Origin of the sequence: Sphingobacterium sp. HSC-15S19 (assembly GCF_050433745.1) — a bacterium.
GTDB lineage: Bacteria > Bacteroidota > Bacteroidia > Sphingobacteriales > Sphingobacteriaceae > Sphingobacterium > Sphingobacterium siyangense.
In genome coordinates this window covers 57,672-100,658 of record NZ_JBNPWQ010000025.1, presented here as the reverse complement: position 1 = coordinate 100,658, position 42,987 = coordinate 57,672, and the positions used below count along the sequence as shown (strand labels likewise).

The following is a 42,987-nucleotide window of genomic DNA, read 5'->3' as shown; positions in this document are numbered from 1 at the left end:
ATTATGTAAAGTCCAAATGTAAAGCCGTAACGCAATGCTCTGTGAATCAATGTACCTTTCAATGGACTTTACATATCCATATTGTTGTCATAGCCTGTGTTATGGAAAGCTTTCCATAATAAAGGAGCATCCCTTAGGATATCCACCAAAGCATATGAAATTTCGAAGGGTATATTTTAAATTCTCCAGTTTTGTTGAAGAACGTATCTTTGAGGGAAAAGATAGGCTATGAAATTGCGAAAAGGAATCTTCTTTGCAAATCGAAAAACAAAAACAAAAAGGACAATTGCAAAAAGCAGCAGCGCAACAAATTGAGACGTTACCTGCAAATCCTTGGTCAATTGAAAATTCTCGGCATCAAACTCCTCTATAACGGGATTATCACTGTGTATATTACCATAAAATAGCGGATCGATGTGATTAACCGATGCATCAATATACTTCTGCACGTCGGCATGATTATGCTGATACATAAAACTGACAGCTGGTCGATCGGATTCAATGAGCACAGCATGGCTATTACTGCTTCTGATAAATAAGAAGCATAGGAAAAGGAGTATGGTAATAACCGCTTTCATTGCGGAGCAAATATACTAGCGTACAAATAATTTTAACCATCTTTAACACATTTTAACAAAACAATTACAATCCACAGATTTCCGCTAGAAAAGTGATAATTGCAAACCCCGTCCATTTGTTCGCAAAGGTGCTGCATCTCCAAAGACTGTCCTGCCTCCATACTTCCAAGAATCCCTTCGTTCCTCTGCTATAATTTGCTGAATATCAAACTGTGGCTGAAAATCTTTTTCGCTATCCAGGACGATCTGGTGCAACTTGTTGATTGATTTTAACTTTTCACCATAACCCAGTTTAGATTTTTCAACACCTTTTTGTAAAATCTGAATGCTCTCATCGTAAATGGTCAATGGAACCGGAAAAGGATGTCCATCTTTTCCTCCATGAGCAAAGGAAAATCGAGCGGGGTCGTTGAACCGTGAAGGCGCACCGTGGATCACCTCACTAACCAAGGCCAATGACTGTAACGTGCGGGGGCCAACTCCTTTTAACAGCAGCAGATCTTCAAAATGGCTTGGTTGACTTTCTCGGGCGACGTACAACATCGCTCCCAATCTTTTCAAGTCAACATCCGAAGCACGTACATCGTGATGAGCTGGCATAATAAGTTTAGCGAAATCTTGCATTACTTTACTTGAATCCTCTCCCACTATAGTCATGATACCTGCTCTATTGGCTGCCGCTTCTGCAGCTGTCAAGTTGAGGATTATACCTTGCGAAGGCCCACTGATACCAGCATGAGGTTCTTCAACGAACGATTTTACCTTTTCAGAATGCCAATGGTAGCGACGAGCAGTACCGTCCTTTTCATGCATACCTTGTTGGACAACAGACCAATTTCCCTGATCTGTTACGATAAAATTATGTAAATACAGTTGGTAACCATCTTGAATGGCTGTGTTATCCACTTTAGCGACAAGCTTACTGCTGCGAATCAAGCCGTTGCCATCCAACCCAATTCGATCTGACAACCGAAGTAGCTCCTGTGGAGTCTGCATAGACAACTTGCCTTTCCCCCCACAGATATAAAGCCCCAGCGACTTCGCATCTGGATTAATAGCGCGTTTTAATGCTCCCATAACAGCCGTTGTGATCCCCGAAGAATGCCAATCCATCCCGAGAACGGCACCAAAACTCTGAAACCAGAATGGATCCGCCAGTCTTCTTAAAACTTCATCTTTACCATAATCCATGAGTATAACTTCAACTATTGAACGACCTAGAGAAGCCATACGTTCGTAAAGCCACGCTGGTACTTTTCCATAGTGTAATGGGAGATCTGCAATGCCGGACCGTTTCATTGTAAACTAAATATATTAGCACAAATCTATCTCTTTTTCATATAAAATAAAAACGGCTAGATAATTTCTAGCCGTTTTTATTTTATAATCAATCTATATACTACACCTGAGCATATAACTTAGGGCTCATCGAAGTAGTGGCACATGTCACAGCTTCACTATTTACCGGTTAACGCTGATAAAAATCCAGCTCGGAACGAAGGATCTTTCTCTGAAAATTCAATAGAATGCTTATACGTGTCTACATTAAAGAAGAGCTCCGCTGGAGCAGCTTTTTTATTGTCCAAAAATAGTTTAAAGCTATATGCTGTTTTTTTGGACAAGTCAGCATTCACCTTATTGGATGAAAAGACATTCGGAAGAATTACATCTTTTGTAAAAGAATCAGTTGTAGGCGTCTGAAATAAGTCACCTAACGCTTTAATTAAATTATCAGACTGTTGACCCGATGACGAGATTCTAATTTTACCTTTGGTAAAACCGACGTCATCACTCGGCTGGCCGTCTATTATACCTGCGGGTATAAAATCTATAATCTCAAACTTCGCTCCAACAGTATCTTGTTTGTAAAGAGATTTTGTGATATAAATCCGACTTGAATCGGTTAAGATCTCATCTGTGATACGTAGAAAAAAGTTCTTCTTTTCTGCGCCCGGTGTACCATTCGTAAATTGTTCGATTTTTACACCTTCAATTTTGTTAACCGTTGTTGTATCACTTCCATCAGTTTTCTTCTGATTGGAATTTCCGCAACTAGCCATCAGCACCGTAGCGGTTGCAAGAAATGCTATAGATTGAATCTTGTACATATTGAATTGTTTGTTATCAGTTATTAATGAATATTGCTCTTATAATATTACCATTATTACTGATAACAAACAACTATTATCAATGTTTTTATTTTATTTCAATAAAGCATCGTATAAAATTTCCACAGGATGATAAGATTTTCTTCCTACACCATCTTTAATCTGATGCCTACAGGAAGTACCCGCCGCAGCAATTAGCGTATCGGATGATGTTTTACGTATGGTTGGTAACAAAACCAGCTCGGCCACTTTCATCGAAACATCATAATGTTCAGCCTCATAACCAAATGATCCTGCCATACCACAACAGCCCGAAGGAATAGTTTCTACGCTAAAATTCGTCGGGAATGATAGAACCTGTTCTGTCACAGTCACGAGGTGAAAAGCCTTTTGGTAACAGTGACCATGCAGCTTTATCTTTTTTGTTGTTCCAGTAAACTGTTCCGGATGAATACGCCCAGCCTTCATTTCAGTCAACAGAAATTCGTCAATCATCAACGCATTTTTGGCTACTTTTTGTGCGTCAACCCGCAAATCATCGTCTACTAAACTCAAATACTCGTCTCTAAATGTAATTATCCCTGATGGTTCAACGCCTAAAAGTGGCGTATCATCCGTAATTAACCCCTTTAGGAAATGGATATTTTGATTCGCAATCTTCTTTGCTTCTTTCACAAACCCTTTGGAAAGATAAGTCCGCCCACTTTGCACATGTTTTGGAATGATTACTTCATACCCCAATGCCGTCAATAATTTATATGCTGTAATACCGATCTCTGCATCATTATATTCCGTAAACTCATCCGAAAAAAGATAAACACGACGCTTGGCATCACTTACCACTGCTTGTTTTTTTACCCATTGGGTTAAGGTCGTGCCATTGACGGTTGGCAAGGAACGCTTTGGCGCAAATCCGACTGTTTTTTTGACCATTCCTGACAAGAAATCATTTTTGACCACAAAATTATAAAGAGGTGCAACCCACGATCCGAGTTTCTGAGACTGGGTGAAATTAGCAATTAATTTTGTTCTAAACCCCGCACCATGCTCATCATAATAGTGTTGTAGAAATTCTGCTTTCATTTTAGCAACATCTACGCTGGAAGGACACTCCGTTTTACAGCCTTTGCAACTTAAACAGAGATCCATGACCTCTTTGATCTCTTCATGATCGAAACGGTTTTTCTTTGTAGAATTCGTCAAAAACTGACGCAGCATATTTGCCCGTGCCCGTGTTGTATCTTTTTCATCACGTGTAGCCATAAACGACGGACACATTGTTCCTCCTGTAATTTCAGTCTTTCGGCAATCTCCCGAACCAGAACACTTCTCCGCCAACCGAAGGATAGACTCATCTTTAGAAAAATCGAAGTAGGTCTTTATTTCAGTTCGGTTGCTATCGTTGTCATAACGCAAATGAGAATCCATCGGCGGTGTGTTGACAATCTTATTTGCATTAAAAACTCCCTGTGGGTCAAAGATGAATTTGACTTCCTCAAGTAATTTGTAAACTTTTTCGCCAAGCACTTTACCAATAAACTCTCCGCGCAGACGACCATCACCGTGCTCACCACTCAGCGAACCGTTATATTTTAACACAAGATCACTCGTTTTCTCGAGGATTGAACGAAAAGTACGTTTACCGGCCGCTGTTTTCAGATTTACAAAGGGTTCGATATGCAGCTCTCCCGCTCCTGCATGCGCATAATAAGATGCATGTACTCCCTCTTCTATCAAAAGCTTTTGAATATCACGCACGTAAGCAGGTAGATCCTCAGGCGAAACAGCACAATCTTCAATCAAATTTACAGGCTGACTGTCCCCAGGCAAATTACGGATTAAACCAAGGCCCGCTTTGCGCACATCCCAAACTAAATTCGTCTGTTCAATACCGGTAATATAAGGATAGGCATATCCTAAGCCACGAGCAATTAGATCTGCTTTCAATGCCATCGCTTTCGCCTCTGTTTCGGCAGCTGTAAGCCCCCTAAACTCAACAATTAATAAAGCCTGTGGATCCCCCTCAATAAAAAAACGATTATACTTATAGGTTGGATGCCCAACCGTGAAATCCAAGATGTATTTGTCTACCAATTCAGATGCTTCTGGTTTATGTTCCAAGGCAATCACGTTGCCATGCATGCACTCCACCATATCAGCAAAGTGGACACAGAGTAAACCTAGTTCCTGAGGTGGTAAGGACATCAGTTTGAGTTTCGCTTCTGTAACGATAGCCAAAGTTCCTTCGGATCCTGCTAATAAATTACACATATTGAAAGGGGCCGAATGATCAGCAAGAATATCCAATGCATAACCGGTATTTCTTCTTGTGATGGATCGTTTGGGGTAGCCCGCTTCTATGGCACTTAAATGCTGTGGATCTGTCAATAATTCATTCATATTACGATAGATATCCCCCTCACGACCAGCTAATAATAATTTCTTAAAATATGCTGCTTCATCAATCGCCTCAAAAGTCACTTCAGAACAGTCGTCCAAAAGTACGTTGGCCGAAATCAAATTGTGCCGTGTATCTCCCCAGACAATTGAATGCAAACCCGAAGAGTTATTGCCAATCATTCCACCAACCATGGCACGGCTTGCCGTCGAAGTTTCAGGCCCAAACATCAGTCCGAATGGTTTAAGATAACTATTTAAGTCGTCACGAATCACACCTGGCTGCACCCGAACCCACTGCTCTTCGACATTAAGTTCAATAATACCGTTAAAATGACGAGAAATATCCATAATAATACCATAGCCTACAACCTGTCCCGCCAAAGAGGTACCGGCAGTACGTGGTATTATAGTTATCCTCTGCTGCTGCGCAAAATCAATTAATTTTTTAATGTCATCAATATCAGCTGGTATTGCTACAGCCAACGGCTTTTCCTGATAAACCGACGCATCGGTCGAATAAGCAAGCAACATTGTTTGATCCTTGGTTTCATTGGTATAAAAGAGCTCCCCCTTGAGTTGAGACGCTAATAAGGCTAATTGATTTTGATCTTTCACTTAATCTGCATTTAATGTATGAAACAAATTTAGTCAAATTTATGCATCGGAAAAAGAGATGAATGCAAGAAACGCACAAATCAAAAACAAAAAACGCATAAAAACGCAAAACAGGGTAATTTACCACAAAAGTCAATTTTATTTCGTTCCTTCAAACAATGCGTGTATTTTTGTGGCGCTACATCATTTAGTTAACGATTGATATCTTCCTTATATGCGTAATCTATTCCTTCGCTATACGCTTCATTCTGATTTTATTATATACACCATTCGGGTATTGATTGGCTTCCTTATAGGCTACCCACTCTTTGTATCCTTTCCCCAGTATTCTGTTTCTTGGACACTCATATCGATTATCCTGGTCATTTCGCCGCAAGAGAATGAATCAAAAAAAATAGCTATCGATCGCGCTAAATCCAATTTTATAGGTTCGGCAATCGGGCTTAGTTTATATTTTGTACCTATTTCACAACTGTACGCCATGATTATTGGCATTGTCGCGTCGTTGATCACATGTAAGCTACTCAACATCATGGCTGTGGCGCGAACATCTATGGTCGCACTAATTATCGTCTACCTTCATGAACAGCAAAGCCGCTCCTACTTCGCTGCCTTGGATCGCTTTGGCTGTGTCTGTTTAGGTTGTCTGATTGGATTGGGGGTCATCCTGTCTACAAGAAATATTATTCTGAAATTAAGAAAAAGGTATAATTGTTGAATTATATCGCTAGGCAACCTAAAAAGCAATATACTTACTTTCAGCACCATAACCCAGATGGTTATGATTTCTTTACAATAAATTCGAATAAAATTCATATATCATTCCGCTTTATCAGAATAATATTCAGAATTGTATAAATAATTTTGAATATTATACTTTTTTACCTACCTTTGCAGTCGAAATGACAAAAGTAGAATATAATTTAGACCAAGTCGACTATAAAATCTTGCGCTTAATGCAGGATAATGGACGGATCAACAATGCCGATATCGCAAGAGAATTAGGCATGGCACCATCAGCAATCCTCGAGCGCGTAAAGAAGCTTGAGCAAAAAGATGTGATTTTAAAATATAGTGCCAAGATCAATCCTGCCTCGGTCGATCAGAAACTTTTATCGTTTATTTTTATCAAAGCCAATGATATTATTGGCGAACAGGGTGTAGGGTTGGCACTTGCCGAAATCCCTGAAGTTCAAGAAGTACATGACATTGCAGGTGATGATGGTTACCTTATTAAAGTAAGAACTGCAGATTCTACAGGTTTAGTGGATCTCATGCGAAATACCTTAAGTAAAGTTGAAGGTATTATTTCAACGCGGACAACAATTGTACTTCAGACAGTCAAGGAAGATCAGCAGGTTGTGATACCTGAATAATAGAAAGGAGGTTTAATTATGTTGCAAGGACAAAAAAAGGCAGCTAGCCCAGTAATGGTTGTTGTTGCTTATTTCATTATTTATGTGGTATGGGGCTCTACCTTTTTCTTTATAGAAAAAGCATTGCATAGTTTCCCGCCATTTATTTTGGGTTCGTTTCGATTTGTTGCAGCCAGTGCAATCCTAATGACATATTGCGCCATAAAAGGATATAAATTATTTAACAAGCGTTCTATTCAGGAGGCCGCAATCGTAGGTTTTTTATTGCTCTTTGTCGATATGGCAGGGGTTATCTGGGCTGAGCAATATGTATCTGGTGGTGTTGCCGCTATTATTGCAGCTGCTGCTGCAATCTGGTTTATATTATTGGACAAACCAAAATGGAAAGAAAACTTTAGCAGCATTAGCACAGTTGCTGGTGTAGCATTAGGTTTCTGTGGTGTTGTGATGCTATTTGCTGAACAGATCATGGCGACCAATGACAATACAGATGGTACCCTTAAGGTGATTGCCTTATCGATTTTAGTATTGGGTTCTATCGCCTGGACTGTAGGCTCATTGATTTCCAAGTATTTTAAAAAATCTGAAAAAGAAGAAAAAGAGGATCTGCATGTTATGGTAAAGACCGCTTGGCAAATGGTTACCGCAGGTGTACTCTTTAATATCACGGCGCTTTTTACCGGCGAATATGCATCATTTACACTGCGTAGTGTGGCACCTGTTGACTGGTTCAATTTGGGGTATTTAATTACATTTGGCTCAATTCTTGCTTTTAGCTCTTATATTTGGTTATTGCAGGTGCGTCCAGCAATGGAAGTAAGTACCTATGCGTATGTGAACCCAATTATTGCACTTATTTTAAGTCATTTTTTCACTTCGCACGTGGTAACCTCCTTGCAAATTGTCGGTTTAGCCGTTATTCTATTTTCAGTCTTGTTAATGAACTGGAAAGCGTATCGCACCAAACTGTCGTCGCGCAGCAAAAGGAAAAAGATCATCCAACAAGGTAATAAGCTGGAGAACTTGAAAACAGCAGATCGCCAAATGGATGCCAATACTATTCCTGACACGGAATTGGTTCACTAGGTTGTTATTTTTCTAATTATATGGACAAAGCTTAATGTGTAACAATGTTAAGCTTTTGTTGTTTTTAAAAATTAGCTAACATTGGATAAGATTTGTTCATATATAATTGGCTAACTTTGCAAAGTATTTGGTTAAATTAAAAAGAATGAATATATCGAAGCAAATTGCCTTTATTGGTAGCCTTGGTGTCGCTTCGCTTTTGATGGTTACAGGTTGTACAAAACAGCTCCATCCAACGCAGAAAGATTTCCAACAATATCATATCAATAGCGATATGCAAGCTGATCCTGCGGTCGTATCAATCTACGAGCCCTTCAAGCACAAAATGGAAGCGGAAATGAACCGTGTGATTGGACATGCGGACAAGGCATTGACAAAAGAGAAAACAGCGGAAACATTAATGGGCAACTTTTTTTGTGAAGCCTTGTTGTGGATGAGTGAACATAATGCCCATAACCCTGCGGATTTAGCTTTCGCAACAAAGGGTGGGATTCGAAATGACCTTAAAGCAGGAGATATTACCGTAGGACATATTTTCGAGGTTATGCCCTTTGAGAACACGTTGACTATACTCGAACTAAAGGGTAGTCAGATTCGTCAGCTTGCTGACTATATTGCAACAACACATGGTCAACCTATTGCTGGAATGACTTTGACAATTACAGGCAACAAAGTTCAGGACATCAAGATCAAAGGTCAAGCTATTGAAGACGATAAGTTATATAAACTAGTGACCTATGATTATCTTGCCAATGGTGGTGACAACCTTACCCTGTTGACACAACCTGTATCGCGGGCAGATTATCCGCAACGTATGCGTGAAGGTTTGATTGAATATGTGAGTGAATTAACGAAAGAAGGCAAAAAAGTAAATGCAGAATTAGATGGAAGAATTAAAATCAATTAACCGAAGATCATTTATCAAGCAAGTTGGTGGATTTTCTGCTGCAGTTGCTTTGGGATCACTTCCTTTTCAAGTCGACGCGAAGAGCAAAAAGGTAAAACTTACAATTTTACATACCAACGATGTTCATAGCCGTATTGAACCGTTTCCAATGGACGGCGGTAAATATCAGGGATTGGCTGGTGTTGCACGCAGAAGTACGCTTATCAATAAAATCCGTAAAGAAGAAGAACATCTTCTATTACTGGATGCGGGCGATATGTTTCAAGGTACCCCCTATTTTAATCTTTTTGGAGGAAAACTTGAACTTGATCTCATGACAAAGCTGGGTTATGATGCGGGAACATTCGGAAATCATGAATTTGACAATGGTCTTAACGGCCTTGTAAAGTATCTGGATCACGCTAAATTTCCGTTCTTAACGGCCAATTACGACTTCAAAGGAACTGTATTGGAGGGGAAAACCCAGGATTATACCATATTCCATAAAGGTGGAATAAAAATAGGCGTGTTTGGACTAGGAGTAGATATTGAAGGATTGGTTGACCCCAATAACTTCAAGGGAATGAAATATTTGGATCCTATTGAAGTATCCGACAAGGTGGTCCGCATATTGAAGGAAAAACACAAATGTGACTTGGTCATCTGTTTATCGCATTTGGGCTATCAATATGAAAACGATAAAGTGTCAGATCTAATCCTTGCCGCTAAAACCTCAGATATTGACCTAATTATCGGCGGCCATACTCACACCTTCTTAAATGAACCAACACTGGTTACCAATTTAAAAGGAACGAAGACCGTTGTGAATCAAGTCGGTTTTGCCGGGATTAATCTGGGACGAATTGACTTTATTATGGAACCGGGGTCTGAGAAGAAACAAATGGTCGCAAGTACCTATCAAGTCAATCCTTCAATTCCGGAGTCCATGTTGGCATAATGTGATCTAATTTTAATAAATGCCAAGTTGACTAATCAATTTGGCATTTTTTTTACCAATACTACAAGAAGACGTATGAATTAAAAAACTTATACGATCTATACAAGCTGATTCATCATTCAATGAAAAGAATTTTATCGATATACCTCGACTCCTTTAAGGGACTGTCTCAAGCCGCATGGCTACTTGCCATAGTTATGCTCATCAATAGAATGGGAAGTATGGTGATTCCCTTTCTTGGACTCTACATGACCCAGGTTCTACATTTTGACATTAAACAAGTTGGTGTGGTATTGATGAGTTATGGATTCGGCTCCGTTTGTGGTTCTTACATAGGTGGCTGGCTGACTGACCGGATTGGCAGCTTCAAGGTTCAGTTCGGAAGTCTCGTATTGGCCGCTCCTTTATTCTTACTGATTCCACATTTCAAAGAGGTGCAGTCGTTATCCATCATGATTTTTACGTTAAGCTTAATCTTTGACGCCTTTAGACCTGCAAACTCGGTGTCAGTGGCGAGTTACGCTAAACCAGAAAATATCACGCGTGCTTTTTCATTGAATCGCCTAGCCATAAATTTGGGATTTTCAATCGGCCCAGCGGTTGCTGGCTTTTTGGCCACCATCTCATTCAATTGGATCTTTTATGGAAATTCTTTTGCCGTCCTTTGCGCTGCAGTGATTTTCTTTGTCTTTTTTCATAAACGAGAAAAAAGAAGCGATATCAAATCAAAAAAAGAGATTATTCCTGAAAACGAATTGCCTCAAAAAGGACGAAACCCTTATACAGACTTACCATTTGTCTTATTCAATATCTTTTGTTGTATTTTCTCTTTTTGTTTCTTTCAGTTGATTACGACTTTACCGCTTTTCTACCGTGAGGTTCATCATTTGAACGACCATCAAATCGGATTTCTACTCGGTTGGAGTGGTTTCGTTATTGTATTGCTGGAGATGTTTATTGTCCATATAGCTGAAAAAAGATTCTCGTTAATTAGCACGCTCGTCTTTGGAACATTTTTATGCGCCAGCTCTTATGCCATGCTAAATTTTACAGGCGGGCTCGGTTGGTTATATTTCACATTCTTTATTTTTGGTTTAGGTGAGATGCTGACATTACCTTTCATGGCAACGGTTTCTGTTAACCGCTCGACACCCAAAACACAAGGAGCATACATGGGCTTCAATTCCCTTGCTTTTTCAGCAGCAAATATATTTTCACCACTTTTAGGAACAAGCATAGTCGACTCCTTTGGTTTTACAACACTATGGTGGGCGACGGCATTGACCTTATCTGCAACAGCAATCGGGTTCTATTTGGTTCTAAAATGGATGAAATAGTATAAACTAAATAAAAAAAAGCGGGTGTATTTAATTTTAAATACACCCGCTTTTTGTAAAATGATTGATAAACTACCAAATTTTGATACGTTTATCGACCGGAACAAACATTTTGTCACCGTTCTTTGTATCCCAAGCTTTATGGAAAGCATCTAGGTTAATGATCGGCGCAAAAGCACGGTACTGTGCCGGAGAATGCGGATCAGTTTTCACTTGATTGACCACAAACTCGTCTGTTGTCTTCGTTCTCCATATTGTAGCCCAGGAAAGGAAAAAGCGCTGGTCCTGCGTAAAACCATCTATTAATCCAGGATTTCCCTTATCTTTCAGATAAAGTTGCAATGCATCAAAAGCAACTGATGAACCTCCCAAATCCCCAATATTCTCCCCTAATGTAAAGCGACCGTTCACAAAAACGCCTGGTACAGGTTCATAGGATTCAAATTGACGTACCAAAGCATCAGCCGCTGCTTCAAATTTCGCCTTATCACTGTCGCTCCACCAGTTGTTCAGGTTTCCGTTTCCATCGTATTTCGCACCCTGGTCGTCAAATCCATGTGAAAGTTCATGACCAATTACCGCACCGATACCACCAAAATTAACTGCAGCATCAGCCTTATAATCATAGAATGGTGGCTGAAGAATCGCTGCCGGAAAGACAATCTCGTTAAACAATGGGCTATAATAAGCGTTTACAGTTTGTGGAGTCATCCCCCATTCTGACTTATCTACTGGCTTATCTTGCTTCGCCAAATTTTGGTAAAATGCCCATTTACTCGAAGCCAATACATTTTCATACAACGATGTACCAACATCAAGTTTGCTATAATCTTTCCATTTATCCGGATAACCAATTTTAACTTTAAACTTAGCCAGTTTGTCTAATGCCTTTACTTTCGTTTCATCCGACATCCAAGTTAATCCCTTGATATGCTGCCCGAAAGCTTTAACAAGATAGCTTACAAGTTCTTCAGCTTCAGCTTTGGCCTTCGGAGGAAAGTTTTCTTTCACATATAATTTCCCCAATAGCTCCCCTGCGATCGAATTGACAAATTCCACACCACGCTTATCTAAAGCACGCTGCTCCTTTTGTCCTTTTAACTTACGACCCCAGAAGTCAAAATACAGATCATTAAGCTCCTGTGTAGTATATGACGCTGCATTATTTAAAATATGAAATGTCAATAGCTCTTTGATTACCGGTAAATTTTCAGGATTGAAAACTCGATCCAAATTTTCATAATACTTTATTTCCGGCACAATCACAGTATCGGCCTTAAAACCGACATCCTTTAGGTACTTTGCAATATCCACGTTTTTCACCATTTTTTTTAGATCAGCTACAGCGATCGGATTATATCGACCATTAGCATCACGTGATTGCTCAACAGTTTTAAGGTTTGCGGCCATCTGCTTTTCAAAGGCAACAATTTTTTGACCTTTTAAATCCTTCGTAACTTGGCCAGATTTAGCATAAAGTGCAGAAATATAATTTGAATAGTCAGTTAAGGTTTCTTCGTTCTTCTTGTCTTTTACTTGATAATATGAACGTCCTAAACCTAGACTTCCGCCACCAAGGTATACCGTATTAACATCGGAATTTTTAAGATGCGCATATACATAGCCACTAAAAAAAGGATTTCCACCAATGGGTGCTACCTCAACAAGATATTTATATAAATCATCGAAATTCTTAATGGCTGCAATTTTAGTAAGATAAGGTTTAACAGGCGCTAAACCAAGCTTATTGCGCGTTTTCATATCCACAAATGATTTATACAAATCACCTATCTTCTGATTGTCTGTACCCTTTTGGAACTGTCCAGATAATGATTCTTGCAAAACCTTCAAAGTAGCAATATCAGTATTTTCACGTAATTCGTCAAAAGAACCCCAACGTGCTTTATCGGAAGGTATTTTGACTGTTTTCATCCATTGCCCGTTCACAAAGTTATAAAAGTCATCTTGAGGACGAACACTCTTATCCATGTAACTCACATTGATTGCATTGTTTTGCGCATGGCCTGTCAATGAGCCACAGGCTAACAAGGCTGCAAAAAGTAGATTTTTCTTCATATAAAAATTTAGTTTGTTTATCGCTATACACAAACTTAAGAAAAGTTCTTCTATTGTTGATGCAACAAATATGGTTCTAATGACAACCAAAATTAAGAAGCATAGTTGGGTCTATGCTTTATTGCGGGTTGATTTACGTAGTACAAGGATAAAAATCAGTAAGAACAAGGCAATACCTGCGATCCAGATCCACGGATTAGCATACCATAAAGTACCATTCGCTTCTTTCAGTTTTTGATTTTCTTCTAGCGTAACCTGTGCTTTCAATAAAAAAAATGAAAGAACAGAACCAACTAGTAAAGCAGTCTTTTTCATATTTAATCACTTAACATGAATAGAATGCTTTTTTAGCCGTTTTTGTTTGAAATGAATTAAATTATCCTTGTTTGATTTCGCCTAAGTAAACCACATCTTTTAGATCAAAAGGAGTTTCTTGATACACGAAGTAATTCAACCAGTTATTGAAAAGCAGGTTCGCATGGCTTGTCCAGCGCACTAGAGGACGGTTTTCGGGATTGTCATCGACATAATAATTTGCTGGCATAGCAATCTCCTGCCCCTTTTCTAAGTCTCTTTTATACTCTTCATCCAATGTAAAAGGAGCATATTCTGAATGTCCCGTCAAATAAAATTCTCGTCCACCTCGTGAAGAAACAATAGCAATACCTGCTTCCGGCGATTCCGAAAGAATTTCCAAACCCTCTTTCGCCAGTAGATCATTCTTCTCAATGGTCGTATGGCGGCTGTGCGGTATAAAGAACTCATCATCAAATCCACGGAATAGCGGATGTCTTTTGTTTAACGTAGTATGCTTAAATACACCAAAAAGCTTTTCCGCTAATGGCTTCTTCTCTACACCATAGAAATGATACAATGCAGCTTGAGATGCCCAACAGATATACAAACTTGATGTTACATGGGTTCGTGCCCAATCGAAGATGGTCTGAATTTCTGCCCAGTAGGTCACTTCCTCGAAAGCAACCATTTCAACTGGAGCCCCCGTAATAATCATTCCGTCGTAGAAATTCTCCTTAACCTCAGTCAAGCTCTTATAAAACATTTCCAAATGCTCTTCAGGAGTGTTCTTTGACACATGCGTTTCAAGTCGCAAAAATTCCATTTCCACCTGCAAAGGATTATTTGACAGCAAACGAATAAAATCTGTCTCTGTCGTAATTTTAAGCGGCATCAAGTTCAGCACTAAAACGCGAAGCGGTCTAATGTCCTGCTCATTTGCTCTTAAATCACTCATGACAAATATATTCTCCTTTTTCAACAGCTCAATGGCAGGAAGGTTATTAGGAAGTTTGACCGGCATAGATAATTTCTCCTTATACAATTAGCATGCAAAATTAGCAAGAAAATGCCATAAATGCTAAATGAAACATAAATTATCTTCCATTATATTAATATAATCTCCAACATCAAAATCTATTCCTTACTTAAATCCAATAGGGATTTTCTGAATTTCTGCGACCCAAAATTCATTCCACCTACATGCTTAATGACCAGCTTACCAGCCTTGTCCAAAATAATTGTTGTGGGTATGCTTGTGGTACTCAATCCATTCGGCAACGCCGAATTTAATTGATAGACAGGTAGACTATATTTCCTTTTCGCCATAAATTTCCTCGAAGCGCTAAGATTTCCATCAATATCGACAGACAAAATAATAATACTATCGTTGCTTTTAAAATCCTTATAGAGTTGATCCAATGAAGGCATCTCCGCAAGACAAGGTGGGCACCATGTCGCCCATAAATTAATAACCACAACTTTCCCCTTGAGTTGATTTAGGGTCAACACATTGTTTTTACTGTCCCTAAAACTAAGATTATATCCTTCGGTCCAGCCATTGTCCTCCCCTTCGGCAACAGAAAGTGTACTTGCTTTACCCGGAAATGGGCTGCAAAACAACAAACTAACCAAGAAAAGGACAGTATAATTTACTCTTTTTCTCATACAACACTGTTTCTAAGCATAAACATTAACATAACGTTTGCATCCTAATTTGATTGTCTCTAAATCAGAAAAAGCAATCTTTTTTTATCCTATTTTTTAATTCATTATTTAGCGCTGATATAGGCATAAATTCCGTTTTGGAATACAAAAGCCGAAAGATATGTGTAAAAGATATTACAAACAAATTCGGGGATATGTGTATTATATAGTATGAAAATAAGTAAATGAATATGAGCAAAGAGAAATCAATACGAGAAATTGAAATTAACGGAAAAGTTTACCAGTATAGTGCTATTAAAGATCTTCCTGAAGGTAATATCACGCACCTGCCATTTAGCATCCGGATACTACTGGAAAATGTATTGCGTAACCATGATGGATTCAGTATCACGGACGAGCATGTCAATACCCTGATTCATTGGACTCCACAGCCTGTTGACAAAGATATACCCTTCAAACCGGCCAGAATTTTAATGCAGGATTTTACCGGAGTACCTGCTGTAGTCGATATGGCTTCCCTACGTGCCGAATTCATCCGTCATGGCAAGGATGGACAAAAAATAAATCCCGCTATCCCTGTGGATCTAGTCATAGATCATTCCGTTCAGGTCGACTACTTTGGCACAGACTACTCGTATGACAAGAATGTCGAGTTGGAATATGAACGCAACCGCGAGCGTTATGAACTCCTTAAATGGGCACAGAAAGGATTGAAAAATTTCACTGTTGTTCCTCCGGGTATGGGTATCTGCCATCAGGTCAATTTGGAATATCTTGCCAAAGGAGTAATTGAACGCGACAATTGGCTTTTTCCGGATACCTTAGTAGGGACGGATTCGCATACACCAATGGTGAATGGTATTGGTGTACTAGGTTGGGGAGTTGGTGGCATTGAGGCTGAAGCAGCCATGCTTGGACAACCCATCTTTTTCACCTGTCCTGAAGTTATCGGCCTTAAACTTATGGGCAAGATACCAGCGACATGCACCGCCACAGACATGGTCCTTTCGATAACAAAAATACTTCGCGATAAAGGTGTTGTGGGTAAATTTGTTGAAGTATTTGGCGATGGATTGGACAGCCTTTCGGTGACAGATCGTGCGACAATCTCCAATATGTCCCCAGAATTTGGCTGTACGGTTACCTATTTTCCGATTGATGACCGAACCCTTGAATACATGCATAGCACCAATAGAAGTGCAGAGCAGATTAAAATTGTTGAAGATTATTGTAAAAGCAACTTACTCTGGCGCACGGGCAAGGAAGAAATTCAATATTCGTCGGTTGTTGAATTCAATTTATCGAGCCTTGAACCAACTGTATCTGGCCCCAAAAGGCCTCAGGATAAAATTCTAGTGAAGGATTTAAAAACCACATTTTCACAACTCTTAGACAGCGAACACCATCGACAATATGTCCCTGTTTTACAGCGATCGGAATCTGCCTGGCTTGCTGACGGCGGCTCTGGCACAGAGTTTACCTTTGGTAAGGTACCTGTCGAACATGATTCACCGCATGAAGTTATTCAAGAGTCTATTCATGCCGTTCGCATCAAACACAATCATAAGGAGTATATTGTCAGCGATGGCAGTATTGCGATTGCAGCTATAACAAGCTGTACCAATACCTCGAACCCTACTGTCATGATCGGTGCAGGATTATTGGCCCGTAACGCCATCGAACGCGGACTTCGCACCAAATCCTGGGTAAAGACCTCTTTAGCCCCTGGCTCAAAAGTCGTTACACAATACCTTGAAAGATCAGGACTTAGTGCTGATCTTGATGCCCTGCGTTTTCACACTGTAGGTTACGGTTGTACCTCCTGTATTGGAAACTCCGGTCCTCTTCCACCACAGATAGCAGAAGCGGTAGAAAAAGGTGAACTGATTGTTGCCTCGGTATTATCTGGTAACCGAAATTTTGAGGCCCGTGTGCATCCACAGGTCAAAATGAACTTCTTAATGTCGCCAATGCTTGTTGTGGCCTATGCGCTGGTCGGAAGAGTGGATATTAATCTCTTGGAGGAACCATTGGATTACGACCCTAACGGTCAGCCCGTATATCTGAAAGATATTTGGCCAAGCCGCGAGGATATTATCGAAACCGTCAATGCCTGCGTCAAACAATCGGATTTCCAAGAAGTCTATGATGTCATCTTCGACGGGTCGACAGACTGGCAAGAACTTGAAGTGAATCTTGATCAAAATTACCAGTGGGACAACACGTCCACCTACATCAAAGAATCGCCATTTTTTGAAAATCTACAAGCCGTTCCTAATCCAATACAGGATATTCAGAATGCACGAGTATTACTTTATCTCGGTGATTCGGTGACAACAGATCATATCTCACCCGCAGGGTCATTCAAAGAAGAAACTGCAGCTGGACAATACCTCAGATCACATCAGGTAAGTAAAGAAGATTTCAATTCTTATGGATCTAGACGTGGGAACCACGAAGTCATGATGCGCGGAACATTTGCCAATGTGCGTATTAAAAACAAAATTACCGATCGTGAGGGTGGATTTAGCCGTTACTTCCCCACCAATGAGGTGAAGACGGTGTATGAAACCGCAATGGAATACCGCAAAAACAACACAGCGCTCATCGTACTGGCAGGAAAAGAGTATGGTTCGGGTTCCTCCAGAGATTGGGCAGCAAAGGGAACATTTCTCCTTGGCGTGCGTGCGGTTATTGCTGAAAGTTTCGAGCGTATCCACCGAAGTAATCTTGTCGGTATGGGCGTAGCACCGCTTGTATTTATCAATGACGAAAACGCAGAGAAATTAGGACTAGATGGGACAGAAGTCTATAGCATCTCAGGACTTGAGACCGATTTAACACCCCATAAACTTCTTTCGGTAAAGGCGGTACATGACAATGGAACAGTAACCAATTTTCAAGTGAAAGCAAGACTCGATTCAGCCATTGAAATAGAGTATTTTAAGAATGACGGTATTCTACAATATGTACTGCGTCAGTATTTAAAGAACAACTAACATTGTGCAAATAGAGAATCGGAATACCTAAAATAGTAAAGGGCACTGATCAGTGCCCTTTAACAACTATATAAAAACCTACCAGAGTTCTACAATACTTCAGTCTTACACCCAGCACCCCAAGAAGTATGTTTTATGGCTACGCCAAAAATAGCCATAAAAAATCCCACTTTTTATCCCTGAAATCAGGTATTTTGTTCGCAAGCGAAAATAGCGCCTTTGACTTTATTTTAAAGTAAAATCATTCGGCAGAATTCCTTATTTTCGCTAAAATCAATGCCAACACGATACAGAATGGAAGAACTTGTCGAAAAAACAATCTCTAAACAAACATTTACAGCTGAACTGAAGCAAGTTCAGGAATTCTACAAATGCACCTTTGAGCAATGTGATTTCCAGAACGCAGAACTCGTAGATCTCCTATTCACAAATTGTGAATTTAAATCATGTAATCTTTCCAATGTCAGTCTAAAGGGCACACAATTAGATCATGTTGTTTTTAATGACTGCAAAATGCTCGGCATACACTTTAATGAATGTAGTTCATTTTCCTTTCATGCCAATTTCAGCAACTCAGTTCTGGATTACTCCTCTTTTTTTGAAAGAAATATAAAGAAGTTCCAGTTTGAACAATGCTCTTTGCAACATGTGGATTTTGAACGGGCCAATCTTCAACAGGTGCTGTTTAAAAAAACGAATTTGCTAAATGCCCGCTTTGTACAATGCAATCTCGAGGGCTGCGATTTTCGGTCTTCGATCAATATCCAGCTAGATCCAGAGGTCAATCGTATGAAAAAAAGTAAATTTGGCCCGGAACAACTGCCTGGCCTACTACTTAAATATCAGCTGGTTATTGATTAAATATGGGGAAGACCGTTCAGCTAACTCCCCAAATCAATGTATTCATTTGAAACATGTTGATTTATCGTTAAATAACGGATTTCAGGGATAAAACTCCCCACTTTGAATCAGGATATTTGTCATTCAAAGTTTAAGAAGATGAAAAAAATATCCCTATCATTCGCAGCTATCTTAGCGGCCAGCACAATGTCGTTTGCACAGATCAATAAAGCATTCAAGATCAACTATGCTATTACGTATGCTGTCGATCCCAGTGAAGAAGCACAAGCAGCTCCAGTTTCTGTGTACGAAGCGTATGTTAACAATGATAAAATAAAAGTCATATCGGCTTCCGGAGACGGCGAAGAGTCAATCTTTCTCATTAAAAAAAATGAAGAGCAATCAATTATATTGTACCCAGGACTGGCAAAATACGTCGTTAAAGAAAATGCGCTCAGCCCACATGCAATCAAATTCGTCCCAAACCAGACGAAAATGATTGCCGGTTATCCCTGCAAACTAGCTCAGGTCGAAATTCCTATTTCAGAAGATAATGACGAAAACAGCACCTTATCGATCTGGTATAGCGATAAATTGCCAGCCACCTATTGGGAGGGATTTGATCTGTTTAAAAAAATCCCCGGGGCGGTGCTGCAGTTAACAACACCTCTTGGAATGGATATGATTGCCCAGAACATCGCCGATAGCCAACTGGACGATAAAGATTTTATCGTTCCTGAGGATTATGAGCAAGTAGCATCCATTTATGACGACGAGGAAGATTCGGAAGAAAGCAACCAGATTGCTGAAAACCTGTATTTATTTGAAGATGCTGCAACTAATCTCCTAGGGGTACAAGACGGTGAAGAAAAAACAATTGTACCAGCACAATATCTATACATCGCACCATTTGTTGGCGATATTAGTATAGTTCAATATAAAAATGAAAAATATGGTGCCATTAATCTGGCCGGTAAACCAATCATTCCCTTCCAATACGATTATTTAGGATACGATGATCACCTTGGACAACTGGTTTTTGGACTAAACGAAAAATATGGGGTCATGGATAAATCTGGCAAAATTTTAATTTCCGCAAATTATGATATGATATCGTTCATTAACGGTGGTTATGCCGTATTTCAGCAGAAAAATAAATATGGTATATTGAATCAGGCGGGCAAAATAATTGTCCCGGCGACCTATAGCTATATTTCTGAAAATAATTCAACGCATTTCATCAGTATTGAAAACGACACGTATAATCTTACCGAAATAAAAACCAATAAAATCGTTGCTCCCGACTACGATTTGATTTCAGTTACAGAAGAACCTAATCTTTTCCTTGCTAGTAAAGATGGAAAATATGGTTATTTAGATGGCCAGGGAAAAGTGGCCATACCGTTTATATACAGCGGGGCCACCTCTTTCAGTGATGGTGTAGCTTCTGTCTCATTAGCGGATTCGGACGATGTAATTTTGATTAATACAAAAGGTGAACGTGTAGAAATGGATGCCGCGGCAGAGGCAACAGACACAATTTAAGAACCAGAAACCAAAAAAGGCAGCAGATATACCTGCTGCCTTTTTTGTTATACGCTTGCCGATCATCAAAGATCAATAGGAGTTTATTTTTTCCTTTTAAACAGCTTTTTGCCGATCGTAAATAAAATCACCACGATAATACCTCCTCCTAGGCCAAATAACAGCTCTTTTATCATTCCTGGCAGAGTTGGTAGCGCATGGTGTAAGAAATCAATATAATGCGCAAATATTCCGCCTGAAACCAGAATTAAAGCAAATGTACCTACAACAGCCAATAATTTGATAACAAAGGGTAGCGCACGGACTAAAAACCGACCTAGGCTCGCAACAGGACCTTTTTCACGGGAGGTTTTAATTAATTTATAACCTGCATCGTCCATACGAACGATAAGTGCTACAATACCATAGACTCCGACTGTGGCTAGAAAAGCAACAACCGAAACCGTAATAATTTGTAAGGATAAGCTTTTTCCCAGAACCGTTCCCAAAGCAATAATGACGATTTCCACAGAAAGAATAAAATCTGTAGTAATAGCCGATTTTACCTTCGCTTTTTCAGCGGCAACTGAGTTTTCAGCAACGACAGTCTCCACTTTTGTTTCCTCCGTAGGATGTTTGCGATGGAACAGGTATTCAATAATCTTCTCAACACCCTCAAAAGCAAGATAGAAACCTCCCAAGATTAAAATATATTTGATGGCAATTGGAAAAAAGACATTCAGTAATAATGCTATTGGTACAATTATCAACTTATTGAGCAGTGAGCCCTTTGTAATTGCCCATAAAACCGGGAGCTCGCGTGAAGCTAAAAAGCCAGTCGCTTTCTCGGCATTAACCGCTAAATCGTCACCTAAGATTCCAGCAGTTTTTTTTGTTGCGATTTTACTCGCTACTGCCACATCATCCATCAACGCTGCAATATCATCTAGAATTGCAAATATTCCTGAAGCCATATTTATATAAAAATTGAACGTAAAAATATAAATTTAATTCAATTTTGAAATAAGGAATTTAATCCATTTGCAATATCAAGCTACATTACTTTTGAATTAAATACGTAATTTTAATACCACAAGGACAACCATTATGAAAAATTTGCTTACACAAGAGGAACAGTCAATGCTACTTGAAACGCTAAAAGAAAGGTTTCAGAAATTCCCCAAACGACACCCACAGATCAGCTGGGACGAAGTAGTGCATAAATTGCTTGAAAGCCCCCAAAAATTATGGAGTTTGTTCCAAATGGAAAAGAGCGGTGGCGAGCCCGACCTTGTTATTATTGATCCAAACAAAAAGCAGTATGCTTTTGTGGATTGTACAGAAGAAAGTCCCAAAGGAAGAAGAAGTCTCTGTTTTGACCAAAAAGCCTTAGATGACAGGAAGGAAAACAAGCCTATTGGAAGCGCTGTCGAAGAAGCTAAAAAAATGGGGACCGAGCTGCTTTCTGAACAACAATATCGCCAACTCCAAATGTTAGGTGAATTTGATTTAAAAACTTCCAGCTGGATACAAACTCCAGCGGGTATTCGTAAGCTTGGTGGCGCCTTATTTGGTGACAGACGTTACAACCAAGTTTTCACCTATCATAATGGCGCGATCTCCTATTATGCGGCACGGGGCTTTCGTACCATACTTTTTCTTTAAATAAAAGCACTTAAGTATCAAAATATAAAACCTATATGAAAACAATTTTAATCGCCACCCTACTCTTTTGCTTGGGAGCTGCTCAACCCCTTTTTTCACAAGTATCTTTTCCTTCTTTCTTGGAAGGGACGTGGAAGGTTGACAATAAAGAGGAATACGAACAATGGGATCGTATAAACGAACATGAATTAAAAGGCCTTTCCTATGCGTTGAAAAATGGCCAAAAGATAGTTAGCGAATACCTAAAATTGACCAAAATAAAGGATAAAATTATATATACAGCACTGGTCATCGGACAAAACAATGGGAAAGAAGTCAATTTTGAGCTAAATTACCAGGATAGTACCTATTCTTTTGTCAATGAGGTCCATGATTTCCCTAATTTCATTCGATATACACGCGTCGCTACAAACCGACTTCATATTGCAGTGGAAGGAAAATCGGGAAAAGTCAGATCTTTTTATGCGACTAAAATCGTACCGACAACGACCGTAGCGAACCCAAATTACGATCATGAACTCGCAAAAAAATTAGGGGCCGATGATTATGGAATGAAATCCTACATCTTTGTCCTCCTGAAAACTGGCGAGAATAAAACAACAGACAAACAATTTATTAATGAATGTTTCAAAGGTCACATGGAAAATATCAATCTTCTCGTAAAAAATGGGCAACTGATTGTTGCTGGCCCGTTTGGGAAAAATGACAATAACTTCCGGGGGCTTTTTATCTTAAATAACATGGCTTCTATTGATGCGGCAAAGCATATTTTAGAAAACGATCCAGCGATAAAGAATGGTCTCTTAGAAGCTTCATTTTACCCTTGGTATGGTTCAGCTGCTTTGGCAGAATACCTGTCCCAAGTAGATAAAATCTGGAAAAAACAACATTAGCTGTTTGTTCGTGACATACAGCTGTCATTTGCCGATCTAACTTTGGGGAAAACTAAAAGACATGAAAAATCAAACAATCCCTTCATTCAGTATAATTGGCCTCGCCATCCGTACGAGCAACCAAAATGGACAGGCAGCTAAGGACATTCCGGAACTTTGGGCCCGCTTTTTTAAAGAAGATGTATTAAGCCGTATTCCCAACAAGATATCCAACGAACTTTACTGTATCTATACCGAATATGAAAAGGATCATACCCTACCTTATACGACTTTCTTGGGCTGTAAAGTAAGCAATCTTGAAGAAGTACCCGAAGACTTGGATGGTATTCATATCGCTGAAAATCATTACCAACACTTTACCGCGGAAGGAAGTTTAGAAGATGGCATCGTTTATGAAACTTGGCAAAAGATATGGAGTTCGGATTTACCAAGAACATATGCTGCAGACTTCGAAATATATGGCGAAAAAGCTCAAAATCCACAAGACGCAAAAGTGGATATTTTCATCGGTATCCAGTAAGCCCTCTATCGTAACAAAAAGTATGTCTTAAGATATTAATCATTTATTTTAAACTAAATAACACTTACCTTTGTGCCGATTTAAAGAAAAACATTATGCAAGGCAATACGACATACAGAAAAAAAGTTGTTCGATATAGCTATTTAAAATTAATTGGAAGTTCAGCTCTCGTTAGTATCATTTGTTGCTTATTGGCATACAGTCTCAAGCACAGCACAGGTTATGTACAGGAAGAATTGTTTGAAAGAGTATTTTCCTGGAATCCTAAACTGTTTATTATTCTACCCAGCATCGGTATTACAGCTATCTATTTTTTACGGAAATACGCTTTTCAAAACAGAAAAAACAAAGGGATCAAAGAAATCTATACAACATTGGAAACAAGAAAAGACCATTTGCCTTTTTTTAAGATTCCTTCCCATTATATCAATGGTTTTCTAACTGTAATTTTTGGTGGTTCAACCGGTGTTGAAGTCTCCACAGTTGTTGCCACAGCTACAGTAGGCAACCAAGCGTATAGGAGATTGCATCCGGCTTGGGCCTACAAAACCGAGTTGATCTGCGCTGGCGTAATTGCTGGAGTCACACTGTTGTTTGGAAGCGCATTGGGTGGTTTTCTTTTTGCTTTTGAGGTAATTGCACGGAGATATAATAAGACTTTACTCATTAGTGGACTAACTTCAATGGCTGTGGCGTCCGTATTTGTTTATTACCTTGATGCAAGTCCTTTATTTACATTTGAGGTAAAAGCATGGCGATGGCAGGCGATCCCTTTTGTAGCCATTTTAGGACTGATTGGCGGGATCTTAGCGTTATATTTCACTAAAATTGTTATTTATGCAAAGTCCTATTTTGCAGGCATAAAAAGTAATTTTATCCGTGTCAATTTGGGCGCAATCACCGTTGGGACATTTATCTTTTTCTTGCCGGCATTGTATGGCGACAGCTATCATGGTCTTGGAGAAATTCTAAAAAGCAGTCTGCATGATTCTGTTAATTTACTGTACTTTCTTCCGCTGATCCTGCTTGTTCTCTTAAAACCTTTTGTAGCCTCTTTGACCTTAGGTGCAGGTGGTGATGGCGGCGTTTTTGCCCCAAGTATTGTTACAGGTGCATTGTTAGGCGTTTTGTTTGCACAGCTTTGTAATCATTACCTAGGCACACAATTGGTGGTTATAAATTTTGCTCTTTTTGGTGCTGCGGCAATGCTTTCGGCAGCAATACATGCCCCCTTTACAGCAATCTTTATTATCGCAAGTCTTGTTCCGGGGGGCTACTTGCTTCTGGCACCGCTACTTATTAGCAGTTTTATTGCGAAAGCGCTGGCAAAAAAACTATATCCTTATAATGTATACACCTATAAGGAAGTAGCGACAGCCAAACCATTTTAATCTCACTGATTGATCAACAAAACATGATCAAATCACAATAAAAAAGCGCCTCAAATACGTTTGAGGCGCTTTTTTCATGATTTAATCTTCCCTGCTCCCATCATCTGCCATACGGACTATCTTAGGCGAAAACTTTGCCACGACATCAACAAGATCTTTTTGTGAAGCCATTACGGTATGGATGTCTTTATAGGCCATCGGCGCTTCATCCATCCCTGCCCCAAGCAACATAATACCTTTATCTTTAAGCATCGAATGGAGATCATGGGAAGATAGCGTTTTAATCGCTTGCGTACGGCTCATTAGTCGACCTGCCCCATGAGATGCCGATTGTATCGCATTCGACTCCCCTTTTCCACGAACCAAAAATCCTGGTGTAGCCATGGAGCCTGGAATAATCCCCATAACCCCTTTTGCAGCTGGCGTAGCACCTTTTCGATGGACAATAACCTCTTGACCATTCCACGTTTCCTTCCATGCAAAATTGTGGTGATTTTCGACCTTCGCCAACAATTCGGCCCCTAAAGCCAACGTAATCTTTTCATGGATCACTTCATGGCAAGCTGATGCATAATCTCCGGCGAGATTCATCGCTAGCCAATATTCTTGCCCTTCATGAGTATCTAAGTCTAAATAGGCTAGATTTTCAGCTTGGTAAGGCAACTTACACAAGGATTTGGCTAATTTTGTATAATGTGCAGCAATGGTGGCGCCCATTCCTCTTGAACCTGAATGGGTCAGTAAGCCTAAATAGGCTCCGCTATCAATGTTCAAAACCTCATCTCTTTCTTCAAATTCGACTATACCGAACTCCACAAAATGATTCCCCCCACCTGAAGATCCCAATTGCGTCCAGGCTTTATCCTTCAATGCGGAAAGGAAGCTGTTCTCAGTGAACAATTCGTTATCCAATACAGCATGATCTACACGTTCATGTCTCAAATATCCATTGCCAGCACCAAACTTACTATTACGCAGAATAATGTCTTTCAAGGTCATTAAATTCTCTTCCAAAAATGAGGCTGGCAAATCAAAGATAGACAAAGCCATACGACAGCCAATATCGACACCGACCCCATAAGGAATCACCGCATTATTAGTCGCCAGTACTCCACCAATTGGCAACCCATATCCTTGATGCGCATCCGGCATCAGCGCTCCGGCAACTGAAACAGGCAATTTCATAGCGATATTCATCTGTACTTTTGCCCCTGTTTCGATTTCAGACGCGCCATAAATCGTATATTCCGCCGGAGTCTCGTTCAATGCAATTAACGACTTATCAACAGCCTCTTGTCCAAGTATGGCATGAGCCAAAATTCCGAAAACAGCATCTTCTGAATACCCGGTCGGATCTTCCAGGACAGACTTGAATTTTTCGAGCATTTCTAACCGCGTAAAACCGTGTCTTTTACTATTGATCTTTAATGCCACGCCCAAGGAATGATTCTCTTTATATCCTAATGCAATTAAATCATTGCCATTTATTCTTTTATTTTCCATTTTTTTACGTTCTTTTTTGATGGAGCAGCCATACAACTTCTCCAAAGCAGGTAACAACATCTCTTTACGTTGCTACCTGCACCTCTTTCAACTTATTAATCTTTTATTTCACAAACAATTGCTTGAGTTGGTCAACAATCTGTCCATTTCCGGAAACCGAAATCGTATTGATCTTTTCAGCAATCTTTTCCACATATTCCATTTCCTTCAATTTAAACAACATACTGTTTTCTTCCATCAGCTTCGCGGTATTCAACAAACTCCGTGTTGAAGCAGTCTCTTCACGACGCATGATGCTATTCGCCTGCGCCCTCTTCTCTGCAATCAACACCTGGTTCATGATGTCCCGCACATCTCCTGGTAAAATAACATCTTTAATGCCACAGGTCAACAGTGTTATACCCAAGCCCGCGGCTTGTGGCAATGTATTTTCTAAGACATAGCCTTGTATTTCGGTCTTTCGCTCCATCAACTCGTCCAAAGTCATCTGGCCAATATAGGACCGTAAGGTCAACTGCATCAACGAATACAATTGCTTTTCATATTCTTTATTATCCAATAGCGCTTTGACAATATCCACAATCTGATATTGCAGCGTGAAATTGATTCTGATCTGTGCCTTATCTTTGGACAAGATCTCCTGTCCCGCCACCTCCAACGTCAAGACTCTCATATCAGCTTTTGAAATCGCTATGGTTTTTGCATTCTTCCACCAACAATACGTTCCCGACTTCAAAATATCTACAAACACACCGTCCACAAAAAGCAATGCTTTCTCATTTGGTTCAATTTTATATTGACGTACATAATAGCCTAAGCTCTGCTTCTCCAGCAATTGACGATTAACAGATGTAGGGATCTCAATCTCCGTAATGTCTTCTAATTGAAATCTGCGTTCGCGCAATTCCTTCCAAAAAAGATGTCTGCCAGACGCTAACGTCTTTTCAAAATTACCATTCAAAAAAACAAGACAGATCTCCGTATCACCCACTTCAACGATATCGACCAATTCGCGAAAACCTGTCAACTGCAACAGTACATCGACATTGCGACCGGAAGGAAATGGATGAGTAGTCGTGTACTTCTCCAGTTTTTCACCAAATCCCAACCAGTAGTTACCGGATTTCAAAACACGGATCACCGCATTGTTCTTAACAACCAATCCGATTTCGTCTGTAGTTAGTTGTACTCTTTTCATTGTATATTCTTTTAAATTTTCCTCATTTCTATTATAAAAACTGCTATTTTTTATCCCTTGACCTCAAGCGGGATTCGAAAGTCCAGATACCCTTTTTAAAATCAAAAGTCGATGAACAAATACCCCATCTTATTGTCATGACATTTTATTATAAATGCAGATACCTCACTTAGGAATCTCAGGCCATCAATCAATTGCTCAATCGCATGAAAACAGCGTATAAGCAGGATAAAAGATAGCAAGCTTCTACCAAACGACCTTTTTGAAGAAAGTCTTAACTTTGAATGTCCGAATGGACAGTTCGATGCAATACCCTTATGCTATTCCATCCGAAAATGGAAGTGGGATTCGAACCCACACGATTGTGTTGTTATTCTAACCAGACTGAACTATCCTGATTGCTCAGGAGTAGGAATCGAACCTACGACCCACAACTAACTGCTTTGCTCTACCCTTGAGCTACCTTTTTTACAGGAGAGGATTCGAACCTCTAACACGAGCACTTTCCTTTCAACTTCTCGTTTTATCAGTATATTGAAGCTCATAGAGAACAATACTAACCTGCTATACTGAAACAGGTGACCAGGATGCCATCTGAAGAAGAAAGGCTCTTTTATACTTCATAATAAAGTATATATCTTAAAGCTTTTCGCTATAATTTCCATCAAAGAACGTTTGTCATTGTTGACATTACAAATATCGTTGGTTTACTACGCAGGGAATTTGCGTAACAATAAAAAGAAATAAGAAAAACCCATGAAAAACTCTATAGTACTGATATACAGATGATAAAAATAAATAATTGGTGTAAAAAAAGATTTAGAAGTCCTGAAATACGCAAATTCATTGCGTCTTAAATCGACATGGTAGACTTACGGCCCTCTGCATTGTTTCAAAAAGAATGGAAAATTAGATTTTTTGATGAATATTCTGTTGAATATAGTGGTAATCCGTGATCATGTTATCCAATTTATATCCTAATTTTATTCCAATATTAAGACGATATCAAAAATGAAAAGTTTATATGCAACAATAGGGCTGTTTTGCATGTTAGCAAGCTGTACAAATTCAGCGCAAGACCATAAAAGCGCTACTGCAAATCATCCTGCAAAGCAAATACCAATCAAAGACAGCACAAGGACAGCGGAGCAAGACACGGCAGTGGGTCAGCATCAGCAAGCAGAAGCTTGGTTGAAAGGAATTTTTCAATGTACAGGTTCCGCATCTGGGAAATATTGTTACTATCTGGATAAAGAGGACGCATTATGTACCAAGCGATTCCAAGCCTTTTTAAAAGATGCGAATGAAATTTACGGGCCCTCCAACCTCACAGATGAAGAACTACCCAAAGCTGAGGCAGCTTACAAGGCCAAATGGGGAAAAATCTACCCCTTATATACAGCGGAAACCTGGTTATTTGGAAGAGGTAATGACGACGCATTGGATATCAAGGATGTCAAAATCGACAGAGTAACTGAAAGCAAATTTATCGTATTTATTGATTACGGTAATGACATCCGAACAAAAAATGAAGTTCAATTGGTCAATGAGCAAGGTTCTTATAAAATAGATTATTGCAAGACGACTTTCCTACACTAAACGTTACCCCCAGCATTGAAAATGCCAATTTTCTAGACGATAAATTGGCATTTTCAATTTATGATTATTTGCTACTTTCAATTAAGCTTGGGAACTATTGTTCCATTTGACCACATTTCCCTGATGGATAAGCCCATAGACAGTTGAGATGCGAGAAACTGCTTCTGCAGAACAACTCGCATCGACAAAAAGGAGGCTAGCATCATCTCCAACTTTCGGCCATACGGAATTCCCTTGATCATCAAGCGGAATTTTGCCATTGGTCGCATAACGAAGGCAACGGGATAACTCGAATTCAGTTTCATAACCATATAATTCCGCAGCCAGATTGGCTTTTTGAAGCATATTACCGCTACCGAAAGTACCCCAATGGTCCTGAACATTGTCGTTTCCTGCAAAAACTTCCACTCCCGCTTTTTTCAATTCCCGAAATGGCATCAACATATTGCGAAAAGGAACCGAACTGCAGATACCAACTTTCGCTTCTGCCAATCGTTCGGCCGTATGTGCTAAGTCCTTTTTCGGCATGTAACCTAAGGCGAAAGCATGACTGATAAATGTACGTCCCTGCAATACCGGATTTTCCAATGCTTTATCAATCAAATAATGTATGGTCTTAACACCTGATTCCCCTCCCTCATGCAAGTGGATATCGATTCCCTTGTTATTATCCAATGCAAGTTGAACGGTCAAGTCCATCGGTTTCTCAATACTGCCGTCAATACTAAAGGGATCCAAACCACCAATAAAATCCACCTGCCCCCATTTAGCTACCTCCTCCATTAGTTTCGCCGATTCTGTATAGAATAGACCGTGCTGGGGGAATGCGACCAGTTCTGCAGCAAATGAATATTTTAAATGTTCCAGCGCCTGTAACAAATGCTCCAATGACTTTGTTCCCGATGTTGGGTCTACATTAAAATGCGTACGTGCAAAATTTGTTCCGTAGCCCTGTAAAAGCGCGATTAACTTTTCGGCCCGTTCGACAGAGGTTTTCAACAACTCGGGGATAATCACCTGTTCCTTGGCAATCATATCTTTTACAGTTCTATTTTTTGGAAATACCGCCTTCCAGGGCAGGCCGTATAATGTTTTATCCAAATGAATATGCATGTCACGGAATGGTGGCAATGCCAATTTACCTTTCACATCAAAAGCTTTTCCATTGGCTAGAGATTGCGCTCGCTCAATATTTTTTATTTTATTTGCCTCAATTTGAATATCAAATAATGCCGTTTTCGTAGCAACAATTTCGTCCTTCTCATAAAGAAAGCCTGTTTCTAGCAATACATTCTTCAACAAATATGTCTCTTGATTCTGATTGATTTCATTCATGCCTATATCATTTTTCACCAAAGCTAAGTGATTTGAGCCAATGATCTTTGTACGAATTATCACAGCTTATGTAGATATTATGGCTGTGCTTTAAACTGACTTGGCGTCATATTCGTATGGCTTTTAAAAAACTTACTGAAGCTTGCATTGTCGTAAAACCCTAAATCAAAAACAATCGCTTTGATCGTTTTATCCGAAATTCTAAGCAATCGCTTTGCTTCCAGTAACACACGTTCCTGAATCAAAAATGAAGCTGATTTCTGTAAAACCCGATTACTTAACACATTCAGATAATTTGCCGAAATATTTAGCTTCTCGGCATAAAAAGCGACTGATTTTTCACTTTTATACCATTCATCGATAAGCTGCACAAATTTTGCCATAATTGGATTAGCCTGATATTGTTCATAATCATCATAATTATCCTGAACGATCTTGCTGATCAGAAGCGTAATTACTTTGACCCGTGCGTAAATCAATTCCCATAGGATCTCGCCATCCTGTAAATCATCTGCAATTGCCTTGAATTCTGTTAATAAGGACTGGAAATTGGCTGTTGAAAGATCAATGACCAAATGCTTAAGGTAATAGGAAATAGGAAATCGCAACGCAGGTAATAAGCTTTCGAACCAACGCCTACTGATCATGAGCTGCAGTGCATAGGTAGGATCGGCCATCTGCCACTGATGCACCTGTCCCGGAAAAACCAGATGTAACTGATTTGCGCCTAGTACAAAACGGTCAAAATCTATTGTATGTGTGCCTACAGACTCCTGAAACAATAAAAGGATAAAAAAATCGTGTTTGTGCGGTTCACTAATTTCTCTAGGGCCAATGAGCTCATGAAAAAGCAAATCGCGGTCAGCGATAATCCCTTCCTGAAATTTCTGCAGGTCTAATATTGGAAAATGGTCGTTGGGTTGATACATAAACAGTATTCCAAAGATAGTATCTAAATATTAAAAACAAAAACTAGTGAGAGCTGGTAACAATGCTACAAATTACGACTAACTTATGACCAACTTCGTCCTGTAAGCACAGTGAGTCCACAGTGAGTCCACGTTGAGTCCACCTTTTTTAAGTGTATTTACTATGGATGCATCGTACAGACATACTGCTTACAGTCCGAAGTTGGTTACTCCTAGTCCATTATTTGTTCAAACGAAACTCTTATTGTTTGGACTCCCTGTATAAAAGAAAATTGTTACGATTATAACTATTGTTTAATATAAAAAAATGTTACTTTAACGCGGCTGCTAGGGTGTCAAGCGATATTGAATGCCGACGCCCCAAATCTAATTTAAAATCGAGAAATGCAAATCGAAATCGGTCGTATATTTTATGAAATAGTTCCCTGGAATAAAGATTATATCCAAATTTCGGGTAGTTCATCACCCTATCGTGTACATGCTCCGGCACATTGCGATGTTGCTTTCCTTAAAGAGTACATCAAGTTAAACCCGCCAGAAAGTAAATCGGAAGGTATATCCTATTCCTATCTAGAAAATCCCTACTACCTTTTTGGAAAACCTTATTTGGTCAAAATCTATCCTTCCACAACGCTAGCAACCGTTGAACTGACAGCTACAAGCATATGTGTATATCAAAAGAAGAGCACGAATACATTGAAATTACTGCACAAATGGAGTCAGGAATTACTCTATCATGAAATAATCAAGCAGATTGCTTATTGGGAAGAACAGTTGGATATATATGATGTAGCTACAGTAACCATCCATAAATTATCCAAAAACGATTTTAGAATCGTTGAAGGTGGATTTCATTTTTCAAATCGACTCATTGATTTCGAAAAAGAACACATCAATCTAATTATTCTAAAGGCTTTCTGTAAATTTGCTCATAAGACGCAAAAAGAAACAGAGGCAATTTTCAGTTTATATATTCCAAACTGGAGAGATCTTTATTAGTACAGCATAATAAGATGACAGAAATTAACATCAGAATCCAACTAAAAAAAGACGATTTAATCATACCATTCAGCAATCAAGATCTTATACCATTCATCGACAAACATCAGCAAGAAATCAATGATTACGTTATCGAGCAATTGGAAGATAAAGATGGCGCACCGCATTTAAGTGACTTTAGCATAAGTGGATTGACTTTTTATACAAATAGTACCGAAGGTTCTTTTAGACTTCATTTTAAAATTGATCGTCAATTTTGTTGTAGTGATCTCTCATCGTGTCAAATGGATTATATAGACTTTAAGTTTAATAAATCAAATGATAGTATCGCACTAACTGGAAGTTATACCGTTTGGACAATTCAATAGAAGATATGCGAGTACCCGAACGTTATCAAGTTAATACAAGTTCATTTTCTTTTTATTGGTCAAAGGGTCTTGGTGTCGAATTGCTTCGCAAATTGCCGACGAAACTTTCCATCGCTGCTGCCGATCAATTTACTCCTTTACTCTATCAATTTGACAATAGCTGCGACCAACTTGTCGAGCAGCTACACCTAAAAATTGGTTTCCATAAAGGTCAACAACTGCTTAAAGATGCACTTGCAGGCAAGCCTATTGATGCAGCATACGAACATGTATTGCTGAATTTTTTAAATACATTAGATCTCAGCCCTTCTTGGTTAGATTGGGATAAAATAGAACAAGGCATTGGGCTCAGTCAACGCTCTGGTTTATCAGGACTTATTGTGTTACGGGATTATGTCCTCATGGGAGGCTATGAATCCAGTGCGATCAATAAACCCTTAATCTTTACGGGAGCACTAAAAAAAGGTGCCGTAAAACGGCTCACCGAAACGGTAACCTTTTGGGTTGATATCACAGGCAATGATGCGCTGAAAAAGGGAAATATTGGCATAGAGGCCATTCTACTCATCCGATGTATCCATTCGTATGCGCGATTAAATATCCTAAAGCACGGTCAGTGGCAAACAGAAAAATGGGGCATTCCATTAAATACATGGGATATGCTTGCAACCAATCTCGGATTTTCTCTTGTTTACCTAACAGGACTAAAACGCATGAAATTCAATGTATTGAAAAATGAGGTTGAAGGTTTATTCCATGTCTGGAAATTTATCGGAACATTGCTGGGTATTCCAATGCAACTTCTCCCCGACACAGAGGAGCAAGCCATTGAAGCTTTGTATTATTGGACCATGACACAACAATCAGGAGATCAGGATAGTTTAGCTTTAGCAAAAGCGCTAATGGAAGAGCCCATTAAAGCGGCCTACCCCACAAACAAATGGGGACGAAAGCTCATGCGCGAAATTCATCTCTACTACAATCATTATCTATTGGGAGACTATTCCTGTTCACTATTGGGTTTAAAGAAGACGGTACTCGGTAAAATGGCTTATGTGAATATCTTAAAAAATAAAAAAGCAAATCGTATGGTTACCGACAGCTTATGGCGACAACAACAAATTGACAAAGGAAGAAAAGTACACGAAGGCGTGAAACAAATCTATCTGAAATACAATTAACCAACGTTGCGCTCGTAAGGCACCCGTGTCGCAATGGATCGTCCCAGGGTCAGCTCATCGACATATTCCAGCTCGCCACCAAAGGCTATACCGCGGGCAATCGTTGTAATTTTAACATCAAACTCACGCAATTTACGGTATAAATAAAAAATGGTGGTATCCCCTTCCATTGTTGCTGAAAGTGCCAAAATAACTTCTTCTACTTCACCTCTCTGGATTCGATTAATTAACCCTTCGATTTTTAGATCAGCGGGGCCAATACCGTCCATTGGCGAAATTAACCCTCCCAATACATGATATACCCCTTGATAGGAATTTGTATTTTCGATGGCCATCACGTCTCGCGTGTCTTCTACAACACAGATCAAACTTTTATCGCGTTTGAATGAGGCGCATATCTCACATATACTGTGGTCAGAAATATTGAAACATTCTTGGCAATATTGAATATCTTCTTTCAAGCGATCGATAGAGGCCGTAAAACGCGCTACATCTGCATCGGATTGCTTCAACAGATGCAAAACCAGTCTTAATGCCGTCTTTTGTCCCACGCCAGGTAATTTTCCAAATTCGGCAACTGCGTTCTCGAGAAGTTTAGAAGAAAAATTCATAATGCAAATGTAAGAATAATCAGAAAAAGTAGCTAGTATTAAAAAAATAGCTATATTGTATTCCTTTTTGAAAAATTAGGTTTTAGAAATTAAATGTATAACGTTATATATGGACATTACAAAAGAAGATAAAATTATCCGCGCATTTGAAAACAAAACATGGCAGGAAATTAAAGTAAAGGACTCATGGCAGATTTTTAAAGTGATGTCAGAGTTTGTGGATGGGTTTGAGAAATTGGCAAAAATTGGCCCCTGTGTTTCAATATTTGGATCAGCACGTACCCCACGCGAACACAAATATTATCAAATGGCGGTAGATATTGCTAGCTTATTGACGGAACGCGGTTATGGTATTATCTCCGGTGGTGGACCGGGTATTATGGAGGCAGCCAATAAGGGCGCCTACGAATCTGGAGGGAAGTCTGTTGGTCTAAACATTGAATTGCCATTCGAGCAATTTCACAACAAATATATTGACCGCGACAAATTGCTTGAATTTAAGTACTTTTTCGTCAGAAAGGTCATGTTTATGAAGTATTCTCAAGGATATATTGTTATGCCTGGAGGTTTCGGAACCATGGACGAACTTTTTGAAGCAATCACACTGATTCAAACCGGTAAAATTGCGCGTTTTCCAATCGTATTGGTCGGCTCTGAATATTGGAAAGGATTAATGGACTGGGTTCAAAATACAATGATTTCAAACAAATATATCAGTGAAGAGGATTTAAAACTGTTTCGAATTGTGGATACAGCCGAGGAAGCAGCTGATCATATTTTCCGGTTCTACGATAAATACTTGTTGAAACCAAACTTCTAAGAAGTACTTCTTCAAAAAAGGAGTATCTGTTGATTCAGATACTCCTTTTTTTTGTCTATTCGAAGCTGCTTTCCTTTGTAAAATATGCGTTTAGCTGCTTAAAGCCAGCTTTTATTTATTAAAGTTGCATTATTCATAATTTAGTCCCTACATTTATAGCGCAATTAGCATTTCACGTCGTATAACCATAGAAAAACAAATTATTGTCTTGCATGAAAGATTTTGGAGGCCATTCAGATGAAGAGTTGATCGTGTTGATTCAACAAGACGATAGCTTAGCTTTCGAAGCTTTGTATGATCGCTATTGGAAAAAGCTTTATTACCAGGCTGCCCGCAAAACAAATTCACTGGAAGATGCGCAGGAAATTGTACAAAATATCTTTACTTCACTTTGGTTGAGACGCCATCAACTCCAAATTGAAAGCAATCTCGCCTCCTATCTCGCCGTGGCCGTTAAATACAAAGTATTTAAATATCTGGCACAACAATACAAGCAGGAAGCTTTTAAGCATGATACGGAATGGGTGGATTTTGATAACTCGACGGAAAATTGGCTTCAGTTTGAAGAGCTTCGTGTTCGGCTAGATCACCTTGTTTCGGAATTGCCTGAAAAATGCCAGCTTGTTTTCAAATTATCCCGCGAAGAGGGGCTCTCCTATAAACAGATCGCTGAAAGTATGAACATCTCTGTGAAAACTGTCGAAACCCAATTAAGCCGTGCCTTAAAAAAAATACGCGCTGGTATTCAGCGCTTTCTGATTACTTTGTAATTTTTTTTCTCTTCTTGTCAGGGTATCAACCCAATTTAGGGACTCTATATATAAATAACCCCTAAATATGGTTGATCATAATCAATTCCGGATAAAGCAATTGGCTTATAAATGGCTTCAAGGCACATGTACCCCTGAAGAAGAAGCCGAACTGCAACAATGGTATGAAACAAGTAATGGCGAACCTCTCCCTATCCCCGAGGAGCTCGCAACAGATGAACAACAACTCAAAGAGCTGTTATTCTTACATATCAAGCAGGAAATCCAAGCGTCAAAAATCAAGCGAATTCCACAATGGATGAAATTGGGTGGAATAGCTGCTGCTTTGGCACTGTTATTTATATTGCCCCTTTACCTTGTTAAAAGAACAACCGAAGATAGCCCGCAGGTAGCCGCGAAGACGCAACAGCAAGTTCATCCGGGCATTAAAGCAGCCGTATTAACTTTAGCCGACGGAACTAAAATTGACCTTTCTGCCCACCAAAAAAGCGTTCTCCATCAGGATGAACAGGTGAAAGTCGTTACAACTGCTGCCGGAACCGTGCAATATCAATTTACAGCCAGTAAGAATACCGCTGCTAGCCGTACCAATACCATTGAAACGCCGATTGGAACAGAATATACGATAATTTTGGCCGATGGCAGTAAGGTATGGCTAAACGCTGGCTCCGTGCTGACATTTCCTGAATCTTTTGCGTCGAATAGCCGTGAAGTAAAATTATCTGGTGAAGCCTATTTTGAAGTCAGCCACGATAGTAAGCGACCATTCTATGTGCGATCCAATGAACAAACCATCCGCGTATTCGGAACACATTTTAATGTAAGCTCCTATCCAAATGAAAACAATAAAACCACACTTATAGCGGGCTCTGTACAAGTCTCGCAATTCGGCAAGTCAAAAATGCTGAAACCTGGTCAAGCAGCATTTACCTCAGGTGGGAATCTTATCGTAGCAGAAGCCAATATCGAAGAGGCAATGGCCTGGAAAAATGGCTTTTTCTATTTTGAATCGACACCAATAAAAGATGCACTCGCCGCCATAAAACGCTGGTATAATGTAGATATTGTCTATAAAGGAACAAATGAAAAGCGTGAACTGACAGGAAAAATAAAACGTAATTCAACGGCCCAGCAACTGGTTGAGACCCTCAACTTCCTGGATATAAAATGTCGATTGCAAAGCAATAAAATTGAAGTTGAACTCTAAATTATTTAATATAAAACAAACTTACCCAACTAATTATGTATAAACTTAAAACCATCCAAGGGGCTGGTAAAAAGGCAAAACTATTTGCTGCTTTACTTGCTATCCAATGCGTTTCCCATGCAAATAATTTGGCGATGGCGAATGTAAACCAAACTAAAATCAAGTTACAAGACAAGGAATACACTTTGGCAAAGTTTGCTAAAGAGATCGAGCGTCAGAGTTCTTATGTGTTTCTGTACGATAACTCACAGATTAATGATAACCAAAAAATCCGAATAAACCATAAAGATGGTTCTATTGTTGAAATTCTGGATGACAACCTAAAAGAGCTATCGTATTCTTATAAAATTGTCAACAACACCATCGTCCTAAAAAGGAAAACAGATGACATGCCCTTAAAAAACACGATTAATGTACAACAGCTTGTCAAAGGACGCGTTTCCGATAGCGATGGTAAAGCATTAACAGGGGTCACAATCCGCAATACAACAACAGGTAAACAAACGGAAACAGACAGTAAAGGTGAATTCTCGATTGAAGCGACCCCTACACATCAACTCAGCTTTAGTTCGATAGGTTATGAGACTATCAGTAGTACGGTAGGTTCCAATAGCTTCCTCAACGTGCAGATGAAAACTGCCAACAATCAATTGGAGCAGATCGTTGTGGTCGGTTTTGGAACACAGAAGAAAAAAGACATCACGGGAGCCATTGCAACCATGAGTACAAAAGATATTGAAGATCGCCCTGTGACCCAATTGGCGAGTGCCATGGAAGGCAAAATGGCGGGGGTAGAAATTGTAAAATCCTCCGGACAACCGCAAGCTGGCTTCTCCATTCGAGTTCGCGGAACTTCAACAATTACTGCAGGTAGCAATCCATTATACATTGTAGATGGTGTTCCTACCGAAAATATATCGGAGCTCAATCCATCAGATATTCAAAGCATTTCGGTCTTAAAAGATGCTGCTTCTGCCGCTGTCTATGGATCTTCAGGAGCCAATGGTGTAGTGTTGATTACGACCAAAAGAGGAACAAACGGTAAGACACAGGTAAATTTCGAAACCTATCAAGGATTTTCAGCCATCAGAAAAAAGCCTAGCGTTCTAAATGCGGCACAGTATAGAGAATTAATGACTGAGATGGGAGAAGCCTTGGATTGGTCGAAATATACCGCTGATACGAACTGGCCAGATCAGTTATTCCGCACCGGCCATAGCCAAAAATACCAGGCTTCAGTACGCGGTGGAGATGAAAAGACAGGGTTTTACATCTCTGGATCTTATCAAAAAGATAATGGTACAGTCATCACAAATACAGTAAACAAGGTCAATTTCAAGGTCAATTTAGATCATCAGATCAATAAAATCTTTAAAGTCGGGACAAGCTTATCTTACAACCGTTGGTACGATGTGGACATTAACGAGAACTCCCGAAATGGAGTCATCATGAATGCTTATCTGGGCTCTCCGGTCATCGGCATATACGGTGATAAGGGGGCTTTCACAGTAGATCCATTCTATACGGATCTCGACAACCCCGTTGCATTGGCAACAGGCAACGAGCACAGCTATATCAACAACAGATTTACAGGAAATGCCTTTGTGGAAGCCAATATCCTACCTGGAGTAAAATTCAAATCGCTGTTTGGGTATGAGAAATTTAACAACCAGTACCGCACTTTTGTGGATCCGTTCCGCACGACGGAGGGTAGAAAATATAAAGGAATGGCGACGCTCCAGCAGCAGGATAATCAGTATTGGATGTCCGAAAATACATTAAACTACGACAGAACTTTTAGTGACAAGCACCACTTCACAGGTTTACTAGGTTATATTACCACTAAAACACAAACAACAATCTCAAATATCGCTACCCAGAATTTTGCTAATCCAGCAATTCACACCGTTAATGGAGGTTCGATGATTACGGAGATGCCAACAGCGATAGATGCTGCTGTATCCACTGTTTCTGGCATTGCAAAAATCGGTTATGATTATAACGACAAATACTTATTTACAGCAAATCTGAGAGCTGACGCGTCATCTGTATTCGGGCCTAATAACCGTTGGGGTTACTTCCCTTCTTTCTCTGCCGGCTGGCGTTTATCCAATGAAGATTTCTTTAGTTCCCTGAAAAACACAGTAAACGATTTGAAAATCCGCGCTAGTTGGGGTAAGGTTGGAAATAGCCAAATTCCGGCCTTTTCCTATCTTGGTTTAGTTGACGTCACGGGATCGTACAATATCGGCGATCAGGTTGTACCGGGGTATACACCTGCTACCTTGGACAACCCCAATCTAAAATGGGAAACAACAAACCAGACCGACATTGGTGTGGATGCCAGTTTCTTTAATTCCAGATTGATATTTGGTGCAGATTATTATGCAAAAAGGACTGTAGGCCTACTTCTCAACTCAAGAGTTCCTTATAGTTCCGGTTACAGAACTGCGTTGAAAAACCTCGGCGACCTACAGAATAAAGGTTTCGAATTCGAATTGAGTAGCCGAAATTTCGTTCACGATTTCAAATGGAATACAACAGTTACCTTTGGGCTCAATCGCAATAAAGTACTGAATATTGATGGCGGGACCTACTATGACGGAAATATTGATGGCCGCGGCAATAGTACGATTGCAAAAGAAGGGGTTGCATTGGGATCATTCTGGGGCTATGTCGCGAAAGGCGTCAATCCAGACACCGGAGATATGATCTATCAGATGGCCGATCCTGAAGCAGGTCTTCAAACGAGTGATATGGCTATCATTGGTAATGCTACACCAAAATTCTCTTATGGCATGACAAATGATTTCAGCTATAAGAACTTCAGCTTTTCTTTTTTCTTACAGGGTGTACAGGGAAATGATATCCTTAATGCGACACGTATTTATACAGAAGGTATGTGGGAACCGAGAAACCAAAGTGCTGCCGTGTTAAACAGATGGACAGTCAATAACAAAAATAGTACTATGCCGCGTCCGGATCTAAACAATACAGATGACAACTACAATTCACAGATTTCTTCCCGTTTTGTAGAGAAAGGTTCCTACCTCAGGGTAAAATCGATGACTTTGGCCTATACCCTACCTAAACAAGTGCTTGAAAGATGGAAGCTCAATAAGGTCCGTTTTTATGTGACAGGCGAGAATCTGTTAACATTCACAAAATACTCAGGTTTAGATCCTGAGGTAAGCATGTACGGGGGAACTAACCAGCAAACCGTGAGCTCCAATATGGCACCGGGCATCGATTTTGGTACTTCGCCACAGGCACGCACCTTTATTGTTGGTTTAAACCTAACTTTTTAACCTTTTAGCTTACAAACAATGAAATCAACTAGATATACCTCATTAGCCATCGCCTTATTGGCTTCTCTTGCTCTAAATTCCTGCAAAAAGTTTTTAGATCTTCAGCCTACCTCCACGGTAACGAGTGAAAATGCCTATCTCACCGGAGACAATATTGAGAAAGCATTAAACGGGGCCTATAATTCTTTTATAGGCAATGGTACCCGCCCAGGAAGCAATGCCAATTATTATCAATGGGAGATGATTTTACAGACCGATATCCGTTCGGACAATGCGCATGCGGCCGGTGGTGGTGAGATAGACTTTGCACAAATTGACTATAATACGATTACCAATACCAATGAAATGGTACGCAGGGATTGGGAAGAACTGTATGGAGCAATCTCAAAATGCAATATCGTTATCGACAATGTTGATAAAGTCACAGATCCTACTTTTTCGGATGAAAGACGCAAACAAATTCTTGGAGAAGCTTCATTTTTAAGAGCCTTCCATTATTATCAGTTGGTCAAACTTTACGGTGGTGTACCCTTGGAAAAACACTCCAACAGTACCGATGCCGAAGTATTACGCATCAAGCGATCAACTGTAGAGGAGGTTTATGATTTTATAGATTCGGATCTACAAGTGGCAGCAAACAATCTTCCCGATGGATTTGGGCAAGCCTCTATCGACAAGGTTAGAGCGACAAAAGGTGCAGCAAATGCCTTGCTGACCAAGATATGGGCACAACGCCCTGATCGAGATTACAATAAGGTATTGCAATACGCCGATGCAGTGATTACTGGAAAAGGTGGCTATCAGCTCCTTCAAAACTATGCGGATCTTTTTGACGGTAAACATAACTATAACAGTGAATCCATCATAGAGATTCCCTATATCGCCGGCAGTCCCAATCTAAGCTGTTGGGGTGGTGCATTCTTTTTCCCGGATCTTGATGAAAATGGCCAAATCAACGAAAACGAATGGCGCCGGTATGGCACACCTTCGAAAGATCTAGTCGAAGCTTATGACAGCGCTGGCGACACTGAACGAAAGAATGCCAACATCTGGTTTTTCTCTGTCCCTTGGGCAGATGAGTTTTGGAACCCTTGTGGAGATGCCGATACAGAAATACCATTTAATGTAAAGCAAAAACATGCCAACAGCTTCCAAAGTGGCGATCATTTTTACCTTTTGCGGCTTGCGGACATCATTCTGCTTAAAGCAGAGGCTCAAAACGCCTTGGGAAATACTTCTGGTGCGATAAACACCATTAACGTCATACGTCATCGCGCAGGGCTGTCCGATTTATCCGGTGTCAGCTCCAGTGCACTAAAGGCCATCATTCTCAACGAGCGGCGATTGGAACTTGCTTTCGAAGGTCAACGTTGGGATGATTTAAATCGTTATGGTGTCACGGTAGATGTAATGAATAAACTAAATGAAATAAAATTTACATGCGATAACGGCAAACAGAGCAACCCCACGTTGATTAAGTATAATTTTAACCAAAATAGCCTGCTCCTTCCAATACCATTATTGGAACTGCAGGCAAATCCGAGCCTGACTCAAAATCCAGGCTATTAATTAGACCAAGCATAGGCTGTTCAAAGGATTAATTTCTTGAACAGCCTTTTTTACTAATATACTTTATTATGACTCGTTTTAAATCACTGGATATTTTCCGTGGGTTTACACTCGCGGCTATGATTCTCGTCAATAATCCCGGCAACTATCATCATGTATTTCCTCAACTTGAACACTCCATCTGGCATGGATGTACGTTTACAGATCTTATATTTCCATTTTTCTTATTTGCTGTCGGAAACTCCATGGCATTTTCTTTAAAAAATAGTGATCAGCTGGCACCAGGACTGTACTGGAATAAAATTGTCAAAAGAACAATCATCCTTTTTCTACTCGGTTTGTTTTTAAATATTTTCCCTTTTGTAGAATGGAATAG

The 42,987-nt window shown here is 39.7% G+C and carries 37 protein-coding genes and 1 tRNA gene (1 of these 38 cut by a window edge); 23 read left to right on the top strand and 15 right to left on the bottom strand.

The window, feature by feature from the left end:
* Positions 1-176 precede the first annotated feature (176 nt).
* From L1283_RS19525 to L1283_RS19510, 4 genes are all read right to left on the bottom strand, one after another.
* Positions 177-578 (bottom strand): hypothetical protein, encoded by a 402-nt coding sequence (locus L1283_RS19525; protein WP_145326754.1) that lies wholly within the window; start codon positions 576-578, stop codon positions 177-179.
* A gap of 84 nt (positions 579-662) precedes the next feature.
* On the bottom strand, positions 663-1,877 hold the full coding sequence (locus L1283_RS19520) for a DUF763 domain-containing protein (RefSeq protein WP_088161597.1): 1,215 nt from the start codon (positions 1,875-1,877) through the stop codon (positions 663-665).
* Between the two features lie 158 nt (positions 1,878-2,035).
* Positions 2,036-2,686: a hypothetical protein gene (locus tag L1283_RS19515; RefSeq protein WP_088161598.1), complete on the bottom strand. Its 651-nt coding sequence runs from the start codon at positions 2,684-2,686 to the stop codon at positions 2,036-2,038.
* 93 nt (positions 2,687-2,779) lie between these two features.
* Positions 2,780-5,701 (bottom strand): FAD-binding and (Fe-S)-binding domain-containing protein, encoded by a 2,922-nt coding sequence (locus L1283_RS19510; protein WP_244294261.1) that lies wholly within the window; start codon positions 5,699-5,701, stop codon positions 2,780-2,782.
* Between the two features lie 214 nt (positions 5,702-5,915).
* On the opposite strand from L1283_RS19510, the gene L1283_RS19505 reads away from it, so the two are divergent.
* From L1283_RS19505 to L1283_RS19480, 6 genes are all read left to right on the top strand, one after another.
* Positions 5,916-6,419 carry an FUSC family protein gene (locus tag L1283_RS19505; RefSeq protein WP_075992664.1) on the top strand — a complete coding sequence of 168 codons (504 nt, stop codon included), beginning with the start codon at positions 5,916-5,918 and terminating at the stop codon, positions 6,417-6,419.
* Positions 6,420-6,603: 184 nt separating this feature from the next.
* Positions 6,604-7,077, top strand: coding sequence for an Lrp/AsnC family transcriptional regulator (locus L1283_RS19500; protein ID WP_278805248.1), 474 nt, complete (start codon positions 6,604-6,606; stop codon positions 7,075-7,077).
* 18 nt (positions 7,078-7,095) lie between these two features.
* Complete coding sequence (locus L1283_RS19495; RefSeq protein ID WP_145326756.1) at positions 7,096-8,163, top strand: EamA family transporter; 1,068 nt, start codon at positions 7,096-7,098, stop codon at positions 8,161-8,163.
* A 145-nt stretch (positions 8,164-8,308) separates the two neighbouring features.
* On the top strand, positions 8,309-9,070 hold the full coding sequence (locus L1283_RS19490; RefSeq protein ID WP_232475530.1) for a 5'-nucleotidase C-terminal domain-containing protein: 762 nt from the start codon (positions 8,309-8,311) through the stop codon (positions 9,068-9,070).
* Entirely contained in the window at positions 9,048-10,007 is a 960-nt protein-coding gene (locus L1283_RS19485; protein WP_075992666.1) for a bifunctional metallophosphatase/5'-nucleotidase, read from the top strand. Before L1283_RS19490 ends, L1283_RS19485 begins: the two co-directional genes overlap by 23 nt.
* Positions 10,008-10,129: 122 nt before the next feature.
* Positions 10,130-11,344 (top strand): MFS transporter, encoded by a 1,215-nt coding sequence (locus L1283_RS19480; protein ID WP_088161601.1) that lies wholly within the window; start codon positions 10,130-10,132, stop codon positions 11,342-11,344.
* A gap of 72 nt (positions 11,345-11,416) precedes the next feature.
* Here the strand turns inward: L1283_RS19480 and L1283_RS19475 are convergent, their stop codons facing one another.
* From L1283_RS19475 to L1283_RS19460, 4 genes are all read right to left on the bottom strand, one after another.
* Entirely contained in the window at positions 11,417-13,420 is a 2,004-nt protein-coding gene (locus tag L1283_RS19475; protein WP_145326757.1) for a M13 family metallopeptidase, read from the bottom strand.
* A 111-nt stretch (positions 13,421-13,531) separates the two neighbouring features.
* Positions 13,532-13,735, bottom strand: a complete 204-nt coding sequence (locus L1283_RS19470; protein WP_088161603.1) for a hypothetical protein — start codon at positions 13,733-13,735, stop codon at positions 13,532-13,534.
* A gap of 61 nt (positions 13,736-13,796) precedes the next feature.
* On the bottom strand, positions 13,797-14,738 hold the full coding sequence (metA, locus tag L1283_RS19465; protein WP_075992669.1) for a homoserine O-acetyltransferase MetA: 942 nt from the start codon (positions 14,736-14,738) through the stop codon (positions 13,797-13,799).
* Between the two features lie 113 nt (positions 14,739-14,851).
* Positions 14,852-15,382 carry a TlpA family protein disulfide reductase gene (locus tag L1283_RS19460; protein ID WP_286849346.1) on the bottom strand — a complete coding sequence of 177 codons (531 nt, stop codon included), beginning with the start codon at positions 15,380-15,382 and terminating at the stop codon, positions 14,852-14,854.
* 230 nt (positions 15,383-15,612) lie between these two features.
* Between L1283_RS19460 and acnA the strand changes: the two genes are divergently transcribed.
* The 3 genes from acnA (at position 15,613) to L1283_RS19445 (ending at position 20,766) form a co-directional block, all read left to right on the top strand.
* Positions 15,613-18,381 (top strand): aconitate hydratase AcnA, encoded by a 2,769-nt coding sequence (gene acnA, locus L1283_RS19455; RefSeq protein ID WP_286735254.1) that lies wholly within the window; start codon positions 15,613-15,615, stop codon positions 18,379-18,381.
* A 276-nt stretch (positions 18,382-18,657) separates the two neighbouring features.
* On the top strand, positions 18,658-19,242 hold the full coding sequence (locus L1283_RS19450; protein ID WP_083663636.1) for a pentapeptide repeat-containing protein: 585 nt from the start codon (positions 18,658-18,660) through the stop codon (positions 19,240-19,242).
* A gap of 138 nt (positions 19,243-19,380) precedes the next feature.
* A complete protein-coding gene (locus L1283_RS19445; RefSeq protein ID WP_075992673.1) occupies positions 19,381-20,766 on the top strand; it encodes a WG repeat-containing protein in 1,386 nt (461 codons plus the stop codon).
* An 83-nt stretch (positions 20,767-20,849) separates the two neighbouring features.
* Here L1283_RS19445 and L1283_RS19440 read toward each other — a convergent pair whose 3' ends face one another.
* On the bottom strand, positions 20,850-21,719 hold the full coding sequence (locus tag L1283_RS19440; protein WP_286735248.1) for a DUF808 domain-containing protein: 870 nt from the start codon (positions 21,717-21,719) through the stop codon (positions 20,850-20,852).
* A gap of 133 nt (positions 21,720-21,852) precedes the next feature.
* On the opposite strand from L1283_RS19440, the gene L1283_RS19435 reads away from it, so the two are divergent.
* The 4 genes from L1283_RS19435 to L1283_RS19420 all read left to right on the top strand — a co-directional run bounded on the left by L1283_RS19435 (position 21,853) and on the right by L1283_RS19420 (position 25,214).
* The gene (locus L1283_RS19435) at positions 21,853-22,410 is read left to right on the top strand and encodes a DUF4256 domain-containing protein (RefSeq protein WP_075992674.1); all 558 of its coding nucleotides are present in this window, start codon (positions 21,853-21,855) and stop codon (positions 22,408-22,410) included.
* Between the two features lie 35 nt (positions 22,411-22,445).
* Positions 22,446-23,303 carry a DUF6265 family protein gene (locus L1283_RS19430; protein WP_075992675.1) on the top strand — a complete coding sequence of 286 codons (858 nt, stop codon included), beginning with the start codon at positions 22,446-22,448 and terminating at the stop codon, positions 23,301-23,303.
* A 61-nt stretch (positions 23,304-23,364) separates the two neighbouring features.
* A complete protein-coding gene (locus L1283_RS19425) occupies positions 23,365-23,823 on the top strand; it encodes a GyrI-like domain-containing protein (RefSeq protein ID WP_088161612.1) in 459 nt (152 codons plus the stop codon).
* Between the two features lie 95 nt (positions 23,824-23,918).
* Positions 23,919-25,214 (top strand): chloride channel protein, encoded by a 1,296-nt coding sequence (locus L1283_RS19420; RefSeq protein WP_145326763.1) that lies wholly within the window; start codon positions 23,919-23,921, stop codon positions 25,212-25,214.
* A gap of 81 nt (positions 25,215-25,295) precedes the next feature.
* Here L1283_RS19420 and L1283_RS19415 read toward each other — a convergent pair whose 3' ends face one another.
* The 3 genes from L1283_RS19415 to L1283_RS19405 form a co-directional block, all read right to left on the bottom strand.
* Positions 25,296-26,717: an RtcB family protein gene (locus tag L1283_RS19415; RefSeq protein WP_286849339.1), complete on the bottom strand. Its 1,422-nt coding sequence runs from the start codon at positions 26,715-26,717 to the stop codon at positions 25,296-25,298.
* 103 nt (positions 26,718-26,820) lie between these two features.
* Positions 26,821-27,915 (bottom strand): slipin family protein, encoded by a 1,095-nt coding sequence (locus L1283_RS19410; protein WP_286849337.1) that lies wholly within the window; start codon positions 27,913-27,915, stop codon positions 26,821-26,823.
* Positions 27,916-28,317: 402 nt separating this feature from the next.
* A tRNA-OTHER gene (locus tag L1283_RS19405) sits at positions 28,318-28,379 on the bottom strand.
* 547 nt (positions 28,380-28,926) lie between these two features.
* Here L1283_RS19405 and L1283_RS19400 point away from each other — a divergent pair.
* A complete protein-coding gene (locus tag L1283_RS19400) occupies positions 28,927-29,514 on the top strand; it encodes a hypothetical protein (protein ID WP_286849334.1) in 588 nt (195 codons plus the stop codon).
* 81 nt (positions 29,515-29,595) lie between these two features.
* Here the strand turns inward: L1283_RS19400 and L1283_RS19395 are convergent, their stop codons facing one another.
* The gene (locus tag L1283_RS19395) at positions 29,596-30,849 is read right to left on the bottom strand and encodes an amidohydrolase (protein WP_286849332.1); all 1,254 of its coding nucleotides are present in this window, start codon (positions 30,847-30,849) and stop codon (positions 29,596-29,598) included.
* A 77-nt stretch (positions 30,850-30,926) separates the two neighbouring features.
* On the bottom strand, positions 30,927-31,778 hold the full coding sequence (locus L1283_RS19390; protein ID WP_088161616.1) for an AraC family transcriptional regulator: 852 nt from the start codon (positions 31,776-31,778) through the stop codon (positions 30,927-30,929).
* Between the two features lie 384 nt (positions 31,779-32,162).
* Between L1283_RS19390 and L1283_RS19385 the strand changes: the two genes are divergently transcribed.
* The 3 genes from L1283_RS19385 to L1283_RS19375 are packed head-to-tail and all read left to right on the top strand — an operon-like array spanning position 32,163 to position 34,326.
* Positions 32,163-32,777: a hypothetical protein gene (locus L1283_RS19385; RefSeq protein ID WP_088161617.1), complete on the top strand. Its 615-nt coding sequence runs from the start codon at positions 32,163-32,165 to the stop codon at positions 32,775-32,777.
* A gap of 14 nt (positions 32,778-32,791) precedes the next feature.
* A complete protein-coding gene (locus tag L1283_RS19380; protein ID WP_286849330.1) occupies positions 32,792-33,145 on the top strand; it encodes a hypothetical protein in 354 nt (117 codons plus the stop codon).
* Positions 33,130-34,326: an oxygenase MpaB family protein gene (locus L1283_RS19375; protein ID WP_286849327.1), complete on the top strand. Its 1,197-nt coding sequence runs from the start codon at positions 33,130-33,132 to the stop codon at positions 34,324-34,326. The genes L1283_RS19380 and L1283_RS19375 overlap by 16 nt, the downstream gene beginning before the upstream one ends.
* Here the strand turns inward: L1283_RS19375 and recR are convergent.
* The gene (recR, locus tag L1283_RS19370; protein WP_088161620.1) at positions 34,323-34,937 is read right to left on the bottom strand and encodes a recombination mediator RecR; all 615 of its coding nucleotides are present in this window, start codon (positions 34,935-34,937) and stop codon (positions 34,323-34,325) included. The two genes, L1283_RS19375 and recR, sit on opposite strands and share 4 nt — an antisense overlap.
* Before the next feature lie 115 nt (positions 34,938-35,052).
* On the opposite strand from recR, the gene L1283_RS19365 reads away from it, so the two are divergent.
* From L1283_RS19365 to L1283_RS19340, 6 genes are all read left to right on the top strand, one after another.
* Positions 35,053-35,757 carry a TIGR00730 family Rossman fold protein gene (locus L1283_RS19365; protein WP_167512255.1) on the top strand — a complete coding sequence of 235 codons (705 nt, stop codon included), beginning with the start codon at positions 35,053-35,055 and terminating at the stop codon, positions 35,755-35,757.
* A gap of 212 nt (positions 35,758-35,969) precedes the next feature.
* Positions 35,970-36,527 carry an RNA polymerase sigma-70 factor gene (locus tag L1283_RS19360; protein ID WP_286849325.1) on the top strand — a complete coding sequence of 186 codons (558 nt, stop codon included), beginning with the start codon at positions 35,970-35,972 and terminating at the stop codon, positions 36,525-36,527.
* A gap of 67 nt (positions 36,528-36,594) precedes the next feature.
* Complete coding sequence (locus L1283_RS19355; RefSeq protein WP_286849322.1) at positions 36,595-37,734, top strand: FecR family protein; 1,140 nt, start codon at positions 36,595-36,597, stop codon at positions 37,732-37,734.
* Between the two features lie 35 nt (positions 37,735-37,769).
* Complete coding sequence (locus tag L1283_RS19350; RefSeq protein ID WP_312352597.1) at positions 37,770-41,042, top strand: TonB-dependent receptor; 3,273 nt, start codon at positions 37,770-37,772, stop codon at positions 41,040-41,042.
* An 18-nt stretch (positions 41,043-41,060) separates the two neighbouring features.
* A complete protein-coding gene (locus L1283_RS19345) occupies positions 41,061-42,611 on the top strand; it encodes a RagB/SusD family nutrient uptake outer membrane protein (protein WP_286848170.1) in 1,551 nt (516 codons plus the stop codon).
* Positions 42,612-42,679: 68 nt separating this feature from the next.
* Positions 42,680-42,987, top strand: the 5' end (the start) of a protein-coding gene (locus tag L1283_RS19340; protein ID WP_286848169.1) for an acyltransferase family protein. Its footprint extends 814 nt past the window's final position; 308 of the gene's 1,122 nt are visible here — the first part of the coding sequence; its start codon is at positions 42,680-42,682; its stop codon lies off the right edge, out of view.

Coding starts and splice junctions, on each gene's coding strand:
- L1283_RS19355 (WP_286849322.1), top strand. CDS start 36,595: ATGGTTGATCATAATCAATTCCGGATAAAGCAATTGGCTTATAAATGG.
- L1283_RS19525 (WP_145326754.1), bottom strand. CDS start 578: ATGAAAGCGGTTATTACCATACTCCTTTTCCTATGCTTCTTATTTATC.
- L1283_RS19470 (WP_088161603.1), bottom strand. CDS start 13,735: ATGAAAAAGACTGCTTTACTAGTTGGTTCTGTTCTTTCATTTTTTTTA.
- L1283_RS19475 (WP_145326757.1), bottom strand. CDS start 13,420: ATGAAGAAAAATCTACTTTTTGCAGCCTTGTTAGCCTGTGGCTCATTG.
- L1283_RS19360 (WP_286849325.1), top strand. CDS start 35,970: ATGAAAGATTTTGGAGGCCATTCAGATGAAGAGTTGATCGTGTTGATT.
- L1283_RS19460 (WP_286849346.1), bottom strand. CDS start 15,382: ATGAGAAAAAGAGTAAATTATACTGTCCTTTTCTTGGTTAGTTTGTTG.
- L1283_RS19495 (WP_145326756.1), top strand. CDS start 7,096: ATGTTGCAAGGACAAAAAAAGGCAGCTAGCCCAGTAATGGTTGTTGTT.
- L1283_RS19385 (WP_088161617.1), top strand. CDS start 32,163: ATGCAAATCGAAATCGGTCGTATATTTTATGAAATAGTTCCCTGGAAT.
- L1283_RS19430 (WP_075992675.1), top strand. CDS start 22,446: ATGAAAACAATTTTAATCGCCACCCTACTCTTTTGCTTGGGAGCTGCT.
- L1283_RS19440 (WP_286735248.1), bottom strand. CDS start 21,719: ATGGCTTCAGGAATATTTGCAATTCTAGATGATATTGCAGCGTTGATG.
- L1283_RS19490 (WP_232475530.1), top strand. CDS start 8,309: ATGAATATATCGAAGCAAATTGCCTTTATTGGTAGCCTTGGTGTCGCT.
- L1283_RS19515 (WP_088161598.1), bottom strand. CDS start 2,686: ATGTACAAGATTCAATCTATAGCATTTCTTGCAACCGCTACGGTGCTG.
- L1283_RS19425 (WP_088161612.1), top strand. CDS start 23,365: ATGAAAAATCAAACAATCCCTTCATTCAGTATAATTGGCCTCGCCATC.
- L1283_RS19395 (WP_286849332.1), bottom strand. CDS start 30,849: ATGAATGAAATCAATCAGAATCAAGAGACATATTTGTTGAAGAATGTA.
- L1283_RS19420 (WP_145326763.1), top strand. CDS start 23,919: ATGCAAGGCAATACGACATACAGAAAAAAAGTTGTTCGATATAGCTAT.
- L1283_RS19500 (WP_278805248.1), top strand. CDS start 6,604: ATGACAAAAGTAGAATATAATTTAGACCAAGTCGACTATAAAATCTTG.
- L1283_RS19415 (WP_286849339.1), bottom strand. CDS start 26,717: ATGGAAAATAAAAGAATAAATGGCAATGATTTAATTGCATTAGGATAT.
- recR (WP_088161620.1), bottom strand. CDS start 34,937: ATGAATTTTTCTTCTAAACTTCTCGAGAACGCAGTTGCCGAATTTGGA.
- L1283_RS19390 (WP_088161616.1), bottom strand. CDS start 31,778: ATGTATCAACCCAACGACCATTTTCCAATATTAGACCTGCAGAAATTT.
- L1283_RS19485 (WP_075992666.1), top strand. CDS start 9,048: ATGGAAGAATTAAAATCAATTAACCGAAGATCATTTATCAAGCAAGTT.
- L1283_RS19345 (WP_286848170.1), top strand. CDS start 41,061: ATGAAATCAACTAGATATACCTCATTAGCCATCGCCTTATTGGCTTCT.
- L1283_RS19380 (WP_286849330.1), top strand. CDS start 32,792: ATGACAGAAATTAACATCAGAATCCAACTAAAAAAAGACGATTTAATC.
- L1283_RS19505 (WP_075992664.1), top strand. CDS start 5,916: ATGCGTAATCTATTCCTTCGCTATACGCTTCATTCTGATTTTATTATA.
- L1283_RS19445 (WP_075992673.1), top strand. CDS start 19,381: ATGAAAAAAATATCCCTATCATTCGCAGCTATCTTAGCGGCCAGCACA.
- L1283_RS19400 (WP_286849334.1), top strand. CDS start 28,927: ATGAAAAGTTTATATGCAACAATAGGGCTGTTTTGCATGTTAGCAAGC.
- acnA (WP_286735254.1), top strand. CDS start 15,613: ATGAGCAAAGAGAAATCAATACGAGAAATTGAAATTAACGGAAAAGTT.
- L1283_RS19520 (WP_088161597.1), bottom strand. CDS start 1,877: ATGAAACGGTCCGGCATTGCAGATCTCCCATTACACTATGGAAAAGTA.
- metA (WP_075992669.1), bottom strand. CDS start 14,738: ATGCCGGTCAAACTTCCTAATAACCTTCCTGCCATTGAGCTGTTGAAA.
- L1283_RS19410 (WP_286849337.1), bottom strand. CDS start 27,915: ATGAAAAGAGTACAACTAACTACAGACGAAATCGGATTGGTTGTTAAG.
- L1283_RS19450 (WP_083663636.1), top strand. CDS start 18,658: ATGCCAACACGATACAGAATGGAAGAACTTGTCGAAAAAACAATCTCT.
- L1283_RS19480 (WP_088161601.1), top strand. CDS start 10,130: ATGAAAAGAATTTTATCGATATACCTCGACTCCTTTAAGGGACTGTCT.
- L1283_RS19435 (WP_075992674.1), top strand. CDS start 21,853: ATGAAAAATTTGCTTACACAAGAGGAACAGTCAATGCTACTTGAAACG.
- L1283_RS19350 (WP_312352597.1), top strand. CDS start 37,770: ATGTATAAACTTAAAACCATCCAAGGGGCTGGTAAAAAGGCAAAACTA.